We start from the raw sequence: 56,190 nt of genomic DNA, 5'->3' as shown, positions 1-56,190 counted from the left end.
TGAACACCCCGGAGGACGAGGCCAAGCACCTGCCGAAGATCGCCTGGGTCTTCATCATCCTGCTCTTCTGGATCGTCGGCCCGATCGTGTGGCTGGCCGCCGGCAAGCTGCGTCAGGTGCCCGCCGGAGGCCGTACGCCCTCCGACTGGCACCGCAATCACCGCCACGAGTGGGTGGCGCCGGACGACAATCCGGAATTCCTGAAGGCGCTGAAGGAAGAGAGCAAGAAGGACGAGTCGCTCCTCAAGGACTGGGAGGCGGATCTGCGCCGCCGCGAGGAGGAGCTCAAGCGCCGGGAGAGCGGGGCCGGTCCCGAGGGGTCCGCTCCGCCCGCCTCGTAGCGCGGAGGCTCACGGATACAGCGGCTGCCCCGGCCGTTCGAGCAGGGGCAGCCGTGCTGTCCGCTCCTGCGGGACGCTTCGAGGGCCGCGTGCACACCACGCGCATGGAGCGGCGGTCCGGGAACAGCGGCCCCCGGGGGCGCCGCCCCCGCGCACCGACCACCAGGAGAGGACGCGCATGAACGACAGGACCATGCTTGCCACCGCCCTCGCGGAGGCCCGCGCCGGTCTCGCCGAGGGCGGCATCCCCATCGGCGCGGCCCTCTACGCCGCGGACGGCACGCTCCTCGGCCGGGGCCACAACCGCCGCGTCCAGGACGGAGATCCGTCCACGCACGCGGAGACAGCCGCCTTCCGTGCGGCCGGCCGGCAGCGTTCGTACCGCGGCACGACCATGGTCACCACGCTCTCGCCCTGCTGGTACTGCAGCGGCCTGGTCCGCCAGTTCGGCATCTCCCGGCTGGTCATCGGCGAGGCCGCCACCTTCCACGGCGGCCACGACTGGCTGGCTGAGCACGGCGTCCAGGTCGTAGTGCTCGACGACCCCGAATGCACCGCCCTGATGCGGGAGTTCATCCGCGACCACCCCGACCTCTGGAACGAGGACATCGGTACCGAATAGCGTTCGAAAATCCTCACCCCTCTCCAACACACCACCGATATCCTGATGTTGACGATGTGACAGTTCGGGCAGGCGTCGGCACTGGGGGTGCTGTGGACAGAGAGCTGTACGGACGCGAGGCGATCTTCGGCAACGACGGACTTGCGGCGCGTCTGACAGGTCTCATCCCCTACGGCTCCGCCAGGGCCGCGTACGAGCACCGCGACGATCCGCCCGTCGTCGTGCTGACCGGCGGGCGCGGCATGGGCAAGACCGCGGTGCTCAAGCAGCTGCGGCATGTGTACCGGGAGATCACCCCGGTCGCCCTGGCCGACTGCGAGGCCGTCACCCCGCCCGAGGATCCCGGTCCCGGCTGGACGCCCGTCATCGGTGCGCTGCCCGATCTCGTCGCCCAGTTCGCGGCCCGGGTGCGGGCCGCGCCCTCGGTGCAGTTCCCGCGGCTGAGCCTCGGTCTGGTCGCGGTCGCCTCCATCTCGTGGACCCGGGAGGACGAGACCCGGGCGCAGCGCGATCTCCAGTCGCTCGGCCCGGTGCTGGCCACCGTCCACTCCAAGGGGGACGCGGCGACCGGCTGGGTCACCAAGGTGCTGACGAAGCTGGCCGCGACCACGCTCGACTCCCTGGTCCCGATGGCCGGGCTGCTGGCGGAGGCGACCGTGGAGACGGTGCTGGAGGAGACGTTCAGCCGCAGCCAGCGGCGTTCGGCCGACTGGTACGGGACCTATCCGCAGGCGGGCGGCAACGGCCGGATCGGGCTGCGGCAGCTGGCCGTCGACTTCGAGCGCGGCGGCGATCTGCGTCGCCGCGCCGAGGACCATCTGGTGCTGGCGCTGGTCGAGGACCTGGTCCGGGCGTACCGGGGTACGGCGTGGGGCGCCCGTCGGGGGCGCCCGGTGCTGCTGCTCGACAATGCGCACACGGTGCTGGGGCGGCAGCTGGTCGAGCCGGTGCTGCGGCGGCGCGCCGCCGGGGGCCGTGATCACATTGCCGTGTTCGCCTCCTCCCGGGTCCGGGACCACGAGGGGCTGAGCCATGCGGTGCGGCGCCGGCTGCCGGAGGTGGCGCACGCCAGCCACTGGGCGCGGTCCACGGAGGTGACGTCCGGGATCCTCGCCGTGGGCCTCACCCCGCTGAGCGCCTCGCATGTGCAGGCGGCATTCGACCGGTTCGACCCGGCGAGGCGCACCCCGGCCGGGCTGGCCCGCGGGGTGCACCGGCTGACGGGCGGGCGGCCGCTGGGAGTGGCGCTGTTCGCGCAGGCGGCGGGCGAGGCACGCGAACCGGCGACGCTGGTGCCGGGGGCCCTGTTCGACTGCACGGTGGAGCTGCGCGAGGACCGGCCACCGGTGCGGGTGGCGGACGAGCTGCTGCGGCAGCTGCTGCCGCAGCAGCGTCCGGACGTACTGAGTGTGCTGGCGGCCGCGCACGGCGAGGAGTCGGCGCGGCTGCTGGCCAGGACCCGGCTGCGCGGCGTCCCGACGACGGACGGCGATGTGGCGTTGCTCGTACGGGATCTGCTGCGGGCGGAGGACTGGCAGGTCGGTCCCGACCATTTCGTCGCCGATCCGCTGCTGCGTTCGCTGCTGCTGCACCGGCTGCGGTTCCAGGACGGCGACCATCCGCATTACGCGATGTGGCGGGCGGTGCACGAGTCGCTGCGCGGGGCGTATGTGCCCGGTGGCAGCTTCCCGAGCGTCCCGCACCGGCTGCATCAGGAGCTGGTGCTGGGCGGGGCGGGGGCGTGTGTGACGCATCTGCGGGTGCAGTTCGAGCTGGGGGACGTGGTGCGCTGGCTGGATGCGCTGCGGTTCATCGCCTCGGCGCCGTATCCGCGCCCCCTGGGCGGCGGCGGTCCCGATCCGCGGCGGGCGGTCGCCCTGGGCCGGGAGGCGGCGGGCTCGCTGCCGGACGAGGAGACGGGGCTCGCCGGGCTCGACGAGCGGGCGGCCCAGCTGCAGTTGCAGCTTCGCCGGCTGCTCCATGCGGTGTGGCTGCTCTCCGATCCGCTGGCGCTGCCGGACGACGAGGTGACCGAGAAGATGGCGTTCGAGCTGCGGCAGCTGTCCGGGAGGCACCCGACGGGCAACAGCGTGCTGTGGGACGCGGCGACGCACTGGCCGCAGGACATCAGGGCGTGGCGGCCGCTGTCCATGCCGCCGGGGCCGCCGGCCCCTGTGCACGGACCAGGACGGACCCAGGGGGACGGTGGCTCGTATGCGTAATCCGTTGCGTTATCGCGTCTGGTACACGGCCCGGCAGAAGACCGTCACGACGGTGGTGACCGGGGCGCTGGTGATCACGTCGGGGTGGTACGGCATCAGCCGGCTGACCACCCCGGAGAGCCGGCAGTGCGTGCCGGGTGTGGAGCGCCCGCAGGGCAGTGACGAGTGCATCGGTGTCTCCGGCTCCGGTTACGACTTCGGGAGGGCGAAGCTGACCGATGTCGCGGCGGCGATCGGGCGGGAGAACGCAGGGCTGAAGCCGGGCCACTACGTGACGGTCGCGCTGCTGTTGCCGCTGACGTCGACGGACGACTCGATGGGTACGAAGATGCGGCATGAGCTGCAGGGCGCGTTCGCCGCGCAGTACCGGGCCAATCGTCTGTCGAACGACCAGGTGCCGAAGATCCGTCTGGTGCTCGCCAATACCGGGAAGAACAACCTGCTCTGGCGCCCGGCGGTGGACCGTCTGAAGACGATGACGGGGGCCCCGGACCGGCTGCGGGCCGTCTCGGGGGTCGCCACCAGCAGTGCGACGGTGAAGTCGGCGGTCAAGGAGCTGACCGCGGCGCACATCGCGGTCGTGGGCACCACGATCACCGCGGACGACATCGCGAACGGCCCGAAGGGTGACCCGTTCCCGGGGCTTGCCCGGGTCTCCCCCACCAACCGGGACGAGGCGCGCGCGCTGGCCCTGTTCGGCAAGGTGGAGGCCGACAGGGCGCTGCTGGTGCAGGACACCCGTAGCGGCGACAACTACACGGACACGCTGAGGGCGGCGTTCGCCACACTGGTGAAGGGCACCCGCTACGAGCCGCAGTTGTTCACCTCGCCGAAGGACCCGACCGACGAGGGCACCACGGCCAACACGTTCCAGCAGATCACGCATCTGATCTGCGACACGAACGCGGAGACGGTGTTCTTCGCCGGGCGCCACACCCAGCTGCGGCAGTTCATCAACGCCCTCGGGGACCGCGGCTGCCAGAACCGGGCGTTCACCGTGCTCACCGGTGACGAGGGTTCGTATCTCGGCGGCGACAGGAAGCTCGACCGGAGTGCGCTGCTTCGCAAGGTGACGGTGCGGTACGCGTCGCTCGCGCACCCGGACGCCTGGGCGGCGGGGAAGGGCGGGGCGGCGGTGAGGACGGGCGGCTCCGCGGCGGACTACCGGAGCTTCCTGGATCTGCTGGAGGTGGTGGGGAAGAAACCGGCGGGTCCGATCGGCCCGACCGGTTACGCCGATCTGACCGACGGCCAGGTGATCATCGCGCATGACGCGATGGCGATGGCCGTGCACGCCATCCGGCAGGCCACTCCGGACCGCAAACGGCTGCCGCAGCCGGTGGACGTGGGTGAGCAGTGGCCGCGGGTGAAGGCGTCGCTGCGGGTGTCGGGGGCCAGCGGCTGGATCTGCCTGGACAACCACGGCAACCCGTACAACAAGGCGGTGCCGGTGGTGGAGCTGGTCCCCTCCGGACAGGCGGCCGTCTCCCAGCGGTTCGTGGCGATCGCCTGGCCGGAGGGGAAGCCCCCGGCTCAGAACTGCTTGCCGCCGTCCTCCGCACCGTAGCTCTCGCGCAGCTCCCGCCATCGGGTCAGGGTCCACCGTGACCAGTCGGCGGGGTGCCCGTCCAGGGCGTCCACCAGGTATTCGAAGTGGTTGTGCCAGCCTGCCAGGCAGTCCAGCCGCAGCGCGTCGTCGCCGGGGAACTCGTTGCTGAAGCGCAGGAGCACGTGTTCGCCGCGCGGCGGCTCCAGGTGGAAGCGGATCCGGCCGTGCACCCCTTCGAGGGTGTACTCGGCGACGCGCTCGACGTCCCAGGCGGTGACGGTGCCGGAGGCGACCGTGGCGTTCCCGTCCGGGTCGGTACCCCGCCAGCGCAGTGTGATCGCCCCGCCGATGCGTGGCTCGAACGGGTCGGCGGCGGCGAGCCAGCCCCGCAGCCCCTCGGAACTGGCAACGGCTGCCCACACCCGTGGGACGGGGTGGGGCAGCCGGAGCGTGAACCGCAGGAGGTGGTGGTCACCGTGGGTCTCGGCGGTACCACGTTCGATCACGGGGAGTGCGTCGGTCATGGTTCCAGCGTGGCCCGGTGGGGCGCGTTCCGCACCCGTACGCAGGAACGGTCAGACGCCGGCGTAGGAGTGCTTGCCGGTGACGAAGATGTTCACGCCGTAGTAGTTGAAGAGCCAGCAGCCGAACGCGATCAACGCCAGGTAGGCGGCCTTGCGGCCCTTCCAGCCTGCGGTGGCGCGGGCGTGCAGGTAGCAGGCGTACGCGACCCAGGTGATGAAGGACCAGACCTCCTTGGGGTCCCAGCCCCAGTAGCGGCCCCAGGCGTCGCCCGCCCAGATCGCGCCCGCGATGATCGTGAACGTCCAGAGCGGGAAGACGGCGGCGTTGATGCGGTACGAGAACTTGTCGAGGGTCGCCGCGGCGGGCAGCCGGGACAGCACGGACTGGGCGAAGGAGCCGGGCTCGGTGCCGTTCGCCAGCTTGCTCTCGTAGCTGTCGCGGAACAGGTAGAGCAGCGTGGCGACCGCGCCGATGTAGAAGACGGCGCCGCAGATGATGGCGGTGGAGACGTGGATCCACAGCCAGTACGAGTGCAGTGCGGGCACCAGCTGGTCGCTGGAGGTGTACAGCACGGTGGTCGCGATGCCGAGGTCCAGCAGGACGGTGGTGACCAGCAGCAGGCCCATCCAGCGGACGTTCTTCTTCAGCGCCATCAGGATCAGGTACGCGGCGACGGCCACCGTGGAGAAGGTGATCGAGAACTCGTACATGTTGCCCCAGGGGGCACGCTGCACGGACATCGCGCGGGCGATGACACCGCAGGCCTGGACGAGGAAGGCGACGACGGTCATGGAGATCGCGATCCGCCCGTACAGGTCGCCCTTGAACGTGCCCCCGGCGGCACCGGGGCCGTCCGGGACGTCCCGCGAGCCGGCGGCGGACCTCGTGATGATCTTCGGCCGGTCCAGTACGGCGGTGGCGCCGCCCTTCTGCGCGACCTGGACCTGGATCTTTGCCGGGGAGGCCGCGGCCCCGTCCCCGGTCAGCGCGGCGGCGGTGCGGCCGACCTTGCTGCGGCTGCCGAACACCCACTCCGCGATGTGCGCGAAGAAGGCCAGGGTGTAGACGGCCATCGACGAATAGATCAGCACATTGCTGGTGTGTGCCAGATTCTCGTTGGTTGCGGCGGCGAGATTCACTTCTCAGCCCCTTCGGAAAGTGCTTCGGCGGATGCGTCGTCCGGCGCTGTGGGCGCCGCGGCCACGCCTGGTTCTTCGGCCACATCCGGTTCACCGGACGCGTCCGGTGCTTCGGGCGCGTCCGGCACCGTGGGTGCCAGGTCGTTGAGCGTGACTGCGAGGTCGGCCAGCTCCTCGGGCAGCTTCGCGGACTCGCTGCGGCCCAGCCCCGCCATCTCCACGACGGTGACGCCGTCCGCTCCCCGTACGGCCCGGACCCAGACCCGGCGCCGCTGGATGAACAGCGACCCCGCGAGACCGGCGATCGCGCCGATGGCCCCGGTGAGCGCCCAGCCGCTGGCGGGCTGCTGCGAGATCTGGAAGCTGGCCCACTGCTCGACGCCTTCGAAGGTGATCGATCCGGCGCCGTCGGGCAGCTTCATCGTCTCGCCGGGCAGCAGGCGCTGCTTCAGCTGCTCGCCCTTGCTGCCCTTGAACGCCTTCATCTTCGAGGTGTCCAGCTGGTACACGTTCTGCGGCAGTCCGGAGTCGACGCCGAGACTGCCGTGGTACCCGTTGAGCGCGAGCACCGGGAAGTCCGCGGCCGGGAACTGGGAGAACATCGTCCCCTTGCCCTCGCCGGCGAACGTCGGCACGAAGAACGCCTGGAAGCCCAGCTGGTCCCGCTTGCCGGTCCCGTCCTTGTAGCCGTCCATCACCTTGACCGCACCGGTCGAGGTGACATTCGAGTCGATCGGCAGCAGCGGCACGGCGGCCTTGTAGACCTCCTTGCCCCTGCCGTCCTTGACGGAGACGACCGGGGCGTAGCCGTGCCCGATCAGATAGACCTTGGAGCCGTCGACCACCAGCGGCTCGTTGACCTTGATGACGGCCTTCTTCGGCTTGCCGTACGCACCCTCGGAGTACGTGACGTGGGCCTCGTACGTGCGTGGTGTGCCGATCTGCGGGCCGCTGCGCTCGTACGTGCCGACGAACTTGTCGAGGGTGAAGCTGAACGGGGCGAGCGAGTCGGTGTCGTACAGCGAACCGGACTTGAAGTCGTCGTACTGGGTCAGCGTGTTGGCGAAGCCGTCGCCCTGGACGATCAGCTTGCCGCCCTCGGACTTGAAGAGCTGCCCGGTGGCGAAGGCCACCAGCATGACGATCAGCGCGATATGGAACATCAGGTTCCCGGCCTCGCGCAGATAGCCCTTCTCCGCAGCGACCGCATCGCCGTCCACGTGCGCCCTGAAGCGCCGCTTGCGCATCATCGCGAGCGCGGCCTCACGGACCTGCTCGGGCTCGGCGTCGGTGCGCCACGTCGTGTAGGCGGGCAGCCGGGTCAGCCTCTTGGGGGCGCCCGGCGGCCGGCTGCGCAGCTGGCCGATGAACTGGCCGGTGCGCGGCACGATGCAGCCGATGAGGGAGATGAACAGCAGGATGTAGATCGCGGAGAACCACACCGAGCTGTAGACGTCGAAGAACTGGAGCTTCTCGTAGATCGGCGTGACGGTGGTGTGGGCTTCCTTGAAGGTCTGCACCTTCAGCTCGTCCACGCTGTTCTGCGGGATCAGCGAGCCGGGGATGGCCCCGAGCGAGAGCAGGAAGAGCAGGATCAGCGCGACCCGCATCGAGGTGAGCTGGCGCCAGAACCAGCGCGCCCAGCCGATGACGCCCATGGCGGGCAGCGTGGCCAGGGCCTCTTCTCGCGGGGCGGTGGACAGTTGCGAGCCGGCCGCGCCGAGCTCGGCCGCGTTCTCCCGCTCCCGCTGGTTCTCACGCTCGCGCTCGTTCGCGCGCTCTTCGGCCGCGTTGGTCTTGGTGTTGCTCATGGAACTCAGATCCCCACCGTGAAGCCGTCGGACCAGCCCTGCAATTCCTGCATCATGCTGCCCCACACGCCGGTCAGCAGGAGCAGCCCGGTCGCGATCATCATGACGCCGCCGATCCGCATGACCCATGTGTAGTGGCGCTTGACCCAGCCGAACGCGCCGAGCGCCTTGCGGAAGGCGACTGCGGCGAGCACGAAGGGCACACCGAGCCCGAGGCAGTAGGCGATGGTCAGTATCGCCCCGCGTCCGGCGGTGCCCTGGTCCAACGCGAGGATGCTCACCGAGCTGAGCGTCGGGCCGAGGCACGGGGTCCAGCCGATCCCGAAGAGGGCGCCCAGCAGCGGTGCGCCCGCCAGTCCGGTCACCGGCCTCCTGTGGATACGGAATTCGCGCTGCGTCATCCACGGCATCAGGCCCATGAAGAAGATCCCCATCAGGATCATCAGCACACCGAGGACCTTGGAGAGCGTGGTGCTGTGCGCCTGGAGCGTCTGGCCGAAGAAGCCGAAGAGTGCGCCGCCGGAGACGAACACGGCGGTGAAGCCGAGCACGAAGAGCGAGGCTCCCGCGACCATGCGCCCCCGCTTGGCCTGCGCCAGATCGGTGCCGCTGACGCCGGTGACGTACGAGAGATAGCCGGGCACGAGGGGCAGGACGCACGGCGAGAAGAACGAGACGAGCCCGGCGAGTACGGCGATGGGCAGGGCGACGAACAGCGCCCCGTTCATCACGGTCTCGTTCTGCCCCGGAAGTGCGGCGAGGGTGAGCACGGAATCACTTCTCCGCGATCAGCGGGTCGATCATCTTGTGGAGGTTGACGTCGTCGAGGGCGACGAGGGTGCGGGCCGCGAGCTTCCCGTCCCGGTCGATGACCACGGTCGAAGGAATGGCCTGCGGGTTCAGCGTGCCCTTGGGGAAGCGCAGGATGAGCTTCCCGACCGGGTCGAAGAAGCTCGGGTAGGTGATGTTGTTGTCCTTCTCGAAGTTCACCGCCGGGCCCTTCTCGGCGTCCCGGGTGTTGATCCCGATGAACTGGACACCCTGGCTCGCGGTCTCCTTCGACACCTTCGCGAAGTGCTTGGCCTCCAGCCGGCAGGGGCCGCAGAACGAGCCCCATACGTTCAGCACGACGACCTTGCCCTTGTAGTCGGCAACGTCGAGGGGCTTGCCGTCCAGTGTCGCTCCGTCGAGCTTCGGCGCGTCCTGGCGGTCCGCCTTGGCCACGGTGGAGATTCCGCCACTGCCGGTGACGAAGTGCGAATTGCCGCCACCCCCGGCCTTGTTGCCGTCACCGCCGCAGGCGGTCAGGGTCAGCGCCAGTGCGGCGGCCGCTGCGGGGGCGGCGAGCAGGGTGAAGCGGCGTCGGGGTGCGCGGCCAGAGCTCATGTGAAAAGTTTCGCATGACGGTTTTGCGGATCTTGCGCACCCCCCTCGGTGCCCGTAAAGCCCGTTGTCAGGCCCGTTTAAAGAAGGTGTTCCAGCCGCCGTCGGGCGACTGGCCGACCTCCAGCGTACGGAGCTTCGCGAGCACGGCCGGATCCTGGACGTCGAGCCAGTCGACGAACTGCCGGAAGGAGACGAGCCGCACATCCGGCTTCCGGGCGATCCTTTTGAGGGTCTCTTCGACCGCATCCATATAGATGCCGCCGTTCCACTCCTCGAAGTGGTTGCCGATGTAGAAGGGTGCGCGATTCGACCCGTACGCACGGTTGAAAGCGGCGAGGTACGACTGAGTGGCCTGGGTGCGCCATTCCGGATAGCGCGACGGCATTCCCCGGGTGGTGTTCTGCGACTGGTTCGCGAGGATGTTGTAGTCCATCGACAGCACTTCGAAGGTGTGCCCGGGGAACGGCATGCCCTGCAGTGGAAGATCCCATATGCCCTGGCGCTTCGTGGGCCAGATCTGGGTGCCGCCGGGCGAGCTCGCGTCGTAGCGCCAGCCCAGTCGGCGCGCGGTGGGCAGCAGATTGTTCTGGCCGAGCAGACAGGGGGTGCGGCCGCCGACGAGTTCCTTGCGGTAGTCGAAGGGCAGCGGGTCGAGATCGGTCCAGCCGGTGTTGGTGCGCCATTCGGTGACGAAGGAGACCGCCTGATCGATTTCGTTCTCCCACTGGGCGGACGTCCAGCGGGCGACCGATCCGGAACCGGCGCAGAAATGCCCGTTGAAGTGCGTGCCGATCTCATGGCCTTCGAGCCAGGCCCTGCGTATGTGGCCCAGCGTCTCCTTGATGTGGGCATCGGTGAGATAGCCGATGTCGGAGGCGCCGATGCGGTTGTTCGGCGGCCGATACAAGGATTTCTTCGACTCGGGCAGCAGGTAGATCCCGGAGAGGAAGAAGGTCATCGCCGCGTCGTGCTCCTTGGCGAGTTCGAGAAATCGCGGGAAGAGCCCGGTGCCGACCTCACCCGCCCCGTCCCAGGAAAAGATCACGAACTGCGGCGGGGCCTGGCCGGGTTCCAGCGGGACCGGCGCGGAAGGCTGGTTCGGCTGCTCCCCGGTGTCCGCGGTGGAACCGTCCCCGATCTCGCGAACGTCCTCGTCCCCGGCACCGTCCCCCTCGGCCTTGCCGCCCGCCCTCTCCTCGGGGCCGGGGCCCGGCCGGCCCCTTTCGGAAGAGTGCCGGGAACCGCAGCCCGCCGTCCCGATGGCAGCCGCGGCCCCCAGTCCGGTTCCGAGCAGACTCCTTCGGCTGATGTCGCGCATGGCGTCCCCATCTGCGGTCGTTCCGACCCAACTGCATACAAACTGGCGAAGGCTTAGATGCGCGAAACAGCGCGGGGGTTCCGCTGGCTAACACACAATTCTGTGCGTGACCAGACGCCACTCCTGACGTGACCTTGTTCCTGACCCGAACGCACCACGGGCCCCGGCCGACATATCGGCAGGGGCCTGTGCGGGTCGAGAAATCTCGGCTACGCGCCGAACGCCTTGGGCTTCCCCTTCACCGGCTTCGCACCGGCCAGCAGGTGCGCGGGGACCAGATCGCGGGCCGGCTCGGTGTAGCCGACCGAGACGATCTTGTCGCCCTGGTACGTGAAGCTGGTCAGCGAGGCCAGCGTGCACTGCCGCTTGCGCGGGTCGTGCCAGAGCCGCCGTCGCTCGACGAAGCTCCGGACGATCCAGATCGGCAGCTGGTGGCTGACGCAGACCGCCTCGTGCCCGCGGGCCGCGTCGCGCGCGGCGTCGAGGGCGCCCATCATCCGTACGACCTGCTCGATGTACGGCTCGCCCCAGGACGGGCGGAAGGGGTTGGTGAGGTGCTTCCAGTTGTCCGGCTTGCGCAGCGCACCGTCGCCGACCCCGAAGGTCTTGCCCTCGAAGACATTGGCCGCCTCGATCAGCCGCTCGTCGGTGGCCAGGTCGACGCCGTGCGACTTGGCGATCGGCGTCGCCGTCTCCTGGGCGCGCTCCAGCGGGGAGGCGACGACATGGGTGATGTCGCGCTTCTCCAGGTGCTCGGCCACCCGGTCGGCCATCTGCCGGCCGAGCTCGGAGAGGTGGTAGCCGGGACGGCGCCCGTAGAGCACGCCCTCGGGGTTGTGCACCTCCCCGTGCCGCATCAGATGAACGACAGTGATGTCCTGACGCGCACTGTCTGCACGGCCGGTACTGCCGGTCTCGCTCATGCGGTGGCCTCCGAGGCGGCGCGGGCGGCGGCGGGCAGGGCGGCGGCGATCCGCTCGACGGCCTGCGTGTCGTGGGCGGTGGAGACGAACCAGGACTCGAACGCGGACGGCGGCAGATAGACGCCCTGCGACAGCATCGAGTGGAAGAAGGCATTGAAGCGGAAAGCTTCCTGCTGCTTGGCGTCCTCGTAGTTCCGCACCGGCTGCTCCGTGAAGAACACGGAGAACATGTTGCTCGCCGCGGACACCGTGTGCGCGACGCCCTCCTTGGTGAACGCCTCGCTCACCAAGGACCGGATCTCCGCGGAGACCGCGTCGACCTTCGCGTACGCCGCGTCGTCGAGCAGCCGCAGCTGGGCGAGGCCGGCGGCGGTGGCGACCGGGTTTCCGGAGAGGGTGCCCGCCTGGTAGACGGGGCCGACCGGGGCGAGGTGCGCCATCACATCGGCGCGCCCGCCGAAGGCCGCGGCCGGGAAGCCCCCGCCCATGACCTTGCCGAAGGTCATCAGGTCGGGCCGCACGCCGTCGATGCCGAACCAGCCGGCCTTCGAGGTACGGAATCCGGTCATGACCTCGTCGGAGATGTACAGCGCACCGCCCTCGGCGCAGAGCTCCTTGAGCCCGGCGTTGAAACCGTCGAGCGGCGGCACCACGCCCATGTTGCCGGGCGAGGCCTCGGTGATCACACAGGCGATCTCACCGGGGTGCGCGGCGAACGCGGCCCGCACGGCCTCCAGGTCGTTGTACGGCAGCACGATCGTGTCGCCGGCCTGCGCGCCGGTGACGCCCGGGGTGTCCGGCAGACCGAAGGTCGCGACCCCGGACCCGGCGGCGGCAAGCAGCGCGTCGACGTGCCCGTGGTAGCAGCCGGCGAACTTCACGACCTTCGCCCGGCCGGTGAACCCGCGGGCCAGCCGGATCGCGGACATGGTCGCCTCGGTACCGGAGGACACCAGCCGCACCTGCTCCACGGGCTCGATCCGGGCCACGATCTCCTCGGCGAGCGCGACCTCGCCCTCACCGGGCGTACCGAACGAGGTGCCGCGGGCGACAGCCTCCTGGACTGCGGCGATGACCTCGGGGTGGGAGTGGCCGAGAATCATCGGCCCCCACGAGCACACGAGGTCGACGTACTCACGGCCGTCGGCATCGGTGAGGTACGGACCGGTACCGGACACCATGAAGCGGGGCGTACCGCCCACAGCCCGGAAGGCACGTACGGGAGAGTTCACGCCGCCGGGCGTCACGAGGGACGCGCGGTCGAAAAGCGTCTGCGAAACTGGGGCTTCATATCGATAAGGCAGTTCGGTCATGACCTGCGACTTCTCCGACTCCGGGGGCTAGTGACCTCCCCAGGGTAGGACAGCGCTCCCGCGCGGACAGGAGCGGAAGATCCCGGCCACCGAAAGCCCCGCGAGCACATCCATCGCGCGACGACCGGGCGTCAGCCCCCTCGCGTCTGCGAAACTGGGGCGGAAAGCTCACACAAGCCATGGTGTCGGAGCCTCCGACGGTCTTGCGGACAGGTGTTTCACACCACGCCCGCGGGGGAGGTCACTGGCACGATGATCAGGTTGCGCGGCGGGGCTGTGTCTCCTAAGCAGTAGTCGGATGGATGAGATATGCATCGCGGTGGCGAAGTGGGCGAAGGGACCGACGACCTGGGGCCCGAGCCTGCCCGCCGAGGTCGGCACCGGCGTGAGGCCGAGCGTCGGCAGGGCATACAGGCCGGCAGTGCGCAGTCCGGAAGCGGGAGTGGTGGCCGGGTGGGGGTGACGTACAAATACTTCGGGGCCCCCGACGGGGCCACGGCCGCACGGGTGCCCATTTCCATGCGCCCCGAGGAGCTCGGCGGCGACGAGCTGGGCATGGGCGGCATGTTCACCAAGATCAAACCGGAGACGGTGTCGGCCATGGTCCTCACCGGAATCCAGGGCATACCCCTGCACAAGGTCCCCCCGCTGGAACTGGTCGTCCTGCACCCCGACTACGCCGTGGTCAAACTCCCCATGACGGTCGTCGACCCGCTGCGCGGCGTCGGCGAGGAATCGGTCGGCGCCGCAGCCTTCATCTGGTCCACGGTCCCGGACCGCGGCGGCCCGCGCGACGCGTTCAACGTCTACCAACTGCTGCACGAGTGGCAGGATTTCAGCCATCGTCTGCATGACGCGGGGCATCAGGCGTACTGCCTGGTCTGGCCCTGAGCCGGGGTTCCCGCACGTCCCGACCGCCCCGAGCCGGCCCCGACCCGACCCCGTAGCGCGGCGGTCACTCATGGGCTCTACGGTTCTCCCCTGATCTGGTGCACGCCGCAGGCTGCACGTTCGGGAGGGGAACCATGATCACCAGCGCCGTAACCGCGCGTCTTGTCGCCACATTCACCGCACCCCTGGACCGGGAGCGCGACGCCGCGTACGCCCCGTCCGTTCTGCGGTGGCCGGACCGGCGTCTGCTGATACAGCGGGGCGATGTCGAGGCGGTCGCCGTCGGCCTGGACGACGGGTCCGTCCCGCGGACCCGCTTCCCGGCGCCGTGGCCGCGCCGTTTCGGTACGTTCACGGTGGCGCCGGGCGGGGATCTCGCGGTTTTCTCGGGGGTCCATGCGGTGCGCGCCGTCGATCCGGCGGGCGTGGTGCGCTGGGAGGTGCGGCACGGCTGCTGGGAGGGCGGCTGCCGCGTCCTGCACGAGTCGTACGAGGAGTACGCGGACGACAAGGCGCATCTGTACGCGGACAGCGGCTCGGCGGTGTTCTCCGCGGACGGGTCGCTCGTGTGGGCCCATGTCCGCGGCCCCGTCGCCTCGGCCGGGCCGGATCCGGAAGCGCTGGACGAGTGGCTGGTCATCGATGCCGCCGACGGGCGGGTGCTGGGCCGGGCGGACGCGGAGACCGTGGCCGCGGGCTCGGAGCACGTACCGCACCCGGATCCGGCACAGATGGGGCTGAGCGTCGGCGAGGGCCAGGACGGGGCACCGCTGCTGTGGGGGCGGTGGGACGGGGTGGAGCTCTCCGTGGAGCAGTTCGGCGAGCAGGAGCGGATCCTGACGTCGGTGAGCCCCACGGGTGAGTACTTCCTGACCGTGGCCCACGACCTGGACTCGCTCGCCCTGCACCGGGTCGCGGACGGCGAGGTGGTGGCCGAACTGCAGGCGGAGGACGCCGTGCCCCGTCATCCCGACGCGGATCCGGACGACTATGACGCCGACGACGTGATGTGGGACTACGAGTGCGGATTCCTGGACCGGGAGACCGCGATCACCAGTACGGACCAGGAGGAGGAGTTCGGCCCGGTCCGGCACTGGCTGCTGGAGACGGCGGGAATGCGACCGGCGGGGCAGATCGCGTACCCTTTCCCGGTCTGCGGCACGCCCACGGCGCTCGGCGACGGCACCTGGTACACGGTGTCCAGGGACGGGGATGCCCTGCACGTGTGGACTCCGGACAACCGGAGGGTGTCCGATTGACGCCCGCATCCGGCCATTCATTGGCCGAAGAATGATCTTCAGCCGGCCTGCCGGACATGCCGATGCCCCATACAGCCCGCGTGGTCGCGTACGGGGCATCGACATCGAGGAGGACTGCCATGGGTGACACGCTGCTGGCCCTGTCCATCCCCCTGCTGGTCTTCGCCGGCGGGATCTACGCAGGCTGCGAGAGCTGGTGGCGGCGCCGGCACCCGACGCCGCCATCGCCGTACGCCCATCAGGCGGCCCGCCTCGCCGAGCGCGAGATGGCCGAGGCGGCGAGGGAGATCGTCGACGGGGCGTACGCGAAGCTCGGTGCGCTCTACGGCGCCGCGGGAGCACCGGAACCGGCCGCGCAGAGGCCGACGCCGGCGGAAGCCATCGGCGCCGCAAGCGCCCCGGGCGTCCCCGGGGTCATGCCCGGGGCGGCTGCCACCCCGGGTCGCGGCCGGTCGTACCCAGCATCCGCTCAAAGGGGCTAGCACTGTCCGGTACGGGGAAGGGTTCGCCGTACACCTTCGCCTTCCGCGCGTTCGGCGCCATGTCGGCAACGCCGGGCCCCAGTTCGCGCACCACGGCCTCGTCCGGAACAAATTCCTGCCCGGTGGCGCGCGCCAGGTCCCACGCGTGCACGGTCAGATCGCCCAGCACCATCTGCGCGACGGTTCTGGCGGGGAATCCCATGGAACCCGCGGTCCCCTCGTCCGCACCCGGCGCGCCCCATGCCGCCACCAGCTTGGCCGTCTCCTCGCCGAAGCGGCTGCGCCAGTCGCCGGTGACCGCGGTCGGCCTCGCGCCGAAGTCCGGCTCCTCCCTGGCCGCCAGGGCCTGGAAGTTGACGACCACCTGGAAGAGATGGTCGACCAGGGCCCGTACGTCGTACTCCGTGCACGGGGTGGGGTCGTCCAGCTGGCCGTCGTCGATCCCGCGCACCACAGGGATCGCCCGCTCCGCGGCCGCGTCCAGCAATTCACTGATCTTCTTCATGCTTCAACCGTGCATCCGGCAATCGCCCGCGTCTTGAAGAAACGCGACACGGATGATTCGAACTGTTGTTCGTCATAGGATCGCTGTCATGTCAGGTCCTCGACGCGACAACCGGGGCATCGTCGACGCCCACGAACTCTTCTCGCACGTGCATTTCCGCCGCCGCGAGCCGGCCCCCGGGCTGCGGACGCAGGTGGCGTTCTACTGGCTGATCGAATGGGACCTGCCGGAGCCGTACACCTCGCACGTGGTGCCGCACCCTTCGGTCAACCTGGTCTTCCAGCACTACGAGAGCACCGGCGAGCCCGCCTTCGCGGAGGTCGCGGGCATCGGGCTCCAGCTCTTCAGCCAGAAGCTGGAGGGCCGGGGACGGGTCTGCGGGGTGAAATTCCGGCCGGGCGGCTTCCGGCCGTTCGCACCGGACCACCCGGTGTCGCGGTGGTCGGGCCAACGGCTCATGGCGGACGAGGTCCTCGCCGTACCCGCGCCCGTGGCGGCCGTGCTGGACCCGGCCGAGGAGGACGCACGGGTCGCGGCGCTGGACGCGTACCTGCTGGCGCTCGCCCCGGAACCCGACCCGCAGACCGAGCGCGTGATGGCGCTGGTCGAGCGCGTCCGCACCGACCGCACGATCCGCCGCGTCGACGAACTCGCCCGCACCGAAGGGCTGTCGGCGCGGTCGCTGCAGCGGCTCTTCGCCACCTATGTGGGCGTCGGCCCCAAGTGGGTCATCCTGCGCTACCGCATCCACGAGGCGCTGGAACGCGCCGAGACCGACCCCGAGGTGGACTGGGCCACGCTCGCGGCGGAACTCGGTTACAGCGACCAGGCGCACCTGGTCAGGGACTTCACGACGACGCTCGGAGTGCCGCCGACGGCACTCGCCGGGCGCTGATTGTCAGTGCCGCGTCCTACTGTTGCCGTATGGAGCACACTCCCCCGTCATCGGCGTCTCCCGTACGGATCGAGCCCTGGTCGGACGGCGACCTGGAGCTCCTGCGCCGGGTCAACGCGCCGGAACTGATGGATCATCTGGGCGGTTCCGAGTCGGAGGAACAGCTCATGGTGCGCCACGGCCGCTATGTGGAGCTGAGCGCGGACCGCACGGGCCGGGGCAGGATGTTCCGGATCACCCTGGCCGACGGAAGCGGGGGCGAGGCCGTGGGGACGATCGGGTTCTGGGAGCGCACCTGGCAGGGCCAGGAGGTGTACGAGACGGGGTGGGCCGTCCTCGCCGGCCACCAGGGGCGGGGCATCGCCACGGTCGCGACCAGGGCCGTCGTCGAGCAGGCGCGGGCCGAGCGCAAGCACCGCTATCTGCACGCCTACCCGTCCGTCGACAACGGCGCGTCGAACGCGGTGTGCCGCAGGGCGGGCTTCATCCTGATCGGCGAGTGCGACTTCGAGTACCCGCCCGGCCATGCGCTGCTGACGAATGACTGGCGACTGGACCTCACTCCGGAGCTCGGTTCCGAGCCCGGCCCCGGGATCAGTCCGAATTCCGGGCCAGAGGCTTGTTGAAGCTGAACGCGACAATGTCCAGCCGCTCCCGCAGATAGAAGCGGTGGGCATCGGTGCGATGCGTGCCCGAGTCCAGACTCAGGTCCAGGCAGCCGGCCTCCCGGGCACGCTGCTCCAGATACCCCAGCAGCCGGTGGCCGACACCGGTGGACCGGGCGTGCTCGGCGGTGACCAGATCGTCGACGTACAGCTTGCGGATCTGGCTGGTGTTGTCGACGATCCGCCATCCGGCCGCGCCCACGCATGCGCCGTCGCCGTCGTGGACGACGGTGAAGCGGAGCCCCTGCGAGTACCCCTTGTCGTACACCTCACGGAAGAGGTCCTCTGTCAGATGCGGACGAAGTTCGCGCAGCACGGGAAGAAGGTCCGTGGTCAGTCGGGGGTCGCCGGGTTCGAGGTCGGTGATCTTCATGCGGGAACTGTAGGCGCAGCCCCGGGGGCTTGCGAGGGGCTGATCGATCCGGAGGCGCCGCCCGGGGTCGCCTTCCATGTCCTGGACGAGGGCGACCCGGGCGCGGGTGGCCGCATCACCACGCACTACCGCGTCGTGCCGTAACCGGCAGCCCTCACGGCCTCCCCCGCGGTAGGGAGTGGATCAGCGAGCGGCGTCATGCGGCTTCGATGGCACGGCGGAGGACGGAGTCGACGCGGAGCGTCGGTGACCGACGACAACGCCGCAAGCAAAGTCGCAGGGCGTCGGGAGCCCACTCTTTACCGCGAGGCAGGCCGTCAGCCCGGCGTGACCCGCGGGCCCGCCCAAAACGTTTGACGGGCGGGCCCTCCTCATGGATATTTATCTGCGCGACGCAGCTTATGCGTTACGCACAAAATAACTGAAGGAGCTCACCCCGTCATGCTCACTCTCGTCACCGGAAGCCGCGGCCGCGTCGGTTCCGCACTCGTTTCGCTCCTGCACCGCGATGGCCACGCCGTGCGCGCCGCCTCCCGCGACCCCGCCCGGCTCGACCCGCCCGCCGGAGTGCCGGCCCTGGCATGCGATCTCACCGATCCCGCCACCTTCGCCCCCGCGCTGGACGGCGTCGGCTCCGTCTTCCTGTACGCCGAACCGGCCGGGATCGACTCGTTCCTCACCCGGGCGGAGGCAGCCGGAGTCCGGCACATCGTGCTGCTCTCCTCCAGCTCGGTACTCGGCCCGGACGCGCAGGAGAACCCGATCGCCCGCTCCCACCATGCGGTCGAGCAGGCGCTCGCCGCCTCACCGCTCACCACGACTTTCCTGCGCCCGGGCGCCTTCGCGACCAACGCGTACCAGTGGTCCGCGGCGGTACGGAGTCACGGCGTCGTGGACCTGCCCTACCCGCGCAGTCACACCAGCCCGATCCATGAGGCGGACATCGCCGAGGCCGCCCTCGCGGTCCTCACCGAGCACCGGCTGCAGGGCTCGGCGTATCACCTGACCGGCCCCGAATCGCTCACAGCCGCCGAACAGATCGGCCTGCTGGCGGCGGCTTCGGGGCGCCCCGTCACGGTCAACGCCGTGAGCCGGTCGGCCTGGAAGAAGTCCGTGATCCCGTACGTCCCCGAGGAGGTCGCCGAGGGACTCCTCAGTTACTGGGCGTCCACGGACGGTTCACCGGCCGAGGTGACCGGCGAGACCGAGAAGCTGACCGGCCACCCGGCCCGTACGTTCGCCGCCTGGGCCGAGGAGCACGCTGACGCGTTCCGCGCCTGAGAGCCTGTCCACCCGTCTCCGGCTGCACCTCGCCCGTGCATTCCCTGGCTCACGCAGACCGCCCGGTGGCATGCTGACGACGTGAACGGACCGGAGATCCACCTGGAAGTCGCCCCTGAACTGCGGCTCTTCGTTGCCCATGAACGCCGCGACGGACGCACGTCGGTGACCACCGACGGCGCCTCGACGCTCGGCCATGTCGTGGAATCGCTCGGCGTCCCGCTCACCGAGGCCGGCCAACTGCTCGTGGACGGCCGCCCCGTCCCCGTCTCGCACATCCCGGGCGCGGGCGAACTGGTCCAGGTGCGCGCGGTGGCGCGCCCCCAGCGCGTCGAGGGCGCGCCGCTGCGCTTCCTGCTCGATGTCCACCTCGGCACGCTCGCCCGGCGGCTGCGGCTGCTGGGCGTCGACGCCGCGTACGAGAGCGAGGACCTCGGCGACCCGGCGCTGGCCGCCCTGTCGGCGAAGGAGCAGCGGGTACTTCTCTCCCGGGACCGGGGACTGCTGCGGCGGCGGGAGATCTGGGCAGGGGCGTACATCTACAGCGACCGTCCGGACGATCAGCTGCGGGACGTGCTGGAGCGGTTCGCACCGGAGCTGGCCCCGTGGACCCGGTGCACGGCCTGCAACGGGCCGCTGACCGACGCGGACAAGGAATCCGTCCGGGAGCAGCTGGAGCACGGCACACAGCAGTCGTACGACGTCTTCGCGCAGTGCACGGAGTGCGGTCGGGTGTACTGGCGCGGCGCCCACCACTCCCACCTGGAGACGATCGTCGCCGACGCGGTGCTCGAGTTCGGCGCCCGGGATCAGGCCGGTCCGGGCCGGTAGGGCTGTCCGGCGGGGCACGGCCGGACACGATCCGCACGTCACACCTGACGAATCGCCCTACGACTCGCCCTACGACGCGCCTTGCGCCGGATCGAACTCCCCGCTCCGCAGCCGCGCGATCTGGCCCGCACCGAGCTCGACCGTCCGCCGCATATGAGCGATGAGGAGTGCCACCTCGTCGTCGTCGTACGCCTCGAACATCGCCGCCCAGTCCCCACTCAGCCTCTCCCAGACCGCGCCGAACTCCGCCATCCGCTCCGGCACGGTCGCGACGAGCACCCGCCGCCGGTCCGCCCTGTCGCGCTCGCGCGTCACATAGCCGGCCCGTTCCAGCCGGTCGACGAGCCGGGTCGCCGACCCGGTGGTGAGCCCGGTCAGCTCCGCGATACGTCCGGTAGTGACGGGTTCCGCTTCGAGGCCGAGCAGGTTGAGGCACTGCAGATCGGTGGGGTGGATCCGCAGATGGTCGGCGACGGCCTGATTGAAGAGGGCGTACGCGGCCATGTAGCGGCGCGACTCGGTGGACAGCTCGGCCAGCAGAGCACTGCGCCGGACCGGGGACTTCTGCGGCATGCAGAGAGTGTACGAAGCAGACACTGCCCCTGCGTCATCCCCACGGGCCCGGACCACCGCGCCACCAGAGGTCAGAAGACGTACTCGTCACCGGTGGCGGGCGCCAGCACCTCATGCCGGTTGTTGCCGGGGTTCCGGTCGGTCGCACCACCGTTCCAGACGGTGTCGATCCGTACGACCACCTCGTTCGGCCGCCCCGCGAGCTGCAGCTCGAGCGCGAGCTGGCGGCCGGCCCACCCGTCCGCCCTCAGCGGACCCGTCCGGCACAGTACGGTTCGGGCGCTCGCCTGCAGACACTCGACCGGCATCTCCTGCCGGCCACTGAGGGGCACCGAGAAGCGGAACCGTACGGTCACACTCGCCAGACTCGACGGACCGTGGTTCTCGCTGTGCAGCCAGACCCCGAGCCCCCTGCCCCACAGCGAGACATGCCCGTGGTGCGAGACGTCCGCCTCCCGCGCCACCCGCCGGTCCACCGGCGCGGGCACGGGCCCCGTCGCGACCGCCTGTCCCGCCCCCCATGCCGCTGTCGACACCGTTGCCGCCATCGCCGCCGCGGCGGAGACCGCCAGACGAGCCTTACGCGTGACTACCATGCCCTGAAGATACCGATCGCCCCGAATTATCCGTATTTACACACCGGTTCCGCGCTCCACTCCACCCGCTTGCCCGATCGGGCGCCGACCGCCGACCACGCCGACACCCGCCGGACTCCGGCGGCGCCGCTCTCCCCGCCCCGGCCACCTCGGGAAACGCGGCCGCCGGACGCCCCGTACAGCGCGGCCGCCGAACGGAACCTCGCGCCGCCTGCCTATCCTGACCCCGTACCGATCAGATGTCCGAGGAGTCGAGTCCGCATGGCCGCCACCCCCATCGCCGTCATCACCGGAGCGAGCAGCGGCATCGGTGCCGCGACCGCCCGGCAGCTGTCCGCCGCCGGCTACCGCGTCGTCCTGACCGCCCGCCGCAAGGACCGCATCGAGGCGCTCGCCGCCGAGATCAACGAGGCGGGCCACGAGGCCACGGCGTACGCCCTGGACGTCACGGACCGCGAGGCGGTCGACGACTTCGCCACCGCCTTCCGCTCTCTCGCCGTCCTCGTCAACAACGCGGGCGGCGCGCTCGGCGCGGACCCGGTCGCCACCGGCGACCCGGCCGACTGGCGCCAGATGTACGAGACGAACGTCATCGGCACGCTCAACGTCACCCAGGCCCTGCTCCCCGCCCTCACCGCGGGCGGCGACGGCACGATCGTGATCCTTTCCTCGACGGCGGGCCTGTCCACGTACGAGGGCGGCGGTGGCTACGTGGCCGCCAAGCACGGCGAACACGTCCTCGCCGAGACCCTCCGCCTGGAGATCGTCGGCACCCCGGTCCGCGTCATCGAGGTCGCCCCCGGCATGGTCAGGACGGAGGAGTTCGCCACCACCCGCTTCCGCGGCGACACCGAGAAGGCCGCCAAGGTCTACGCCGGCGTCGACGCCCCCCTCACCGCCGACGACGTGGCCGACACGATCACCTGGGCCGTCACCCGCCCCAGCCACGTCAACATCGACCTCCTGGTGGTCCGCCCCCGCGCCCAGGCGTCCAACACCAAGGTCCACCGCACGCTCTGAGGCCATCGGCCCGCACGGAAGAGCCCCGGACCACCACCACCACAGGGTCCGGGGCTCGTCTTCGTAGCGGCGTCAAGGGCACTCAGCCCTTCACGCACACCACCTGCTTCAGCTTCGCGACGACCTCCACCAGGTCCCGCTGCCGCTCGATGACCTGCTCGATCGGCTTGTACGCCCCCGGGATCTCGTCCACGACGCCGGAGTCCTTACGGCACTCCACACCCCGCGTCTGCTCCTCCAGGTCCCGCGTCGAGAAGCGCCGCTTGGCCGCGCTGCGGCTCATCTTCCGGCCGGCACCGTGCGAGGCCGAGTTGAACGACTTCGCGTTCCCGAGCCCCTTCACGATGTACGAGCCGGTGCCCATCGACCCCGGAATGATGCCGAAGTCACCCGAACCGGCACGGATCGCCCCCTTGCGGGTGACCAGCAGATCCATGCCCTCGTACCGCTCCTCCGACACATAGTTGTGGTGGCAGGAGATGACCGGTTCGAAGGCGACCCGGGCCTTCTTGAACTCCTTGCGGACGACGTCCTGGAAGAGCCCCATCATGATCGCGCGGTTGTGCTTCGCGTACTCCTGGGCCCAGAACAGGTCGTTCCGGTACGCCGCCATCTGCGGGGTGTCCGCGATGAAGACCGCCAGGTCACGGTCGATCAGACCCTGGTTGTGCGTCAGCTTCTGCGCCACCCCGATGTGGTAGTCGGCGAGCTCCTTGCCGATGTTCCGGGACCCGGAGTGCAGCATCAGCCACACCGAACCCGACTCGTCGAGGCAGAACTCAATGAAGTGGTTTCCGGATCCAAGCGTTCCCATCTGCTTGGTGGCACGTTCATGACGGAATTTGACCGCCTCCGCAATCCCGTCGAACCGTCCCCAGAAGTCGTCCCAGCCCGCGGTCGGGAAGCCGTGCAGCCGGCCGGGGTCCACGACGTCGTCATGCATGCCCCGGCCCACCGGAATGGCCTGCTCGATCGTCGACCGAAGCCGCGACAGGTCGCCCGGAAGGTCATTGGCCGTCAGGGAGGTCTTCACCGCGGACATGCCGCACCCGATGTCCACTCCCACCGCCGCCGGGCAGACCGCACCACTCATCGCGATCACCGAACCGACGGTCGCGCCCTTGCCGTAATGCACGTCGGGCATGACGGCCAGCCCCTTGATCCAGGGCAGCGTGGCAACGTTCCGCAGCTGCTGCATCGCACCGTCCTCGACCGAAGCCGGGTCGGCCCACATGCGGATGGGGACCTTCGCCCCCGGCACCTCTACGTACGACATAGGTCCTCAATTCCCCCGAAAAGACTGAAAGCGCAAAACCGGTGCCAAGGTCGGCAAAAGAGTCGGCCGACCGGCAATTACAGCGGCGCGTGCGATACACATTGTGTCCACCGGCCGCCATCGAGCGGCAACTTCTTTTCGCTCGAAGGGAGCCCGGACCGTGCGACGAATGGCGTACGTACCCGGCGTCGCACTCCTCGCAGTGCTGACCGCCGGCTGCACCGGTGGCACCGGTACCGAAGGCCCCGCCGCCGACAGCAAACCCGGCAGCCCGAGCATCGCCGCCGCCCCGGCGGGCAAGTACCGCACGCTTCCCGAGCCCTGCCGCTCCATCACGCGATCCACGCTGAAGGACCTGCTTCCGGGCATCGCCGAACTGCCGGAGAACCAGCAGGAGAAGGCGTACACGGGCACGGCCGCCGTCACCTATGACACCGACCGCCGGGTCGGCTGCCAGTGGAAGTCGCAGGCCGCGGCCTCGTCCCGTTCCGTCGTGCTCGACTTCGAGCGCGTCGTCTCGTACGACACCTCGGTGAGCGACGAGGACCGCGCCCGCGAGGTGTACGGGAAGAAGGAGACCGCGGCCCACCTGCCGTCCGGCACCTTCGCCCCCGACGACGCGGGGAAGGTGACGGCCTCGCCGTCGGACTCGCCGTCGGACTCCCCGTCGGACTCCCCCTCCGGCTCGGCACAGGACACCGGCGGCGACGCGGGCGCGGGCTCCGCGGACCTCCGTCCGCGCACGCTCGACGGCCTCGGAGATGCCGCATTTCTGGACGATCTGCTCACTCGGGCAGGATCCAGTGCACAACACCGCACGGTGAGCGTGGTATTCCGCACATCGAACGTCATCGTGACCGTCCGGTACGCCGAGCAGCCCGCCCTCGCGAGCCAGGCCCCGGACAGCAAGGAACTGCAGGAGAAGGCCCAGGCACTGGCCCGGAAGCTGGTCGACAAGTTCAGCGAATAGCCCGCCGCCGGGTGCCCCCGACCCGCACCGCGCCGGTCGGCGGAGCGTCCGGCCGAGGCGGCATCCGGCCGCCGTCCGTCGTACCGTGGCCCTCCGGAACACCTGCCCGAGCACCATGCCACCCGCCCGTCGCGCCACCCGAGTGAAGGAACCATGCACCGATCAGCCCCGCGACTCACCCGCATACTCGCCTGCGCCGCCGTTCCGGTGATGCTCGTCGTCGCCGGCTGCTCGTCGGACTCCGACAGCAAGGAGAAGTCGGGCTCGCCCTCGGCCTCCGCTCCGAGCGCACAGAAGACGGAGGCGACGGTCGAGCCGGCGAAGTTCGCCGAGCTGCCCGACCCGTGCGACGCGATCTCCGCGAAAACGATCACCTCGCTGGTGCCCAAGGCCAAGAGCAAGGCCGGTGCGCCGGCCCGGTCCAGCGACACCTCGGCGCGCGCCGGCTGTTCCTGGAACGGCCTCGACGACAACGGCGTCAAGGGCTCGCAGTACCGCTGGCTCGACGTCGGCTTCACCCGCTTCGAATCGGACCAGGCGCTCGGCAGCGGCGCCGAGCGCGCCCAGGAGGACCTCGCGAACCAGGTCGCCAAGACCAAGGCGACCGAGGGCGCCAAGAAGGTCGTCGAAGCCCCCGTCAGCGGTATCGGTGACCAGGCCACCCTGGTCACGTACGACCTCACCAAGACAAAAGAGGACTTCAAGTACGCGACGGTCGTGGCCCGTACGGGGAACGTCGTCGTCACCCTGACCTACAACGGCGCGGGTTACGCGGGCTCGAAGACCCCGTCCGGCGACGACATCCTGAAGGGCGCCGAGAAGGCCGCCAAGGAGACCGTCGCGGCGGTCGCCGAAGCCAACGGGAAGAAGTCGAGCCCGCCCGCGGGCACGTCGAAGTCTCCGACGGCGACGAAGTCCGCGGCGTCCGCGAAGTCCGGGTCGTCCGCGAAGTCAGGATCGTCCCCGAAGTCGACGCAGTCGACGAGCTCCCGCAAGTCGACGAAGTCCGCGGCACGCACGTCGTAACACCGCACCACCGCCCGCCGGGCATTCCCGCAAGGGCCACGGCAGGTACCCCAACAACCCTGCGCAGAAGCAGTTTTACGAAGCCCGGCCCTCCCCCGAGAGCCGGGCTTCGCCCCTCCCCGCGCACCGCACCCCACGCGCATGTGCCAGGCTGTGCCCGCCAGAAGTCGAAGTCGGGAACGCAGGGAGGGGATCGCGGGTGGCCGCGATGCAGCTGACACGCACGCACCGGATACTCATCGGGGTCGTCGTCGCCGGCGCGGCAGTCATCGCCGCGATCGGCTTCGCGGGCTCGTACGCCGCGGTGCGCGCGCTCGCAGAGCAGAAGGGCTTCGGGAACTTCTCCCTGGTCTTCCCGATCGGCATCGACGCGGGCATCTGCGTACTGCTGGCGCTGGACCTGCTGCTGACCTGGATGCGGATCCCGTTCCCGCTGCTGCGCCAGACGGCCTGGCTGCTCACCGCCGCGACGATCGCCTTCAACGGCGCCGCGGCCTGGCCGGATCCGCTGGGCGTCGGCATGCACGCGGTGATCCCGGTGCTGTTCGTGGTCGCCGTCGAGGCCGCCCGGCACGCGGTCGGCCGGATCGCCGACCTCACGGCCGACAAGCACATGGAGGGTGTCCGCCTCACCCGCTGGCTGCTCTCCCCGGTCCCGACGTTCAAGCTGTGGCGCCGGATGAAGCTGTGGGAGCTGCGTTCGTACGAGCAGGTCATCAAGCTCGAACAGGACCGGCTGATCTACCAGGCGCGGCTCCAGGCCCGCTTCGGCCGCAACTGGCGCCGCAAGGCGCCGGTCGAGTCCCTGATGCCGCTGCGGCTGGCGAAGTTCGGTGTCCCGCTGGCCGACACCGGCCCGGCCGGGCTGGCCGCAGCGGGCATCGAACCGGCCCTGCTGCCGCCGGCTCCGGCGGCCGTCGAAACGGTGCCCCCTCAGCCCGAACTGCCGTACACCGCACAACAACAACAGCAGCAGTACGCCGAGCCCCGGCAGCACCCGCAGCAGCCCCAACAGCCCCAACAGCCCCAACAGCCCCAACAGCCCCAACAGCAGTACGCCCACCCCTCCGACCCGGCCGCCGAGGATTGGCCCCCGGAGGGCCCCGGCGCGCACGAGAGCCCCTGGTTCGCGGCGCCGCAGGTCCCGGAGGGCGCGTACGAGGGCGCGTACGACCCCACGTATGCCGAGGGCCTGGAGCCCACCCCGGTCATGATCCCGTCGGGCCCGGGCGGCCGCACCCGTCCCCTGGGCGACGTGGGCACGATCGGCGCGGTCCCTCACCCCCGCAGCGAGGAACCCCTCCCGGAGCAGCTGGAGCAGCCGCAGGGCCTGCCCCAGGAGCAGCCACAGCGCCTGCCCCAGGAGGAGCCGCAGCCCCAGCAGGAAGCTGATCCGGCGGAGTGGGCCGAGGCGGAGATCGAGTTCGGCAACACCGCGTACGAGGTGTTCTCCGACCTCACGCACGAGCACCAGGTCCACCCGAGCGCCGAGGTCCTCGACATAACGCTCTCGGACGTCCACGGCGTCAGTCACCCGCGCAGCACGGCCCTGCTCCGGCGCCTGCTCCCGGGCTTCAAGCAGCGCTTCGACAACGAGATGGCCGAGAACCACATCGCGTAACAACCCCCGAGTCCGTCCGCCGCACGAGAACGGACCGGGACCGGCAGAACGAAGGGCCGTCACCCGCATCACCGGGTGACGGCCCTCCGTACGACCGGCTCCTACGCGCCCAGCAGCTTCCGCACCCGGTCCGCGCCGACGGCCAGCAGCAGCGTGGGCAGCCGCGGACCGGTGTCACGGCCGACCAGGAGCTGGTACAGCAGCACGAAGAACGACCGCTGCGCGGCCTTCAGCTCGGGCGTCGGCTTGGCGTCCGGCTCCAGCCCCGCGAGGTTCTTCGGCACCCCGTAGACGAGCGTCGTGAGTCCGTCCAGCGACCAGTGCGTGTCCAGCCCGTCCAGGAGCAGCCGCAGCGACCGGCGCCCCTGGTCGTCCAGCGAGCCGAGCAGTTCCTTGTCCGGCTCGTCGCGGACGATGGTGCGGGCGTCGGCGGGGACCTGGTTGGTGATCCAGTTCTCCGCGCGGTCGAGGCGCGGCCGCGCCTCGTCGAGCGAGCCGATCGGGTTCTCCGGGTCCAGCTCGCTCAGGATGCGCAGCGTCTGCTCGTCGTGGCCGGCGGTGATGTCGACGACGGACGCGAGCGTGCGGTACGGCAGCGGGCGCGGCGTGCTCGGCAGCTCACCGGCGGCCGTGCCGATGGCACGCGCGTACGCGGCGGCGTCGGCGGGCAGCACGGAGCCGTCGGCGACCTTGCGCGCCAGCGAGTCCCACTCGTCGTACAGCCGCTGGATCTCCTGGTCGAAGGCGATCTTGAAGGACTGGTTGGGCCTGCGGCGCGCGTACAGCCAGCGCAGCAGCGGTGCCTCCATGATCTTCAGCGCGTCGGCCGGGGTCGGTACGCCGCCCTTGCTGGAGGACATCTTCGCCATGCCGGAGATGCCGACGAAGGCGTACATCGGGCCGATCGGCTGCACACCGTCGAAGATCTCGCGGACGATCTGGCCGCCGACGACGAACGACGAACCGGGCGAGGAGTGGTCCACGCCGCTGGGCTCGAAGATCACTCCTTCGTATGCCCAGCGCATCGGCCAGTCGACCTTCCAGACCAGCTTGCCGCGGTTGAACTCGCTCAGCCGGACGGTCTCGGCGAAGCCGCAGGCGGTGCAGGTGTAGTTCATCTCGGTCGTGTCGTCGTCGTACGACGTGACCGTGGTCAGGTCCTTCTCGCAGTTGCCGCAGTAGGGCTTGTACGGGAAGTAGCCGGCCGAGCCGCCGCTGCCGTCGTCCTCGCTCGCCGCGCCGGAACCCGCCTCGGCCTCCACCTCGGCCTCGTCGGCCTTCTTCTGCTGCTGCGGCTTCTTGCCGCCCTTTGCGCCTGCCGCCGGGTCCTTCTTCGTGCGGTACCGGTCGAGGACCGCGTCGATGTCGGCGCGGTGCCTCATCGCGTGCAGGATCTGCGCGCGGTACGTCCCCGCCGTGTACTGCTCCGTCTGGCTGATGCCGTCGTACTCGACACCCAGGTCGTCCAGCGCAGCCGTCATCGCGGCCTTGAAGTGCTCCGCCCAGTTCGGGTACGCGGACCCGGCCGGTGCGGGCACGGACGTCAGCGGCTTGCCGATGTGCTCGGCCCACGACTCGTCCACGCCGGGGACGCCGGCCGGAACCTTCCGGTACCGGTCGTAGTCGTCCCACGAGATCAGGTGGCGGACCTCATGCCCCCGGCGGCGGATCTCGTCCGCGACCAGGTGCGGGGTCATGACCTCGCGGAGGTTGCCGAGGTGGATCGGGCCCGACGGGGAAAGACCGGACGCGACGACGACCGGTTTGCCAGGCGCACGACGCTCCGATTCGGCGATGACATCGTCCGCGAAGCGGGAGACCCAGTCGGCCTCGGTGCTGCTCTGACTCTGAGCCACGGTCGGCACGTCCTTCTCTCTGGTAGGGCTCGTAGGGGCACCGTCCATTCTCCCAGGTCCCACCGGCAGCGCGAAAACGGCTTTACAGTGCGTGGGATACTGGGCGTGATCCCTTGTACCCCTACGGAAACGGCAGCCATCCCATGGCCTCGGTCAATTCCCTCGCTTCCACGCTCCAGCAGCAGCTCGCGGACGCCCTGACGGCAGCACTGCCGGATGCCGGCACCGCGGACCCGCTGCTGCGCCGAAGCGACCGGGCCGACTTCCAGGCCAACGGGATCCTGGCCCTCGCCAAGAAGCTGAAGGGCAACCCGCGCGAGCTGGCGTCCCAGGTGACGGCCGCGATCCCGGCGGGCGACCTGATCAAGGAGATCGAGGTCTCCGGCCCCGGCTTCCTGAACATCACGCTCAGCGACAAGGCCATCATCGAGACCCTCGCCGCGCGCGCCGCGGACGACGAGGGCCGGCTCGGTGTGCCGTACGCGCAGAACGCCGGCACGACGGTCGTCGACTACGCGCAGCCGAACGTGGCCAAGGAGATGCACGTCGGGCACCTCCGCTCCGCGGTGATCGGTGCCTCGATGGTGGAGGTCCTGGAGTTCACGGGTGAGAGCGTGGTCCGGCGCCACCACATCGGCGACTGGGGCACCCAGTTCGGCATGCTCATCCAGTACCTGATCGAGCACCCGCAGGAGCTCGACCACCGGGGCGGCGAGGAGCAGGACGGCGAGGCCGCCATGTCCTCGCTGAACCGGCTCTACAAGGCGTCGCGGGCGCTCTTCGACTCCGACGAGGAGTTCAAGGCCCGCTCCCGGGACCGGGTGGTGGCGCTCCAGGCCGGTGACGAGGAGACGGTCACGCTCTGGCAGCGGTTCGTCGACGAGTCGAAGATCTACTTCTACTCGGTCTTCAACAAGCTCGACATGGAGATCCGCGACCCCGACATCGTCGGCGAGTCCGGCTACAACGACATGCTCGAGGAGACCTGCCGGATCCTGGAGGAGACGGGCGTCGCCGTCCGCTCCGAAGGTGCGCTGTGCGTCTTCTTCGACGACGTGAAGGGCCCGGACGGCAACCCGGTCCCGCTGATCGTCAAGAAGACGAACGGCGGCTACGGCTACGCGGCGACCGACCTCTCCGCGATCCGTGACCGGGTCCAGAACCTCAAGGCCAGCACCCTGCTGTACGTCGTGGACGCGCGGCAGTCGCTCCACTTCAAGATGGTCTTCGAGACGGCCCGCCGGGCAGGCTGGCTGAACGAGGACGTGAAGGCGCACCAGCTGGCGTTCGGCACGGTCCTCGGCAAGGACGGCAAGCCGTTCAAGACCCGTGAGGGCGAGACGGTCCGGCTGGTCGACCTGCTCGACGAGGCGATCGAGCGGGCGACGGCCGTCGTGCGCGAGAAGGCCGAGAAGGTCGGCCTGACCGAGCAGGAGATCGTCGAGAACGGCGAGTACGTCGGTATCGGCGCGGTGAAGTACGCCGACCTCTCCACGTCCGCCGTCCGGGACTACAAGTTCGACCTGGACCAGATGGTGTCGCTGAACGGCGACACGTCCGTGTACCTCCAGTACGCGTACGCCCGTATCAAGTCCATCCTCCGCAAGGCGGGCGAGACCCGGCCGGTCGCGCACCCGGAGCTGCAGCTGGCCCCGGCCGAGCGGGCGCTGGGTCTGCACCTGGACCAGTTCGGCGAGAACCTCGCCGAGGTGGCGTCGACGTACGAGCCGCACAAGCTGGCCGCGTACCTGTACCAGCTGGCCTCGCTCTACACGACGTTCTACGACCAGTGCCATGTGCTGAGCGACGACAACCCCGCCGAGATGGTCGAGAACCGGCTCTTCCTCTGCGACCTGACCGCCCGCACCCTCCACCGGGGCATGGCGCTGCTCGGCATCAGGACGCCCGAGCGCCTCTGACCGGGACGTCCGCCGTACGCACCGGCCCGGTGGCCGTGACCGCTAGTCCCACTCCTTGGTCACCCACTGGGCCGTGTCGGACTGGTACATGTACTTCGGCCTCGTCTGGATGCTGCTGGTACGGAACGGCTTCCCGCCATCGTCGATGCGCAGCGTCCCCTCCCGGCCGCCGCTGCTCCACTCCAGCTCCAGGTACCAGCTGACGTCGTGCCCTTCGACATGGGCATTGAGGTCGAACACCTCCACATCGGTGGAGGACACCCGGAACGGGAAGTTCTCCGGCGGCACCCGCACGTCCCCCTGCTGACCCGCCACCGGGGTGAGGGTCGGCCGGCTGTCGTCGAGGTCGATGTGGAAGGACTGCGGTGTGATGCCGCTCCCGCAGCCCTCCCCCATCGAGTACGCCGACCACGCCAGCGGCGCCTTCCGGGACAGCGTCCGCACATGCAGTCCGTTCAGCACGACGGCCTGCCCCGACTTCCCCTGCACGGTGAGTTCGAGCAGCATGCTGCCGCCGTCCACCCCGCCGAGCGCCCTGGCCCAGCCGCGGGTGTCCTGCGGTGCGGGCGGCGGAGGCACGTCCTCCGGCTTCTGGTCCAGGACGTAGTGCTGGCCGCAGGGCTCTTCCCAGTTGTACGAGCTGATGGTGGCGCTCAGCGGCACGCCCCCGCTCTGCTGCCCACCCGACCCGGCTCCCGTGCCGTGTCTCCCGGACGTGGCGGTTCCATGGCCGGGCGCCGGGGACGAGGCACTCGCCGTACCGGCCGGGGTCGGCGTACCCGACTTCTTCCCCCCACCGGGCGGAGCGGTGAGGCTCGCGTCGAGGCGGGGCCGGGTGGAGACGGGCCCGTCCGGGTCCTTTGCGTCCACGGCGGGGGCGTTGCTGAGATCGTCCATGTCCGTACCCGACAGATTGCTGACGACGATCGAGGTGGGCACGGTCAGCGCGACGACGGCGACGGCCGCGAGCAGCACGCGCGCCCGTGCGGAGGCCAGGAACCGCCCTGGCCGGCTCGCCCCACCGGCCGAGATCGCGGGTTCGGGTTCGGGTTCGGGTTCGGGTTCGGGTTCGGGTTCGGGCGTGAGCTCGGACGCGTCGCCACCAGCCCCGGCCCCAGCCCCAGCCTCGGAGCCACGAACCGCCTCCGGCCCCGAGTCGGAAACCATGTCCGAAACCGCATCCCGCACCGGCTCCGCAGGAGCAGAAACAGCCGCAGGAGCAGGAGGAGGAGGAGGAGGAGGAGGAGGAGGAGGAGGAGGAGGAGGAGCAGCCGCGGCAGGGCGTCTCCGGGCCGCATCCGCCACGATCCACCGCCGGTGCAGCTCCACCAGCTCCTCCGGGGTCGCCGCACACAACCGCGCCAGCCGTTCCACCGGGGCGTACTCGTTCGGCACCGCATCGCCGTTGCAGTACCGGTGGAGCGTCGACGTGCTGACGTGCAGTCTCCCGGCGAGAACCCCGTAGCTGCACCCCGAACGGTCCTTCAGTTCCTTCAGCAGAGCCGCGAATTCCCCGGCCTCCGGCGTCGCCACTTCGGCGTTCCCCCTCCTGGTCCGTCCCGGAACACCGTTCCAGGGACGTGGAATCTGCCCAGGTCACAGTACGCGCAGGCATTCCAGCTTCCCCAATGGGCTGTTCGGCGTTGCGGTCGGATTCCGCCGCCCCGCAATCTGTGAACACACCGCGGCGACCACCGGGACAACGCAGTGCGAATCCACTCCCGCATCGAGCTCGTCGATGCCGTGGCCATCGGAGTGGTGATCGTGTCCACCGCGATCGTCATGGTCCTGATCTGCCACCACTGACTGAACAACCTCACCAACACACACGGGGAGCACCACCATGCGCAGCAACCACATCCGCACGACCGCCCTCGCCGCGACCGCCCTCCTGGCCGCCCTCTCGCTCACCGCCTGCAGTGACAACGGCAACGGTGACAACGGCAACGCAGGAGCGGCGGCTCCGGCAGGGAGCACCAGCGACCAGCAGTCCCCGGCCGCCGCCACGCCGGACACGCGCAAGGACGCCAAGGACGCCGACAGCGCGACGTCCAAGACCCCCGCCGAGAACACGGCGGCCGACTCCAAGGGCTCCACCTCCCGCACGGGCGGCCAGAAGAGCAACACCGGCGCCACCGGCAACAGCAGCAGCTCCCCCGTCACCTGCATCGGCGAGAACACCAAGGTCACCGTCAGCAAGGTGAGCCGCCCTATCAACCACCTGCTGCTCACCATGACCAACACGGGCTCCCGCGCTTGCAACGCGTACCACGCGCCCAAGCTCCGGTTCGACGACGCGCAGTCCGTCTTCCGGATCCTCGACGACAGCCGGCCGCAGGCCGTGGTCACTCTCGCCCCGGGCCAGTCCGCGTACGCCGCCATCGGGCTGACCGGCGAGCCCGACGGGAAGCCGCAGTACAAGGGCACCCACCTCACGGTGCACTTCTCCGCCAAGGACCCCTCGGGCTCCACGGGCACCGCCCCGGACGAGCTGACCCTCCCGGCCGACACCTACTGGGACGACCAGGGCTTCGTCACCTACTGGCAGAGCGACATGGCCGACGCCCTCACGTACTGAGCGGACTGACCGCTCAGACCGCACGGGCCGCACGGAGTCTGCGGTCTGCCCTTCCAGGAAGGGCAGTTGATCATAGAGACGGGGGGCAACTCGACGGAGGGGAGCCGGCCCCTCATCCGCGCACCTGCGTCGGCGCATTGCCGCCGACGCAGGTGCGCGGTGACGTCTAGCATCGGCCCCATGGCGATGTTCGTGCACCTGACACCCACAGCGAACGCGGCCCGCATCCGCCGCTCCGGGATACGGGCCATCAGCCACGGCCGCGACGGATCGCGGGGCCTGTTCTGCTTCCCCGTCCTCCCGTCGTACACCCTCACCCACCAGTGGCTGCGCGAACTCGCCCGGCATGGCGGGCCCCGCGGCCTCGTCGCCGTACACATACGTCTTCCGGACGGCGAACCCGTCACGGTCGGCCGCTACAACGACCGCCCCGGGCAGGGCCCCACGGCAACCACAGCGAGCGAAGCCGTACGCCGCATCGCCGACCTGGACGACCCGCGCGGCTGGGAAGTGTTCGTCCCCAGAGCCGTCACCACACGCGAAGTGCACCGCCTCCGCGCCGTCAAGCAGGTCACCGGCTGGCGGTACTTCCCCGACTCCAACGGCACGACACCCTGCACCTGTTACGGATGCAGAGTGCGCGGCGAATACGGCTCGCAACGCCTGCGCGAACGCCGCCCGCACCCCCTCGACGGCCCGGCCCCCACCACCCCGGTCCTCCTGCGGCAGATCGCCGCAGCGGGCGACCCCGGCGACCCCACCAAGCTCTGCGAGACGCTGCACTGGTTCGGCCTCCGCCGACGAGGCCCGGTCGACCAGCTGGCGCACCTCGCCGGCCACCCGGCCCCACAGGTCCGCGTGGCGCTGGTCGAAGCAGTCGCCGGATGGTCGACGCCCGGCGTCCAGGAACTCCTCCACCGACTCGGACAGGACCCGCACCCGGACGTCCGCGAGGCCGTCGAGTTCACCCGGCCCGTTCAGCCCTGACCGAACTCGCACCACACGACCTTGCCGGGCTCCCGCTCCCCCACACCCCACAGATCCGCCAGCGCCTCCACGATCAGCAGCCCCCGCCCCGACTCCCCGTCCGGCTCCCGCACCCCCGGCTCACCGTCCCCGCTGTCGTGGACCTCGACCCGCAGCTGCCCCTGCTCCCCCAGCCACAGTCGCACCCGGTACCCGCGCCCCGGCGGCACCCCGTGCAGCACCGCGTTGGTCGCCAGCTCGCTCACACAGAGCAGGACGTCATCGGTCCGCGCCTCGCCGAACCCCCAGTCGGCAAGCGCAGCGCGTACGAACTCCCTGGCCGCACGGACCGACCGACGCTCACGCCGGTAGAATCGCTCGCGCAGCAACGGGAGTTCCATCGTCTCATTCATGAAGCGAGCGTCACACTCAGTGACTACGCTGATGCAGTACGCGAACCCGTACAAATTTGTTGTACGGGTCGTGCGCGCGTGAAGTACGGACGAGGGTGGAAGTCGAACCGCATGCACCCCAGGAAGCGACAGCGCAGGAACGCGTCGGCCATGAAACTCGTAGGCAAACTGGTCGGCGTGTTCCGCGCGGCGGCCAACCTGACCCAGGCCCAGCTCGCGGACCGGGTACTCCTCCAGGTGGAGACCATCGCCTCCATCGAACAGGGCAGACGCGCCCTGCTGCCGGACCTGGCACGGGAGTTGGACCGGCTGCTGGAGACGAAGGGGGCGCTGGAGACGGCGGTGGAGAACATGCCGGAGGTGGATCTGATCCCGGCGTGGGTCGAGCAGTATTTGGATCTGGAACGGGAAGCACTCGCGCTCTCCTGGTACGACAACCAGGTCGTTCCCGGACTTCTTCAGACAGAGGCGTACGCGCGTGCAGTGTTCCGTAATCGGGTCCCGGTCTTCAGCGAGGAAAAGATCGAGAGTCAGACGTCGGCGCGCCTGGAGCGACAAGAAATCCTGCAACGCAGGGAGCCCCCAACAATCAGCTTCGTGATCTGGGAGCCAGTCGTGAGACTTCAACTCCTCGATGAAGAGGGGCACGCAGAGCAACTGCGCTGTCTGCGCACGTGCGCAGCGCTCCCGGGCATTTGCCTCCAGGTCCTTCCGCTGCACCGTCGCACTCATGCCGGTCTCGACGGCCCCTTCACGCTGCTGGAAACACCGGACTACCAGCACGTCGCATACTCCGAAACGCAGCGTGGCAGCCTGCTTGTCTCCGACCCCGATGAGGTCAGCATCCTGGCCCAGAAATATGCGATGCTGCGAGCTCAGGCCCTCAGCCCTGAGGACACAGTGGGCCTGTTGGACCATCTGCTGGGAGAGCAATGAGCACTGCGCGTAAGTGGTTCAAGTCCAGCTACAGCGGCAGCGAGGGCGGGCAGTGCCTCGAAGTCGCCTACGACTGGCGGAAGTCCAGCTACAGCGGCGACGAAGGCGGCGCCTGCGTCGAGGTAGCCACCCACCCCACCGTCATCCACGTCCGCGACTCCAAGAACCCCGACGGCCCCACGCTCACCGTCGCGCCCACCACCTGGACGGCCTTCGCCGGCTTCGCCGCCGACCGGCGACTCGTCTGAGCCCACGGGAGGGATACCACCACCATGGCTGTCATCCACCGCACCACACTGACGCCCACCAAGCTGGAACTCCTTGCCACCTGGCTGCCCGCGCAGCCCTGGTACCGCGGCAAGGGACAGCAGCCCGAACTGGCCAGGGCCGGCGGATTCCGGCTGGACGACCCGGAGGGCGAGGTGGGGATCGAGTTCATGGCGGTCACCGACACGTCGGGGGACCAGCCGGTCACGTACCAGGTGCCGTTCAGCTATCGCGGCGCACCGATCGCGGGCGCCGACGCAGCGCTCATCGGCACCACCGAGCACGGGGTGCTGGGGCAGCGGTGGGTGTACGACGGAACGCGTGACCCGGTCCTCGTCGCCCAACTGTTCGCGCTGATCGTCGGCGAGGCAGAGCCGCAGATGCAGAGCACCAGCGACACCCCCGACCCATCCGTCATCGGTTGGTTCGCGGAGTCCGGCGCCACAGCGGCGATCGCCTCCACGACCGTGACCGACGACCCGAGCGGTACGGATCTCCTCGTGGAGACGGCAACGGACGGGCACCGGCTGGCCATCCACATCAATCGCGTTCTCCAGCCCGGTCGGGACACCGTCGGGCAGGAGGTCCTGGGGCACATCACCGCGGGCTGGCCACTGCCCGACGGGACGACGGCGCGGGCCGTGTTCGCCGTCGTTCACCCCGCACACCCGTAGCTCCACGAGCCGTATCAGCGCGGCTGTCAGTGACCGCGTCTAGAGTCGCGACCATGGCGACGCTCCCGAACCCGCTCCCGACCCTGGCCACGTCAGGGCTTCACCTCCCGCCCGGTGCCCTGGTCGACGTGACGATCGACGGCCCGTGGCACGAACCGCTGCTCTGGGTGGCCGACGAGCCCGCCTCCCCGGGGACGTGGGACGATCTGCGCGCGGCCGGGCGGGCGGTGGGGCTGCTTCCCGTGCTGATCGACGGCGGCCGGCGCGACCAGTGGCCCGACACCTGGGATCTGGACCCGGACAGTACGTCGTACCCCGGTGACCACGATGCCGAGGAAGTGCTCGGCGAGTACTGGGACGACTGCGCACCCGACGAACTCGACGCCGACGAAGACGAATGGCCGGGTCTGGCACCTGTCCCGGCCGCCGAGGAGCGCGAGTCCCCCGACGATCTGGCGGCCGAGATCGCGGACGAGTGCGGCGGTCCGGACGGTTGGTTCCCCGGCACGCGGGCGGCGCTCGTCCCGGCCCGCCGCAGTGCGGACATACCGGCGGCGATCGGCTGGTCGGGACCGGCCAACCACGAGAACGACGTGGCCCGTCTCTGCGCGGTGCTCCGCTCGTGGGAGGACCGCTTCGGCATACGGGTCGTGGTGCTGGGCTTCGACACCCTGACCGTCTCGGTCGGGCGACCGCCCACCACTCTCGCGGAGGCACAGGCGGTCGCCGCCGAACACTTCGCGTTCTGCCCGGACAACATCGAGCAGAACCCGCCGTACGACCTGGACGTCTACGCCGAGAAGAGGGTCCTCAACCAGGAGACCTGGTCATTCTGGTGGGACTGACGGGGGCTCCCGCCGACCCGTACCGGAACGTTGAGAGCGATGCCTCATGCTCCAGGGGCGGCGGATGAGTACGACGACTCATGTGACTTATGCGAGCACCCGATTGAATCGCACGCATGACCGACAACGTGATGGACGACCACCCCCGGCATGCCTGGATCGCGTCGCTGATCTCCACGATCGTGACGCTTCCGCTCGCGCTCATCGCACTTGCTCACACCATGCTCTCGCCGATGGCCTGCGACTCCTGCTCAGAAGCCGAATCAGACCGGTTCACCAAGAGCTTCGATCCCGCGTGGGGGGTGTTCTGCTCCGGTCTGGCCCTGGCCGTGATCGCCCTGATCGCGAGCTGGTCCTCCACCCGGCGCAGACCGCCGGCCTGTGTCCTGCTCGCCGTACTCGCCCCCGCCACGGTGGTGCTCGGGTGGGTGGTGTTCATGGCCATGGTCGACTGGCCCTGAGTTTCTCTGGGCCTCGCGGGGGCGTCAGCGGACCTTGAGCAGGTCGCGGAGTTCGCTCACGTGGGCCCGGACGTCACGTTCGCGGATGTCGGGTTCGATGGTGGAACCGGTGGAGCCGGTGGTGGCCTCCGGAGCGACGGCCGTGCCGTCGGCGGCCCGGCGGCACGGGCGGCAGAGGCCGTCGGGGAGCGCCTCGACCTCGGCCGGGCGGCGGCCCGCATCCTCATGGCATGGGGCCGCAACCCGGATCACCGGACCGCTACTGAATCCTGAAACTGTCGACGATCATGTAGTCGCCCGTCTTCATGACGCCCTTGAGGGTGTGCACCCCGGGGGCGAGCTCGGCCGCGCTGAAGACCGTCTTCTGGTGCACACGCGTGGCGTTGTGGTTGTCGATCGTGCCCACGGACCGGCCGTCGATGAAGAGCTCGACCTCACCCTCGTCGGTGTTGACCTGGGTGATGAGATCGATCGCGGTCCCGTTGAAGGCGAGTTCGAAGGAATCCCCCTTGCTCTGAGTGGCGTGCACGTCGTCGGCCCAGCCTCCCGCGCCGCCTCGGTACCTGTTCTTCCAGTCCCAGCCGGTGCCGCCGTAGACGACGCCGGAGGTGTTGTTGATCTGCTGAACTCCGGTGGGCTTGCGCAGGTTCACTGGGACGGGCGCCTGATTGCGCCAGACCTTCAGCGCGACGTCGGCTCCGGGGGCGGCCTGGTTGTAGGCGAGCCAGAAGCTGTTGCGGTCGGTGACCGGCCGGCCGTCGATCTCCCGGATGACGTCATTGGCGCGCAGGCCCTGCCGGTACGCCTCCGAGGTGCTCGGCACGGAAGCCAGGTGCAGACCGTCGGTGTCGGTCAGTCCTGTGGCGGACTTGATCGCGTCCGAGTAGATCCGTGTCACCGGCACGCCCAGCAGGGGTTCCGGAAGGGCGTCGAGGGTGTCGGTGTCAGGGGTCTCCGTGGGCCAGGTGAGCGGCGGCGGGGTGGGGGAACCGACCCTGCCGAATCCGTCCATCGCGATGTTGTGGAAGCCGAGGGCCAGTGCGGGCGAGTCGGACCGGACGGTGTAGTCGAGCTGTGCCGGGTCCGCGAAGGGCGACGCGCCGGTGAACTTCGGGTCGGCGATCACCGAGCGGGTGTCCAGTCCGTTGGCCTTCCAGGCGTCGTTGAGCCCCTGCACGGCATTGCCGTTGTTCCAGAACAGGTTGTCGTTGATGACGGGCTTGCTCCTGGCCACGTCGACCTGAATCAGGCTGTAGGGGGTGTCGGTGACGAAGACGTTCTTCTCGACGACGTCCCCACTGTCCGCGAACCAGACGTGGAAGTGCGCGCCGCCGTTGACGAAGACGTTGTTGCGTACGGTCCGGTGGAAGCCTTCGCGCAGCTTGACCCCGCCGTTGAGCAGCAGGTTGTCCTCGATGAGGTAGTTCGAGCTGCCGTCGTCGAGGTCGATGTCCCAGTGCGAGGAGTGCCGGATCCGGTTGTGGCGGATGACGGTGGTCTCCATCGCGTCCAGCTTCGCGTACGACTTCTTCGTGGCGTCGTCGGCGGTCAGCGGCCAGAAGCGGTCCCGGCCCCAGGAGTTGAAGGGCCCGTGGTCGGACGTCTCCTTGACGCAGTCGAAGATGTCGTTGTTCTCGATGAGGTGGCCGCCCCAGGTGCCGTCGTTGATGTCGACGCACGCGCGGGGACCGTCATGAATGGTGTTGCCGTCGACGGTGACGCGGCGGCTCATCGATATCTGCACACCGGAGGTCTGCTTCTCGAACTGTCCGTTGTCGTGCAGGTAGTTGTCCCGGATGCTGATGTCGCGGGGGTAGTTCTCGGTCTTCGGTCCGGGCCGGGTGTCGCTGATGGTCCTGCGCATGTCGTCCCAGGTGGACGGCTCGCGGACCGCGTCCGGATTGCCGATGACCGCGATGTCGGAGGCCCCCGAGTGGCTGAACTCGTTGCCCGAGACGACATCGCGGCTGTTGTACCCGTCGACCAGGAGGGCGTTGCCGCCGAGTTGGTCGAAGTGTGAGTCGCGTACGGAGACGTGTTCGGTGTTCTTCAGATGGACCGCGGCCACCCGCGCCAGGGCCCAGTCGCCGAGCTGGAGCTTCTCGTACGGCGTGTTGAAGAGCGTGCGGTGGGTCCGGGCGAAGGTGAAGCCGGAGAAGGTCAGGTGGCGCACGGCGTCGCCCGGCCCCTTGCCCTCCACCCTGATCAGTTCGTTCCGCTCGGCCGTCTCGACGCGGGCCCGGGCGGGGTCGACTCCGGCGGGGGGATAGAAGTAGAGCTTCCCGGCGGGCTTGTCGTAGAACCACTCGCCGGGGGCGTCGAGCTCCTCGAAGACATTCTCGACCATGCGGTACGTGTCGTGCAGGCCGCTGCCCCGGTTGTTGTCACCGACCCAGGCCAGCTCGGGCGTGCCGTCCGCCTTCACGCCACTGACCTTGAAGGAGTTCCCGCCCCACATGCCGTCGTGCAGACCGCGTACGAGCGCCGTCATCGGATTCTTCCAACGGGCCACGCGCTCGGCGGAGATGACGTCCGGCGCGTACCCGCCGAGGATCGCCGTGCCCGGATCGTAGTCTGGGTAGCGGGCGAGTGTCTGCCGTTGCCCGTCGACGAAGAGCCCGTCGAAGTCGAGGCCCGCTCCGATGTCCGCGACCTCGATCGTGTCGGAGTGGGACCGCCAGCGAGGTGCGAGCGCGCGACCGCCACTGATGACGACACGCTCGCCGGGCGCCGCGAGGTACCGGACCGGAGCCTGGGCGGTGCCGGAGTCGGCGGCGGTGAATTCCAGCGTGGACCGCAGCCGGTACGTCCCACCGTGCACCACGACATCGATCGGTCTCCTCTCCCGCACGCCCTTGCTCAGCGACGCACGGACGGCCTTCTGCGCCCGTTCCAGCGTCCGGAACGGCTTCGCCGCCGAGCCCTTGGCGCGGTCATTGCCATGGGGCGAGACATGGAAGGTGACGGACTCACCATCCCTGCCGACCGCGACGGCAGGCACCCCGGGCACCATCGCCAGCCCGACCCCCAGCGCGGCGGAGGCCACGACGGCAGTCAGCACTGAGGCCGGGTCTCGGCGGCGTGGGCAGGAACCAGGGACAGTGCGCACGGGCACTCCTCATCGACGGTCATGCAGGAATGGCTTCCATGAAAGCCAGGCATCCAATGTCTATGCCCAACTTCTGCGAGTTGTACGGGGATCAACGCGCCGCAAGCTATTAATACATCGGATGACTGTCAAGGGGTTGAACCAAAAAAGAGCCCCCGCCCGTCCCGGCATCGGGACAGACGGGGGCTCACCGGTCCTACGGCGATCACTCAGCGGGCGGGCACAGGACGACCGGCGCCCCCACCGACGCCGCTTCCGCTCAGCGCCGCCCCAGCCGCTGCGCGACCTCCGTCGCCCAGTACGTCAGGATCATCTGCGCCCCGGCCCGCCGGATCCCGGTCAGGCTCTCCAGAATGGCCGCGTCCCGGTCGATCCAGCCACGCTCCGCCGCCGCCTCGATCATCGCGTACTCGCCGCTGATCTGGTACGCGGCGACCGGCACGTCCACCGAGTCTGCAACCTTCGCCAGGATGTCCAGGTACGGTCCGGCCGGCTTGACCATGACCATGTCGGCGCCCTCTTCGAGGTCGAGCGCCAGCTCGCGCAGGGACTCGCGGCTGTTCGCCGGGTCCTGCTGATACGTCTTGCGGTCGCCCTTGAGCGAGGAGCCGACCGCCTCACGGAACGGCCCGTAGAACGCCGACGAGTACTTCGCCGTGTAGGCGAGGATCGAGACGTCCTCGTGGCCCGTCTGGTCGAGCGCGTCACGGATGACGCCGACCTGGCCGTCCATCATGCCGCTGGGGCCGACCACATGGGCGCCCGCATCCGCCTGGACCTGGGCCATCTCGGCGTACCGCTCCAGCGTCGCGTCGTTGTCGACGCGGCCGTCGGCGGTCAGGACGCCGCAGTGACCGTGGTCCGTGGTTTCGTCCAGGCACAGGTCCGACATGACGACGAGGTCGTCACCGACCTCTTCGCGCACCGCGCGCAGACCGACCTGAAGGATGCCGTCCGGGTCGGTGCCCGCGGTCCCCCGGGCGTCCTTCTTCTCGTCCGCGGGGACACCGAAGAGCATGATTCCGGAGACCCCGGCCGAGACCGCGTCGACCGCGGCCTTCCGGAGGGAGTCCAGGGTGTGCTGCTGGACACCGGGCATGGTCGAGATGGCGACGGGCGCCGTGATGCCCTCGCGTACGAACGCGGGCAGGATCAGGTCCGCCGGGTCGAGCCGTGTCTCGGCGACCATCCGTCGCATCGCCGGGGTCGTCCGCAGCCGTCGGGGGCGGGAGCCGGGGAAGTTTCCGTGCACAGTCATCCTTCGACGATAGACCCGTACACATCACCGTCTTACCGACACCCGTGCCGGAAAAACGGACCGGAGAACGGGCAGGGGCCCGGCTGCCGAAGCAACCGGACCCCTGAACACTCCCGACCCGGCCGGTCAGGTCGTCGTACGACGCCTGCGCGCACCCGGACGCCGCTCGCTCGGCCGCGTCACCGGGTCACCGGCCTCCTTCGCCGCCTCCCGGCGCTGCGCGCCGAACTCGGCGAGCGCCTCGGCCAGCTTGTGCACCGACGGCTCCGGGGAGAGTACGTCGACCCGCAGGCCGTGCTCCTCCGCGGTCTTCGCCGTGGCGGGGCCGATGCACGCGATGACGGTCACGTTGTGCGGCTTGCCCGCGATACCGACCAGGTTCCGGACGGTCGACGACGAGGTGAAGAGCACCGCGTCGAACCCGCCGCCCTTGATCGCCTCCCGGGTGTCGGACGGCGGCGGCGAGGCGCGGACCGTGCGGTACGCGGTGACGTCGTCGACCTCCCAGCCCAGGTCGATGAGGCCGGCGACGAGCGTCTCCGTGGCGATGTCGGCGCGCGGCAGGAAGACGCGGTCGATCGGGTCGAAGACCGGGTCGTACGGCGGCCAGTCCTCCAGCAGACCGGCGGCGGACTGCTCACCGGACGGCACCAGGTCCGGCTTCACACCGAAATCGATCAGTGCGGCTGCGGTCTGTTCGCCGACCGCGGCAACCTTGATCCCGGCGAAGGCACGGGCGTCGAGCCCGTACTCCTCGAACTTCTCCCGGACCGCCTTGACCGCGTTGACGCTGGTGAAGGCGATCCACTCGTAGCGGCCCGTGACGAGGCCCTTGACCGCGCGCTCCATCTGCTGGGGCGTACGCGGCGGCTCGACGGCGATCGTCGGGACCTCGTACGGCACGGCGCCGTACGAACGCAGCTGGTCGGAGAGCGACGCCGCCTGCTCCTTCGTCCGCGGCACGAGCACCTTCCAGCCGAAGAGCGGCTTGGACTCGAACCACGAGAGCTGGTCGCGCTGGGCGGCGGAGCTGCGCTCACCGACCACGGCTATGACCGGCTGGTGCCCGTCCGGCGACGGCAGCACCTTCGCCTGCTTCAGGACCTGGGCGATGGTCCCGAGGGTCGCCGTCCAGGTGCGCTGGCGCGTCGTCGTGCCGGCGACCGTCACGGTCAGCGGGGTGTCGGGCTTGCGGCCCGCAGAGACCAGCTCGCCTGCGGCGGCCGCGACCGAGTCCAGCGTCGTCGAGACGACCGCCGTGGCATCGCTCGCGCCGACCTCGGTCCAGCAGCGGTCCGAGGCGGTCCGGGCATCGACGAACCGGACGTCGGCGCCCTGCGTATCACGCAGCGGCACACCGGCGTACGCGGGCACGCCCACGGCGTTCGCGACACCCGGCACGACCTCGAAGGGAATGCCGGCGGCGGCACAGGCGAGCATCTCCGCGCCTGCGTTCCCGTCCAGGCCCGGGTCCCCCGAGACGGCACGGACGACCCGCCTGCCGCCCTTCGCGGCCTCCATGACAAGATTGGCCGCGTCCCTGAGAACGGGCACCCCGGCGGTTGTTGACGTCACGTCAACAACCGCCAGCTCAGGCGTGCTTACGCCTGCCCGCGCATGGCCGCGGACGACGCCGAGAACGTCCGGCTCGGCGACAAGGACGTCCGCGCTCGCGAGCGCCTCGACAGCGCGCAGAGTCAGCAGTCCCGGATCGCCGGGACCGGCGCCGAGGAAGGTGACGTGCCCTGCGGACAGGACCGGAAAGTCGGATACGGCGGGGCCGGTGGGGCTCAAAGTGCTCGCTCCCCCATAAGACCGGCCGCACCCTTGGCAAGCATCTCGGTCGCGAGCTCGCGACCGAGGGCCGCCGCGTCGTCGGGCGACGTGGGGACGGGACCGGTGGTGGACATCTGTACGAGCGAGGAACCGTCGGTGGAACCGACGACACCGCGCAGGCGCAGTTCGTTGACAACCTGTCCGTCGACCAGGAGGTCGGCCAGCGCACCCACAGGTGCGGAGCAGCCGGCCTCCAGGGCGGCGAGCAGGGCGCGCTCGGCGGTCACGGCGGCCCGGGTGTACGGGTCGTCGAGCTCGGCGAGTGCTGCGGCGAGGTCCGCGCTGGTTGCAGCGCATTCGATCGCCAGTGCTCCCTGGCCGGGAGCGGGCAGAACGGTGTCGACCGACAGGAAGTCGGTCACCTCACCGATCCGGCCGAGGCGGCTGAGCCCGGCCGCGGCAAGAACCACCGCGTCCAGTTCACCGCTTCGTACAAATCCGATACGCGTATCGACGTTGCCGCGGATCGGCACGGTCTCGATGTCGAGGCCGTGGCTGCGGGCGTACGCGTTGAGCTGCGCCATGCGACGCGGCGAACCGGTGCCGATGCGGGCACCGGACGGCAGCTGCTCGAAGGTCAGCCCGTCCCTCGCCACCAGCACGTCGCGCGGGTCCTCGCGCACCGGCACGGCGGCGAGGACGAGGCCCTCGGGCTGTGCGGTCGGCAGGTCCTTCAGCGAGTGCACGGCAAAGTCCACCTCGCCGCGCAGCAGCGCCTCGCGCAGCGCCGCGACGAACACACCGGTGCCGCCGATCTGCGCGAGGTGCTCGCGGGAGACATCTCCGTACGTGGTGATCTCGACGAGCTCGACGGCGCGCCCGGTCACCTCACTGACCGCGTCGGCGACGAGGCCGGACTGCGCCATGGCGAGTTTGCTGCGCCGGGTGCCCAGCCGGAGCGGCGCGTCGGTCTGCGCACGCTGGGATGAGTTGTCGGTCATGACCGCCCTCTATTCGGGTCGTTCAGGTCTGCCCGGGAGACGGCAGCGACCGTCTGCGGGTCGAGGTCGAAGAGTTCCCGCAGCGCATCGGCGTACCCGGCGCCGCCGGGCTCGCTGGCGAGCTGCTTGACCCGCACGGTGGGCGCGTGCAGGAGCTTGTCGACGACGCGGCGCACGGTCTGCGTGATCTCGGCGCGCTGCTTCTCGTCCAGGTCGGGGAGGCGTCCGTCGAGCCGTGCGATCTCGCCGGCCACCACATCGGCGGCCATCGTGCGCAGGGCGACGACGGTCGGTGTGATGTGGGCGGCGCGCTGGGCGGCGCCGAACGCGGCGACCTCGTCGGCGACGAGGGTGCGCACCTGGTCCACATCGGCGGCCATCGGGGCGTCCGCGGATGCCTCGGCGAGCGACTCGATGTCGACGAGGCACACACCGTCGAGGCGCGTCGAGGCGCCGTCGATGTCGCGCGGCATCGCGAGGTCGAGCAGGGCGAGCCTGACCGGTCCGGCGGACCGGTCCTGCGCGGGCACGGTGGCCCGGCGGACGGCCCGTACCTGCGCGGTCGTGGTGGCGGAGCCGTTCTCCACCCACGCGGCGTGCTGGTCCAGGTCGGCGGCGGGCACGGCGGGCGCCGGGGGCGCGGTGACGGCCGCGTCGAAGGGCAGCCCGAGCGCTCCGGCGACGGCTTCGGCGGTCAGCACGAGACCGGTCGCACCGGTGCAGGAGACGACGACATCGGCACGTGTCAGTTCGTCGGAGACCGCGGCCATCTCCACGGCGCGGGCAGTCACTCCCGTTCCGCCGGGCTGATGGAGGATCTCGACGAGCCGGTCGGCGCGGGCCCGGGTCCGGTTGGCGACGACGATCTCGGCGACACCGGTACGGGCCAGCGTGGCGGCAGCCAGCGAGGACATCGAACCGGCGCCGATCACCAGGGCGCGCTTGCCCTTCGCCCAGACGGCGACATCGGCGCCGTCGGCGAGCTGCTGCAGACCGAAGGTGACGAGCGACTGCCCGGCCCGGTCGATCCCGGTCTCGCTGTGGGCACGCTTACCGACCCGCAGGGCCTGCTGGAACAGGTCGTTCAGCAGCCGGCCGGCGGTGTGGAGCTCCTGCCCCAGCGCCAGCGCGTCCTTGATCTGGCCGAGGATCTGGCCCTCGCCGACGACCATCGACTCCAGCCCGCACGCCACCGAGAAGAGGTGGTGGACGGCCCGGTCCTCGTAGTGCACATAGAGATACGGAGTGAGCTCGTCCAGCCCGACCCCGCTGTGCTGGGCGAGGAGCGTGGACAGCTCGGCGACACCGGCGTGGAACTTGTCCACGTCGGCATACAGCTCGATGCGGTTGCAGGTGGCCAGGACGGCGGCCTCGGCCGCGGGCTCCGCGGCAAGGACGTCCTGCAGGAGCTTGGCCTGCGTCCCGGCAGCCAGCGAGGCCCGCTCCAGTACGGAGACGGGGGCGCTCCGGTGGCTCAGTCCGACGACAAGAAGACTCATGCCGGCATCACGGCGGGAATGTCCCCGTCGGGTCCCTTCCGGCTGCTGTCCGTGGCGGTACGCACGGGCGGCGCGGCCGGGTCGACGCTGTTCCCGCCGGGGGCTTCCTCGCCCGCCTTCCGCTGCTCGTGGAAGGCAAGGATCTGGAGCTCGATCGAGAGGTCGACCTTGCGGACGTCGACGCCGTCGGGCACGGAGAGCACCGTCGGCGCGAAGTTCAGGATGGAGGTCACGCCCGCGGCGACGAGCCGGTCGCAGACCGGCTGTGCGGCACCGGCGGGGGTCGAGATGACACCGATCGACACGCCGTTGTCCCTGACGATCCTCTCCAGCTCGTCGGCGTGCTGGACGGGGATCCCGGCGACGGGCGTCCCGGCCATCGCGGGGTCGGCGTCGATCAGCGCGGCGACCCGGAAGCCACGGGAGGCGAAGCCGCCGTAGTTGGCGAGCGCGGCGCCGAGGTTGCCGATACCGACGATGACGACCGGCCAGTCCTGGGTGAGCCCGAGTTCGCGGGAGATCTGGTAGACGAGATACTCGACGTCGTAGCCGACGCCGCGCGTCCCGTACGACCCGAGGTAGCTGAAGTCCTTGCGCAGCTTGGCGGAGTTGACCCCCGCCGCCGCGGCGAGTTCCTCGGACGAGACCGTGGGGACCGAGCGCTCGGAGAGCGCGGTCAGTGCGCGGAGATACAGCGGAAGCCGGGCGACGGTGGCCTCGGGAATTCCTCGGCTACGGGTCGCCGGTCGGTGAGTTCGGCCAGTTGCCACGGTGCTCCTGCGGGATGAGCGGGGCTGCAGGCGGCCGCATGTTCCAAGACCGCCCCGTCGAATGCAGGCTATGTCTTTGTGAACGTGTGCACAAAGATAGTGTCCGTTTTGTCCGGTCAAAGTGACCGGGGTCACGCACATCCGTCGCGCGATCCCGGAACCATGGATCGCATCAGCCCGTTGCAGGCCCGAAGGGGGCAAGGCAGTACACACTCCTCACAACTACACCCCCGAGACCACTCAAAACGCCCATGATGGTAACCGGGTTTCACTCAGGAAAGCAGCGCGCTGCGCAGCCTCGCCGGGTCCACCCGCCAGAACGTGTGCTGTTCGTTATCAATGAGGACGACCGGAATCTGCTCCCAGTACTCCCGGTGCAGCTCCTCGTCCTGGGTGATGTCCTTCTCCTCCCAGGACGCGCCGGTCTCCTCGCAGACCTCCCTCACCACCAGCCGCGCGTCGTCACAGAGGTGACAACCGGGCTTCCCGACCAGGGTCACGACACGGTCCGCGGGCTTCTTCTTCGTACGACGCAGCAAGGCACTCATGCCTTTATTCTGCGCCGCCCGCATGCCGTTTCCGGAGTCCGTCGGGCGCTGATCCGTTATGCCCGGAATCGCCCGCTTAATAATTCGGTCCCCGAGAGTTCACGCCACCGCATCCGGCACGTCGGGAAAGGCCTAACGGACTGGCTATGCTCACAACATGGCCGCTCTTGGATGGCTCACACCCCGTAGGCGTTCCGCGACAGCACGGAGCGTGCTGGCAGGCGAGGCAGCAGCCGAGGCAGCGCGGAAGTCGTCACTCCCCGCCGAACAGCCCGCCGGACAATCCACCGGCACGGCCCCCGCCACGGCCGAGGAGCCGGAACCGGCCTTCCCGGTCGTCGGCGACGAACGGGCCGCCGCCTTCTTCGACCTGGACAACACCGTCATGCAGGGCGCGGCGATCTTCCACTTCGGCCGCGGCCTGTACAAACGCAAGTTCTTCCAGCGCCGCGAGCTGACCCGGTTCGCCTGGCAGCAGGCCTGGTTCAGGCTGGCCGGCGTCGAGGACCCGGAACACATGCAGGACGCCCGCGACAGCGCCCTGTCCATCGTCAAGGGCCACCGCGTCTCCGAGCTGATGTCCATCGGCGAGGAGATCTACGACGAGTACATGGCCGACCGCATCTGGCCCGGCACCCGCGCCCTCGCCCAGGCACACCTCGACGCCGGGCAGAAGGTCTGGCTGGTCACCGCCGCCCCGGTGGAGACGGCCACGATCATCGCCCGCCGCCTCGGCCTGACCGGCGCGCTCGGCACGGTCGCCGAGTCCGTCGACGGCGTCTACACCGGCCGCCTGGTCGGCGAACCGCTGCACGGGCCCGCGAAGGCCGAGGCGGTCCGCGCCCTGGCCGCCGCCGAGGGCCTCGACCTGGCGCGTTGCGCGGCGTACAGCGACTCGCACAACGACATCCCGATGCTGTCCCTGGTCGGACACCCGTACGCGATCAACCCGGACGCCAAGCTCCGCAAGCACGCCCGGGCCCTGGACTGGCGGCTGCGCGACTACCGCACGGGCCGCAAGGCGGCCAAGGTCGGCATCCCGGCCGCCGCCGGTGTCGGCGCCCTCGCGGGCGGCACCGCGGCCGCGGTCGCCCTGCACCGCCGCCGCCGCTGACCCGCGGACGCACCGACACACCGACCACGTGGCCCGGCCCCCGCCTCGGGGGGCCGGGCCACGCCCGGCCGCGCCGCCAAACGGGACCCCTTACCCACCGACCGCTCCCGCCAGTCGGATTGCGCGCACCCGACCACAACCCGTCGCGGCCGCAGCCAGATCACGAAGTAATCCGATCAATAACCGGTCACGATGTGCTACTTGATGCGTCTCATAGTCGCCACAGAAGCGACGGAATCGGTGATTTGAGCAACTGGGTGTAGCACTGCCTGTACGAAGCGTTATTCTCCTCAGACGCATTCCGGAACCCCCCACTCACTACGACGAGTGACGGTTTCGCACTGCACGTGATGGAAGCTCTGCCTCTGGGAGTCCCGTGTACCCACACGTCGGGGTTGACGCCTCGGGCCTGGCTACGCTGCGCGCAACGGTCGCCGACCGCTTGCGCGGCTTCGTCCCCACCGCGTACGCCGTACCCGCCTTTGCCACCCCTGCACCTGTCGGCCCTTGCTACGCCCTGGCCGAACGCGGTGCGGCGGTCGGAAGACGCAGCAACCGCGGCGCAACGACCACGTCCACCGTTCGTCGGCCGACCGCCGACAGCGACAGCGCGCGCATGATGGATCTCGTCGAGCGCGCACAGGCCGGTGAGGCTGACGCCTTCGGCCGTCTCTACGACAAGTACAGCGACACCGTCTACCGCTACATCTACTACCGGGTGGGCGGCAAGGCGACGGCGGAGGATCTCACCAGTGAGACCTTCCTGCGCGCCCTGCGCCGCATCTCCACCTTCACCTGGCAGGGCCGCGACTTCGGCGCCTGGCTGGTCACGATCGCCCGCAACCTGGTCGCCGACCACTTCAAGTCCAGTCGGTTCCGGCTGGAAGTGACCACCGGCGAAATGCTCGACGCCAACGAGGTCGAGCGCAGCCCCGAGGACTCCGTCCTGGAGTCCCTCTCCAACGCCGCACTGCTGCAAGCCGTGCGCCGACTCAACCCCCAGCAGCAGGAATGCGTGACGCTGCGCTTCCTGCAGGGCCTCTCGGTCGCCGAGACGGCCCGCGTGATGGGCAAGAACGAGGGCGCGATCAAGACCTTGCAGTACCGCGCCGTCCGCACCCTCGCCCGACTGCTGCCGGACGATGCCCGCTGAGAACACCCTCTGCGACGCCCCGATCACGCACTGGTCCGATCATCTTTCGTGCGTAACCCAAGTGCCGCGCCACTCGTTGTGCCGGTTGTAGCCCCCCTGTCGTCACTCCATGTCCGCCTACACTCACTCATTCGTGTGGAAGCGCTCAAGGTGTGCAACCTTCCGGACCCCCAGGGGAGTCGACCGTCATGACGAGAGGAGGTGCCGCCAGTGATCGCAAACGTTTCGGCACACCGGCGGGCGAACGCCTTCGCCCAGGCCCTGGAGGAGCAGGAGCTCCAGGGTGCGGCGGCCGTACAGCCCGAGGAACCGGCCGAACCGGCCGACCACGGAACGCTGTTGGCCCTGGCGAACGGCCTCGGTGAGCTGCCGAGGCCGGAGTTGGATCCCGAGGTCAAAGTGGTGCAGCGAGCGCAGCTCGTGGCCGCCATGGAGGCCATGTTTGCCGAGGGCGGCGCATCCACGGGCCCTACGGTGCCCGAACAACGGAGCAAGGGGGCCCACCGGGCCTCCCCGCTCCGAAAATTGCGCCCCCGCTCCCGCTGGACGAAGGGTCTCGCCGCCGGCGGGCTCACCGTCGGCGTCGCCGCGGGAGCCTTCGGCGGAGTAGCCGCTGCCAGTTCCGACGCCCTTCCGGGTGATTCGCTGTACGGGCTGAAGCGCGGCATGGAGGACATCCACCTCGGTATGGCCAACGGCGATACCGACCGCGGCGAGGTCTACCTCGACCAGGCATCGACGCGGCTGAGCGAGGCCCGCAGGCTCATGGAACGCGACCGCGCGGGCGATCTGGACCACGAATCACTGGGCGAGATCAGGCGCACGCTGAACGGCATGACGCGCGACGCCACCGAGGGCCACCGCCTGCTCCACGCCGCGTACCAGCGCAACGGAACACTCGGCCCGATCCAGACCCTGGACTCCTTCTCCCGCAACCACCGCGGGAGCTGGAGCAGCCTGCGCGACCGGCTGCCGGTCCAGCTGACGGACGTCGGGGACGAGGTCAGCTCGGTCTTCGAGGCCATAGACGAAGAGGTCGCACCGCTGCAGTCTCTGCTGCCCCGCACCCCGGACCCGAGCACCGACTCGCAACAGTCCGGCTCGTCGCAGCAGTCCGACGACCCATCCCTCACGGAGAGCCCTGCGCCCTCGTCCCCCGAAGCCTCACAGGGCCAGCGGGGCGACACCGGCACCCCGGACCCGTCCGGTTCGGCCTCCACTCCGGCCGACGGCCTGATCGCGGGCGGCACGGACGGCCTCCTGGCCCCCCCGTCACCGGGCGCCACCCCGTCCACAACGGGCAGGGGATCCACCTCACCCACCCCGGACGTCACCCTGCCCCCGCTACTCCCCGGGCTGCTCCCAGGCCTGGGAATCAACGACGAGAGCGAAGACGGCTAGTGCCGTGACCGGCAGTGTTTGCCCCATGAGGAGCGTCGTCCGGTGCGTGCGATCGCAAGGCGGCCGGAAGTCCTGGTAGCTCCGCTCCAAGGACTTTTGGCCAACGCGGCGATCGGGCGTGCCGGGCAGCGCGACGGGGCAAAGCTTGCCGGGAGGGGCACTGGGGGGAGACCCCTGGCCCCAACTGTCCTCAATCGCCGGTACATCAAGCCCGTCCGGCGATTGAGGACAAATCGGCTGCCGGACGCCCCAGGCACACACCCGACCGCACCGTCAGAAGAACACCGACCGCCGCTGAACCAACAACTTGTACAGCGTGTGCTGAATCTGCTCCCGAACCTGATCCGTCAAGTTGAACATCAGCATCGGATCCTCCGCCGCCTCCACCGGATACCCGTCCGTAGAAATCGGCTCCCCGAACTGAATCGTCCACTTGGCCGGCAGCGGAACCGCACCCAACGGTCCCAGCCAGGGAAACGTGGGTGTGATCGGGAAGTACGGAATCCCCAGCACCCGCGCCAGCGTCTTCGCATTGCCGATCATCGGGTAGATCTCCTCCGCCCCCACGATCGAGCACGGCACGATCGGCACCCCGGCCCGCAGCGCCGTCGACACGAAGCCGCCCCGCCCGAACCGCTGCAGCTTGTACCGATCGCCGAACGGCTTGCCGATGCCCTTGAAGCCCTCCGGCATCACCCCGACGACCTCGCCCTGCCTCAGCAGCCGCTCCGCGTCCTCCGCGCAGGCCAGCGTGTGCCCGGCCTTCCTGGCCAATTCGTTCACCACCGGCATCATGAACACCAGGTCCGCGGCGAGCAGCCGTAGATGCCGGTCGGCCGGGTGGGTGTCGTGCACGGCGACCTGAAGCATCAGCCCGTCCAGCGGCAGCGTCCCCGAGTGGTTGGCCACGATCAGTGCCCCGCCGTCCGACGGGATGTTCTCGATGCCCTTCACCTCGACCCGGAAGTACTTCTCGTACATCGGTCTCAGCACCGACATCAGAACCTGATCGGTGAGCTCCTTGTCGTACCCGAATTCGTCGACCTCGTACTCACCGGTGACCCGCCGCCGCAGAAACGCGAGCCCACCCGCGATCCGCCGGTCCCAGCTGCCGCGCCGAGCCCCTTCCTGAGCCTGCGCACCCTCCACGGGTTCCCCGTCCCCCTGCACCGCCTCCTGGGCCTGCACGGCGTCCTGCTGCCCCGGCAGGGCGCTGAGGGCTGCGGTGCCCACCGCGGGCCCCGCCGCTGCCCGTCGGCGGGCGGACCGCTGCGCGCCACCCGACCGTGAACGGTCGTCATCGAACGGAATGACCTTGGCATCCGCCATCGTCGGTGCGCTCCTCTACCTGACGCCGGGGGTCGGTTGTGTGTCGCCTGACCCGGTGATCACCGGAACCTCGCCGGTCCCACCGGCGAACGGCAGCGCCGCCAGCCGGTCGACGGCCCTGCCCACCGTCTCGGGCGGCAGCAGTCCGGGACCCAGGCCGCGCGCGAACGCGGCGAACGTCTCCGAGGTGGTGAATCCCGGGTGGAAGCCCAGCGTCTCGCGCATCTGGACGGTGGAGACCACCCTGCCATGCGTGAGCAGCCGGATCTGCTCCGGCGAGAAGTCCGTCATGCCGACCGTACGGAGCGCCTGGCCCACCCAGGTGACAGCGGGCAGCGGCACCGGCATCGTCGGCCGCCCGAGCCGCCGCGCGCACTGCGAGAGCAACAGCACCCCGTCGCCGGCGATATTGAACGTGCCACTGTTCAGCGTCCCGCGCCGCGGCTCGTGCGAGGCGATCCTCAGTACGTCGATGACATCGTCCTCGTGCACGAACTGGAGCCGTGGGTCGTACCCGAACACCGTCGGCAGCACGGGCAGTGCCAGGTAGTCGGCGAGCGGCGAGTCCGCGTCCGGCCCCAGGATGTTCGCGAACCGCAGCACGCACACGGCCACGTCAGGCCGGCGGCGCGCGAAGCCCCGTACGTATCCCTCGACCTCCACCGCGTCCTTCGCGAAGCCCCCGCTCGGCAGGGACTTGGGCGGGGTGGTCTCGGTGAAGACCGCCGGATCGCGCGGCGCGGAGCCGTACACACTCGTACTGGACTTGATCACCAGCCGCCGGACCGTCGGCGACTTCTGGCAGACACCGAGCAACTGCATGGTGCCGATGACGTTGGTCTCCTTGACGGTGGTCCGGCCGCCCGCGCCGAGCGCCTTGCCGCTGACGTCCAGATGCACGACCGTGTCGACGGCGTGCGCGGCAAGAACTCTGGCGATCGCGGGCTGGCGGATGTCCACACGTACGAAGTCGGCGTCACCCAACTGGTGTGCCGGCGCGACCGCGTCGACGGCGATCACCCGGTCCACGTCCGGATCACGCTGGATGCGCCGCACAAACCGGCTGCCCAGTTGCCGGGCTGCTCCCGTGACGAGCACGACCTTCCCCAAGATCAGCGCCTTCCGTCGAAGAGGTTTCCCCTGGCCGTCACCGTAGCGGGTGGATGTTGCCCTGTGATGACTGCGCGGCGGCCTTCTGCCGAGTCTTTGGCCCAAATGTGCGTCACACGGCCCACACGCGCCCGCAGAGGCCCCTCCCGCAAACGCACCGCAGCCCTCCCGCCGTATCGGCGGGAGGGCTGCGGATTCACGAACTGCGTTCGCTTACTTCTTGTTGCGACGCTGAACGCGCGTGCGCTTGAGCAGCTTGCGGTGCTTCTTCTTGGCCATCCGCTTGCGCCGCTTCTTGATAACAGAGCCCACGACTACCCTCGCTCACTTCTCTTCACTGGTGCGGGGCGTCTGGGCCCACACGACCTACGTCGGCCTAGCCTACCCGCCACCGGGTGAGGGACGTAATCCGAGGTGAAGGTCAGGCGGACTCCACCCCCACAAAGGACTCGCGGAGATACTCGTGAACCGCTTGCTCCGGGACCCGGAAGGACCTGCCCACCCGGATCGCCGGCAGATGACCACTGTGCACCAAGCGGTACACGGTCATCTTCGACACGCGCATGACCGAGGCGACTTCCGCCACGGTCAGAAACTTGACCTCGTTGAGAGGCCTCTCGCTGCCAGCACCAGCCATGACCCACCTGTACCTTCCGCACGAGACGCGCACCGGCTTCCCCTCCGGTGACTCTTCGTCGTTGTGCGCTCACTCCCCAGATTAGGGGCGGGTGATGCGAGTGGGGAAGAGGAGGGACCATCGGCCGCCTACTGTGACAGACACGCCCGATTGAGTACATAGCGAGTAAGCGGCCGGTAATAAGCGGACCGCACGGCGTCGTCGAGCGGAACGGCGACCGAGACCCGCCCCTCGGCCTCCCCGACGAACAGCGCGGGATCGTCCGTATCCGCCAGACCGATTGCCTCAATGCCCAGCTGACCTGCGCCGCAGACCCAGCCGTGGTCCCCGACGACCAGCTCCGGAAGCCGCCCGTGGACCACCACCGCCGCCTCCAGCGCGACCCGGACCGGCAGCGGCGAGTGGGTATGTGCGCCCGGCTCACTACCGTGGGGCCGCACGCCCGGTTCGCGCACCATGGCGACTCCCCGTACGTAGTCGAGCTTGTACGTGCGTACGCCGAACCGGGTCGTTATGTCGATACATCTCCCCTGCGCGGGGGTGAGTACGGCGCATCCCGCCGCCGACATGGCGTCTGCCAGCGCGACGTAGAACCCGAGCAGCCGGTGCGGATGACCGGTCCCGAACAGCACCGGCGCCCGCCGGACCGCCGCGCTCGACAACCGCTGGGCAAACGCATCCAGACCGGCCAATGTCCGCTCCGGATCGATCACATCAGGACCCGCAACGTGAGCGGGATCGTTCGAAACCCCGCACTTGTCGGCCATCAGCCGAAGCAGATCGGGCTCCTCCCACCCCCATGCGGGGTCGAGCCCGAGCATCACCCGCGGATCCCTGGCCGCGAACAGCCGATAGCTCCGCAGACTCACCTCCCGCGAGGTGGCCACGGGCCCGGCCAGCCGGGCCGCCAGCAGATGCGCGCGCAGCGCTCCGGTGCTCAACACCCTGCCGATGCTGCCTCAATCACCCGGACGGAGGGCCAAAAGAGAGGTCGGGCCCCACAGTTGGCGTAACCTCGTCCCCGCCGCCGCGCGGAAACGGCCGAACCGGCCCGCTCCCACCCGCCTCAGAGCCTGTCGGGTGACCTCTGATCGGGCGGCCACGCCCTGGCACGCACGCTTCCCGCGTTGCCGAAATGCCCTAGTAGCTCCTTCCCC

The 56,190-nt window shown here is 69.7% G+C and carries 55 protein-coding genes (1 of these 55 only partly in view); 26 read left to right on the top strand and 29 right to left on the bottom strand.

Annotated features, from left to right (window positions below):
- The 4 genes from ACWD6R_RS19060 to ACWD6R_RS19045 form a co-directional block, all read left to right on the top strand.
- Positions 1-341, top strand: the 3' portion of a protein-coding gene (locus ACWD6R_RS19060) for a PLD nuclease N-terminal domain-containing protein (protein WP_451819740.1). Its footprint begins 64 nt before the window's first position; the window shows 341 of its 405 coding nt (coding positions 65-405); its start codon lies off the left edge, out of view; the stop codon is at positions 339-341.
- Positions 342-519: 178 nt separating this feature from the next.
- Complete coding sequence (locus ACWD6R_RS19055; protein ID WP_451819739.1) at positions 520-963, top strand: nucleoside deaminase; 444 nt, start codon at positions 520-522, stop codon at positions 961-963.
- A gap of 92 nt (positions 964-1,055) precedes the next feature.
- On the top strand, positions 1,056-3,185 hold the full coding sequence (locus ACWD6R_RS19050) for a hypothetical protein (RefSeq protein ID WP_451819738.1): 2,130 nt from the start codon (positions 1,056-1,058) through the stop codon (positions 3,183-3,185).
- The gene (locus ACWD6R_RS19045) at positions 3,178-4,752 is read left to right on the top strand and encodes a hypothetical protein (protein ID WP_451819737.1); all 1,575 of its coding nucleotides are present in this window, start codon (positions 3,178-3,180) and stop codon (positions 4,750-4,752) included. The genes ACWD6R_RS19050 and ACWD6R_RS19045 overlap by 8 nt, the downstream gene beginning before the upstream one ends.
- On the opposite strand, the gene ACWD6R_RS19040 is transcribed toward ACWD6R_RS19045, so the two are convergent.
- From ACWD6R_RS19040 to hemL, 8 genes are all read right to left on the bottom strand, one after another.
- The gene (locus ACWD6R_RS19040; protein WP_451819736.1) at positions 4,719-5,258 is read right to left on the bottom strand and encodes an SRPBCC domain-containing protein; all 540 of its coding nucleotides are present in this window, start codon (positions 5,256-5,258) and stop codon (positions 4,719-4,721) included. The two genes, ACWD6R_RS19045 and ACWD6R_RS19040, sit on opposite strands and share 34 nt — an antisense overlap.
- 51 nt (positions 5,259-5,309) lie before the next feature.
- Positions 5,310-6,398 carry a c-type cytochrome biogenesis protein CcsB gene (gene ccsB / locus ACWD6R_RS19035; RefSeq protein WP_451819735.1) on the bottom strand — a complete coding sequence of 363 codons (1,089 nt, stop codon included), beginning with the start codon at positions 6,396-6,398 and terminating at the stop codon, positions 5,310-5,312.
- Positions 6,395-8,209: a cytochrome c biogenesis protein ResB gene (gene resB, locus ACWD6R_RS19030; protein WP_451819734.1), complete on the bottom strand. Its 1,815-nt coding sequence runs from the start codon at positions 8,207-8,209 to the stop codon at positions 6,395-6,397. The genes ccsB and resB overlap by 4 nt, the downstream gene beginning before the upstream one ends.
- A 5-nt stretch (positions 8,210-8,214) precedes the next feature.
- Entirely contained in the window at positions 8,215-8,937 is a 723-nt protein-coding gene (locus ACWD6R_RS19025) for a cytochrome c biogenesis CcdA family protein (RefSeq protein ID WP_451819761.1), read from the bottom strand.
- A gap of 46 nt (positions 8,938-8,983) precedes the next feature.
- On the bottom strand, positions 8,984-9,595 hold the full coding sequence (locus ACWD6R_RS19020) for a TlpA family protein disulfide reductase (protein WP_451819733.1): 612 nt from the start codon (positions 9,593-9,595) through the stop codon (positions 8,984-8,986).
- 67 nt (positions 9,596-9,662) lie between these two features.
- Positions 9,663-10,913 carry a hypothetical protein gene (locus tag ACWD6R_RS19015; RefSeq protein WP_451819732.1) on the bottom strand — a complete coding sequence of 417 codons (1,251 nt, stop codon included), beginning with the start codon at positions 10,911-10,913 and terminating at the stop codon, positions 9,663-9,665.
- Between the two features lie 209 nt (positions 10,914-11,122).
- Positions 11,123-11,836, bottom strand: coding sequence for a histidine phosphatase family protein (locus ACWD6R_RS19010; RefSeq protein WP_451819731.1), 714 nt, complete (start codon positions 11,834-11,836; stop codon positions 11,123-11,125).
- Positions 11,833-13,140, bottom strand: coding sequence for a glutamate-1-semialdehyde 2,1-aminomutase (hemL, locus tag ACWD6R_RS19005; protein WP_451819760.1), 1,308 nt, complete (start codon positions 13,138-13,140; stop codon positions 11,833-11,835). Before hemL ends, ACWD6R_RS19010 begins: the two co-directional genes overlap by 4 nt.
- A 318-nt stretch (positions 13,141-13,458) precedes the next feature.
- Here hemL and ACWD6R_RS19000 point away from each other — a divergent pair, with 318 nt between their 5' ends.
- From ACWD6R_RS19000 to ACWD6R_RS18990, 3 genes are all read left to right on the top strand, one after another.
- Positions 13,459-14,040, top strand: a complete 582-nt coding sequence (locus ACWD6R_RS19000; RefSeq protein ID WP_451819730.1) for a hypothetical protein — start codon at positions 13,459-13,461, stop codon at positions 14,038-14,040.
- A 134-nt stretch (positions 14,041-14,174) separates the two neighbouring features.
- Positions 14,175-15,299, top strand: coding sequence for a hypothetical protein (locus ACWD6R_RS18995; RefSeq protein ID WP_451819729.1), 1,125 nt, complete (start codon positions 14,175-14,177; stop codon positions 15,297-15,299).
- A gap of 119 nt (positions 15,300-15,418) precedes the next feature.
- Entirely contained in the window at positions 15,419-15,781 is a 363-nt protein-coding gene (locus tag ACWD6R_RS18990) for a hypothetical protein (RefSeq protein ID WP_451819728.1), read from the top strand.
- On the opposite strand, the gene ACWD6R_RS18985 is transcribed toward ACWD6R_RS18990, so the two are convergent.
- Entirely contained in the window at positions 15,714-16,286 is a 573-nt protein-coding gene (locus tag ACWD6R_RS18985; RefSeq protein ID WP_451819727.1) for a TIGR03086 family metal-binding protein, read from the bottom strand. The genes ACWD6R_RS18990 and ACWD6R_RS18985 overlap by 68 nt on opposite strands.
- A gap of 88 nt (positions 16,287-16,374) precedes the next feature.
- Between ACWD6R_RS18985 and ACWD6R_RS18980 the strand changes: the two genes are divergently transcribed.
- Both ACWD6R_RS18980 and ACWD6R_RS18975 read left to right on the top strand, forming a co-directional pair.
- Positions 16,375-17,181 carry an AraC family transcriptional regulator gene (locus ACWD6R_RS18980; RefSeq protein WP_451819726.1) on the top strand — a complete coding sequence of 269 codons (807 nt, stop codon included), beginning with the start codon at positions 16,375-16,377 and terminating at the stop codon, positions 17,179-17,181.
- A 29-nt stretch (positions 17,182-17,210) separates the two neighbouring features.
- Positions 17,211-17,807, top strand: a complete 597-nt coding sequence (locus tag ACWD6R_RS18975; RefSeq protein WP_451819725.1) for a GNAT family N-acetyltransferase — start codon at positions 17,211-17,213, stop codon at positions 17,805-17,807.
- Here the strand turns inward: ACWD6R_RS18975 and ACWD6R_RS18970 are convergent.
- On the bottom strand, positions 17,776-18,219 hold the full coding sequence (locus ACWD6R_RS18970) for a GNAT family N-acetyltransferase (RefSeq protein WP_451819724.1): 444 nt from the start codon (positions 18,217-18,219) through the stop codon (positions 17,776-17,778). The two genes, ACWD6R_RS18975 and ACWD6R_RS18970, sit on opposite strands and share 32 nt — an antisense overlap.
- Positions 18,220-18,660: 441 nt before the next feature.
- Here ACWD6R_RS18970 and ACWD6R_RS18965 point away from each other — a divergent pair, with 441 nt between their 5' ends.
- Together ACWD6R_RS18965 and ACWD6R_RS18960 are read left to right on the top strand one after the other, a co-directional pair.
- A complete protein-coding gene (locus ACWD6R_RS18965) occupies positions 18,661-19,500 on the top strand; it encodes an SDR family oxidoreductase (RefSeq protein ID WP_451819723.1) in 840 nt (279 codons plus the stop codon).
- Positions 19,501-19,581: 81 nt separating this feature from the next.
- On the top strand, positions 19,582-20,331 hold the full coding sequence (locus ACWD6R_RS18960; protein WP_451819722.1) for a Mut7-C RNAse domain-containing protein: 750 nt from the start codon (positions 19,582-19,584) through the stop codon (positions 20,329-20,331).
- Positions 20,332-20,400: 69 nt separating this feature from the next.
- On the opposite strand, the gene ACWD6R_RS18955 is transcribed toward ACWD6R_RS18960, so the two are convergent.
- Positions 20,401-20,904 carry a MarR family winged helix-turn-helix transcriptional regulator gene (locus ACWD6R_RS18955; RefSeq protein WP_451819721.1) on the bottom strand — a complete coding sequence of 168 codons (504 nt, stop codon included), beginning with the start codon at positions 20,902-20,904 and terminating at the stop codon, positions 20,401-20,403.
- A gap of 71 nt (positions 20,905-20,975) precedes the next feature.
- The gene (locus tag ACWD6R_RS18950; protein ID WP_451819720.1) at positions 20,976-21,500 is read right to left on the bottom strand and encodes a hypothetical protein; all 525 of its coding nucleotides are present in this window, start codon (positions 21,498-21,500) and stop codon (positions 20,976-20,978) included.
- Positions 21,501-21,761: 261 nt separating this feature from the next.
- Here ACWD6R_RS18950 and ACWD6R_RS18945 point away from each other — a divergent pair, with 261 nt between their 5' ends.
- Positions 21,762-22,520, top strand: a complete 759-nt coding sequence (locus ACWD6R_RS18945; protein ID WP_451819719.1) for an SDR family NAD(P)-dependent oxidoreductase — start codon at positions 21,762-21,764, stop codon at positions 22,518-22,520.
- Between the two features lie 82 nt (positions 22,521-22,602).
- Here the strand turns inward: ACWD6R_RS18945 and ACWD6R_RS18940 are convergent, their stop codons facing one another.
- The gene (locus ACWD6R_RS18940; RefSeq protein WP_451819718.1) at positions 22,603-23,796 is read right to left on the bottom strand and encodes an RtcB family protein; all 1,194 of its coding nucleotides are present in this window, start codon (positions 23,794-23,796) and stop codon (positions 22,603-22,605) included.
- A 169-nt stretch (positions 23,797-23,965) separates the two neighbouring features.
- Here ACWD6R_RS18940 and ACWD6R_RS18935 point away from each other — a divergent pair, with 169 nt between their 5' ends.
- The 3 genes from ACWD6R_RS18935 (at position 23,966) to ACWD6R_RS18925 (ending at position 27,413) form a co-directional block, all read left to right on the top strand.
- Positions 23,966-24,766 (top strand): DUF3558 domain-containing protein, encoded by an 801-nt coding sequence (locus ACWD6R_RS18935; protein WP_451819717.1) that lies wholly within the window; start codon positions 23,966-23,968, stop codon positions 24,764-24,766.
- A 153-nt stretch (positions 24,767-24,919) separates the two neighbouring features.
- Positions 24,920-25,792, top strand: a complete 873-nt coding sequence (locus tag ACWD6R_RS18930; RefSeq protein ID WP_451819716.1) for a DUF3558 family protein — start codon at positions 24,920-24,922, stop codon at positions 25,790-25,792.
- 199 nt (positions 25,793-25,991) lie between these two features.
- Entirely contained in the window at positions 25,992-27,413 is a 1,422-nt protein-coding gene (locus tag ACWD6R_RS18925) for a DUF2637 domain-containing protein (RefSeq protein ID WP_451819715.1), read from the top strand.
- A gap of 101 nt (positions 27,414-27,514) precedes the next feature.
- Here ACWD6R_RS18925 and lysS read toward each other — a convergent pair whose 3' ends face one another.
- Entirely contained in the window at positions 27,515-29,278 is a 1,764-nt protein-coding gene (gene lysS, locus ACWD6R_RS18920; RefSeq protein WP_451819714.1) for a lysine--tRNA ligase, read from the bottom strand.
- Between the two features lie 134 nt (positions 29,279-29,412).
- On the opposite strand from lysS, the gene argS reads away from it, so the two are divergent.
- Positions 29,413-31,188: an arginine--tRNA ligase gene (gene argS / locus ACWD6R_RS18915; RefSeq protein WP_451819713.1), complete on the top strand. Its 1,776-nt coding sequence runs from the start codon at positions 29,413-29,415 to the stop codon at positions 31,186-31,188.
- Between the two features lie 42 nt (positions 31,189-31,230).
- On the opposite strand, the gene ACWD6R_RS18910 is transcribed toward argS, so the two are convergent.
- Positions 31,231-32,721: a helix-turn-helix domain-containing protein gene (locus ACWD6R_RS18910; RefSeq protein WP_451819712.1), complete on the bottom strand. Its 1,491-nt coding sequence runs from the start codon at positions 32,719-32,721 to the stop codon at positions 31,231-31,233.
- 310 nt (positions 32,722-33,031) lie between these two features.
- Here ACWD6R_RS18910 and ACWD6R_RS18905 point away from each other — a divergent pair, with 310 nt between their 5' ends.
- A complete protein-coding gene (locus ACWD6R_RS18905) occupies positions 33,032-33,766 on the top strand; it encodes a DUF4232 domain-containing protein (RefSeq protein WP_451819711.1) in 735 nt (244 codons plus the stop codon).
- Between the two features lie 180 nt (positions 33,767-33,946).
- Entirely contained in the window at positions 33,947-34,753 is an 807-nt protein-coding gene (locus ACWD6R_RS18900) for a HEAT repeat domain-containing protein (protein ID WP_451819710.1), read from the top strand.
- On the opposite strand, the gene ACWD6R_RS18895 is transcribed toward ACWD6R_RS18900, so the two are convergent.
- A complete protein-coding gene (locus ACWD6R_RS18895; protein ID WP_451819709.1) occupies positions 34,744-35,145 on the bottom strand; it encodes an ATP-binding protein in 402 nt (133 codons plus the stop codon). The genes ACWD6R_RS18900 and ACWD6R_RS18895 overlap by 10 nt on opposite strands.
- A gap of 150 nt (positions 35,146-35,295) precedes the next feature.
- On the opposite strand from ACWD6R_RS18895, the gene ACWD6R_RS18890 reads away from it, so the two are divergent.
- From ACWD6R_RS18890 to ACWD6R_RS18870, 5 genes are all read left to right on the top strand, one after another.
- On the top strand, positions 35,296-36,081 hold the full coding sequence (locus ACWD6R_RS18890) for a helix-turn-helix domain-containing protein (protein WP_451819708.1): 786 nt from the start codon (positions 35,296-35,298) through the stop codon (positions 36,079-36,081).
- Positions 36,078-36,329 carry a DUF397 domain-containing protein gene (locus ACWD6R_RS18885; protein ID WP_451819707.1) on the top strand — a complete coding sequence of 84 codons (252 nt, stop codon included), beginning with the start codon at positions 36,078-36,080 and terminating at the stop codon, positions 36,327-36,329. The genes ACWD6R_RS18890 and ACWD6R_RS18885 overlap by 4 nt, the downstream gene beginning before the upstream one ends.
- A gap of 24 nt (positions 36,330-36,353) precedes the next feature.
- Entirely contained in the window at positions 36,354-37,022 is a 669-nt protein-coding gene (locus ACWD6R_RS18880; RefSeq protein ID WP_451819706.1) for a maltokinase N-terminal cap-like domain-containing protein, read from the top strand.
- Positions 37,023-37,075: 53 nt separating this feature from the next.
- Positions 37,076-37,867: a DUF4253 domain-containing protein gene (locus ACWD6R_RS18875; RefSeq protein WP_451819705.1), complete on the top strand. Its 792-nt coding sequence runs from the start codon at positions 37,076-37,078 to the stop codon at positions 37,865-37,867.
- 116 nt (positions 37,868-37,983) lie between these two features.
- Complete coding sequence (locus tag ACWD6R_RS18870) at positions 37,984-38,328, top strand: hypothetical protein (protein ID WP_451819704.1); 345 nt, start codon at positions 37,984-37,986, stop codon at positions 38,326-38,328.
- Positions 38,329-38,352: 24 nt separating this feature from the next.
- Here ACWD6R_RS18870 and ACWD6R_RS18865 read toward each other — a convergent pair whose 3' ends face one another.
- The 8 genes from ACWD6R_RS18865 to ACWD6R_RS18830 all read right to left on the bottom strand — a co-directional run bounded on the left by ACWD6R_RS18865 (position 38,353) and on the right by ACWD6R_RS18830 (position 48,289).
- Positions 38,353-38,580, bottom strand: coding sequence for a hypothetical protein (locus ACWD6R_RS18865; protein WP_451819703.1), 228 nt, complete (start codon positions 38,578-38,580; stop codon positions 38,353-38,355).
- Between the two features lie 7 nt (positions 38,581-38,587).
- Entirely contained in the window at positions 38,588-41,437 is a 2,850-nt protein-coding gene (locus ACWD6R_RS18860; RefSeq protein ID WP_451819702.1) for a right-handed parallel beta-helix repeat-containing protein, read from the bottom strand.
- A 259-nt stretch (positions 41,438-41,696) separates the two neighbouring features.
- Complete coding sequence (gene hemB / locus ACWD6R_RS18855) at positions 41,697-42,695, bottom strand: porphobilinogen synthase (protein ID WP_451819701.1); 999 nt, start codon at positions 42,693-42,695, stop codon at positions 41,697-41,699.
- Between the two features lie 126 nt (positions 42,696-42,821).
- A complete protein-coding gene (locus ACWD6R_RS18850; protein ID WP_451819700.1) occupies positions 42,822-44,489 on the bottom strand; it encodes a uroporphyrinogen-III synthase in 1,668 nt (555 codons plus the stop codon).
- Complete coding sequence (gene hemC, locus ACWD6R_RS18845; protein WP_451819699.1) at positions 44,486-45,472, bottom strand: hydroxymethylbilane synthase; 987 nt, start codon at positions 45,470-45,472, stop codon at positions 44,486-44,488. The genes ACWD6R_RS18850 and hemC overlap by 4 nt, the downstream gene beginning before the upstream one ends.
- The gene (locus ACWD6R_RS18840) at positions 45,469-46,971 is read right to left on the bottom strand and encodes a glutamyl-tRNA reductase (RefSeq protein ID WP_451819698.1); all 1,503 of its coding nucleotides are present in this window, start codon (positions 46,969-46,971) and stop codon (positions 45,469-45,471) included. The genes hemC and ACWD6R_RS18840 overlap by 4 nt, the downstream gene beginning before the upstream one ends.
- A complete protein-coding gene (locus ACWD6R_RS18835) occupies positions 46,968-47,741 on the bottom strand; it encodes a redox-sensing transcriptional repressor Rex (RefSeq protein WP_451819697.1) in 774 nt (257 codons plus the stop codon). Before ACWD6R_RS18835 ends, ACWD6R_RS18840 begins: the two co-directional genes overlap by 4 nt.
- A gap of 272 nt (positions 47,742-48,013) precedes the next feature.
- Positions 48,014-48,289, bottom strand: a complete 276-nt coding sequence (locus tag ACWD6R_RS18830; protein ID WP_326604418.1) for a glutaredoxin family protein — start codon at positions 48,287-48,289, stop codon at positions 48,014-48,016.
- Between the two features lie 157 nt (positions 48,290-48,446).
- Between ACWD6R_RS18830 and ACWD6R_RS18825 the strand changes: the two genes are divergently transcribed.
- The 3 genes from ACWD6R_RS18825 (at position 48,447) to ACWD6R_RS18815 (ending at position 51,957) form a co-directional block, all read left to right on the top strand.
- Complete coding sequence (locus ACWD6R_RS18825) at positions 48,447-49,403, top strand: HAD family hydrolase (protein ID WP_451819696.1); 957 nt, start codon at positions 48,447-48,449, stop codon at positions 49,401-49,403.
- 376 nt (positions 49,404-49,779) lie between these two features.
- Entirely contained in the window at positions 49,780-50,556 is a 777-nt protein-coding gene (locus ACWD6R_RS18820) for an ECF subfamily RNA polymerase sigma factor, BldN family (RefSeq protein WP_451819695.1), read from the top strand.
- Between the two features lie 210 nt (positions 50,557-50,766).
- Positions 50,767-51,957: a DUF5667 domain-containing protein gene (locus ACWD6R_RS18815; RefSeq protein WP_451819694.1), complete on the top strand. Its 1,191-nt coding sequence runs from the start codon at positions 50,767-50,769 to the stop codon at positions 51,955-51,957.
- Between the two features lie 273 nt (positions 51,958-52,230).
- Here the strand turns inward: ACWD6R_RS18815 and ACWD6R_RS18810 are convergent, their stop codons facing one another.
- From ACWD6R_RS18810 to ACWD6R_RS18790, 5 genes are all read right to left on the bottom strand, one after another.
- A complete protein-coding gene (locus ACWD6R_RS18810; RefSeq protein WP_451819693.1) occupies positions 52,231-53,286 on the bottom strand; it encodes a lysophospholipid acyltransferase family protein in 1,056 nt (351 codons plus the stop codon).
- Positions 53,287-53,301: 15 nt separating this feature from the next.
- The gene (locus tag ACWD6R_RS18805; RefSeq protein ID WP_451819692.1) at positions 53,302-54,396 is read right to left on the bottom strand and encodes an NAD-dependent epimerase/dehydratase family protein; all 1,095 of its coding nucleotides are present in this window, start codon (positions 54,394-54,396) and stop codon (positions 53,302-53,304) included.
- Between the two features lie 213 nt (positions 54,397-54,609).
- Complete coding sequence (locus ACWD6R_RS18800; protein ID WP_003948845.1) at positions 54,610-54,708, bottom strand: 30S ribosomal protein bS22; 99 nt, start codon at positions 54,706-54,708, stop codon at positions 54,610-54,612.
- Between the two features lie 109 nt (positions 54,709-54,817).
- A complete protein-coding gene (locus tag ACWD6R_RS18795) occupies positions 54,818-55,033 on the bottom strand; it encodes a helix-turn-helix domain-containing protein (RefSeq protein WP_266984444.1) in 216 nt (71 codons plus the stop codon).
- A 128-nt stretch (positions 55,034-55,161) separates the two neighbouring features.
- A complete protein-coding gene (locus ACWD6R_RS18790; RefSeq protein ID WP_451819691.1) occupies positions 55,162-55,977 on the bottom strand; it encodes a phosphatase in 816 nt (271 codons plus the stop codon).
- Positions 55,978-56,190: the final 213 nt, after the last annotated feature.

The sequence above is a fragment of the Streptomyces sp. NPDC005151 genome, assembly GCF_053599875.1.
Note: the sequence above shows the minus strand (reverse complement) of the source record. Positions and strands in the feature narration are given on the sequence as shown.

Coding starts and splice junctions, on each gene's coding strand:
- ACWD6R_RS19055 (WP_451819739.1), top strand. CDS start 520: ATGAACGACAGGACCATGCTTGCCACCGCCCTCGCGGAGGCCCGCGCC.
- ACWD6R_RS19045 (WP_451819737.1), top strand. CDS start 3,178: ATGCGTAATCCGTTGCGTTATCGCGTCTGGTACACGGCCCGGCAGAAG.
- ACWD6R_RS19040 (WP_451819736.1), bottom strand. CDS start 5,258: ATGACCGACGCACTCCCCGTGATCGAACGTGGTACCGCCGAGACCCAC.
- resB (WP_451819734.1), bottom strand. CDS start 8,209: ATGAGCAACACCAAGACCAACGCGGCCGAAGAGCGCGCGAACGAGCGC.
- ACWD6R_RS19025 (WP_451819761.1), bottom strand. CDS start 8,937: ATGAACGGGGCGCTGTTCGTCGCCCTGCCCATCGCCGTACTCGCCGGG.
- ACWD6R_RS19020 (WP_451819733.1), bottom strand. CDS start 9,595: ATGAGCTCTGGCCGCGCACCCCGACGCCGCTTCACCCTGCTCGCCGCC.
- ACWD6R_RS19015 (WP_451819732.1), bottom strand. CDS start 10,913: ATGCGCGACATCAGCCGAAGGAGTCTGCTCGGAACCGGACTGGGGGCC.
- ACWD6R_RS19010 (WP_451819731.1), bottom strand. CDS start 11,836: ATGAGCGAGACCGGCAGTACCGGCCGTGCAGACAGTGCGCGTCAGGAC.
- ACWD6R_RS19000 (WP_451819730.1), top strand. CDS start 13,459: ATGCATCGCGGTGGCGAAGTGGGCGAAGGGACCGACGACCTGGGGCCC.
- ACWD6R_RS18995 (WP_451819729.1), top strand. CDS start 14,175: ATGATCACCAGCGCCGTAACCGCGCGTCTTGTCGCCACATTCACCGCA.
- ACWD6R_RS18990 (WP_451819728.1), top strand. CDS start 15,419: ATGGGTGACACGCTGCTGGCCCTGTCCATCCCCCTGCTGGTCTTCGCC.
- ACWD6R_RS18985 (WP_451819727.1), bottom strand. CDS start 16,286: ATGAAGAAGATCAGTGAATTGCTGGACGCGGCCGCGGAGCGGGCGATC.
- ACWD6R_RS18980 (WP_451819726.1), top strand. CDS start 16,375: ATGTCAGGTCCTCGACGCGACAACCGGGGCATCGTCGACGCCCACGAA.
- ACWD6R_RS18975 (WP_451819725.1), top strand. CDS start 17,211: ATGGAGCACACTCCCCCGTCATCGGCGTCTCCCGTACGGATCGAGCCC.
- ACWD6R_RS18970 (WP_451819724.1), bottom strand. CDS start 18,219: ATGAAGATCACCGACCTCGAACCCGGCGACCCCCGACTGACCACGGAC.
- ACWD6R_RS18965 (WP_451819723.1), top strand. CDS start 18,661: ATGCTCACTCTCGTCACCGGAAGCCGCGGCCGCGTCGGTTCCGCACTC.
- ACWD6R_RS18955 (WP_451819721.1), bottom strand. CDS start 20,904: ATGCCGCAGAAGTCCCCGGTCCGGCGCAGTGCTCTGCTGGCCGAGCTG.
- ACWD6R_RS18950 (WP_451819720.1), bottom strand. CDS start 21,500: ATGGTAGTCACGCGTAAGGCTCGTCTGGCGGTCTCCGCCGCGGCGGCG.
- ACWD6R_RS18945 (WP_451819719.1), top strand. CDS start 21,762: ATGGCCGCCACCCCCATCGCCGTCATCACCGGAGCGAGCAGCGGCATC.
- ACWD6R_RS18940 (WP_451819718.1), bottom strand. CDS start 23,796: ATGTCGTACGTAGAGGTGCCGGGGGCGAAGGTCCCCATCCGCATGTGG.
- ACWD6R_RS18935 (WP_451819717.1), top strand. CDS start 23,966: ATGGCGTACGTACCCGGCGTCGCACTCCTCGCAGTGCTGACCGCCGGC.
- ACWD6R_RS18930 (WP_451819716.1), top strand. CDS start 24,920: ATGCACCGATCAGCCCCGCGACTCACCCGCATACTCGCCTGCGCCGCC.
- argS (WP_451819713.1), top strand. CDS start 29,413: ATGGCCTCGGTCAATTCCCTCGCTTCCACGCTCCAGCAGCAGCTCGCG.
- ACWD6R_RS18905 (WP_451819711.1), top strand. CDS start 33,032: ATGCGCAGCAACCACATCCGCACGACCGCCCTCGCCGCGACCGCCCTC.
- ACWD6R_RS18900 (WP_451819710.1), top strand. CDS start 33,947: ATGGCGATGTTCGTGCACCTGACACCCACAGCGAACGCGGCCCGCATC.
- ACWD6R_RS18895 (WP_451819709.1), bottom strand. CDS start 35,145: ATGAATGAGACGATGGAACTCCCGTTGCTGCGCGAGCGATTCTACCGG.
- ACWD6R_RS18890 (WP_451819708.1), top strand. CDS start 35,296: ATGAAACTCGTAGGCAAACTGGTCGGCGTGTTCCGCGCGGCGGCCAAC.
- ACWD6R_RS18885 (WP_451819707.1), top strand. CDS start 36,078: ATGAGCACTGCGCGTAAGTGGTTCAAGTCCAGCTACAGCGGCAGCGAG.
- ACWD6R_RS18880 (WP_451819706.1), top strand. CDS start 36,354: ATGGCTGTCATCCACCGCACCACACTGACGCCCACCAAGCTGGAACTC.
- ACWD6R_RS18875 (WP_451819705.1), top strand. CDS start 37,076: ATGGCGACGCTCCCGAACCCGCTCCCGACCCTGGCCACGTCAGGGCTT.
- ACWD6R_RS18870 (WP_451819704.1), top strand. CDS start 37,984: ATGACCGACAACGTGATGGACGACCACCCCCGGCATGCCTGGATCGCG.
- hemB (WP_451819701.1), bottom strand. CDS start 42,695: ATGACTGTGCACGGAAACTTCCCCGGCTCCCGCCCCCGACGGCTGCGG.
- hemC (WP_451819699.1), bottom strand. CDS start 45,472: ATGACCGACAACTCATCCCAGCGTGCGCAGACCGACGCGCCGCTCCGG.
- ACWD6R_RS18840 (WP_451819698.1), bottom strand. CDS start 46,971: ATGAGTCTTCTTGTCGTCGGACTGAGCCACCGGAGCGCCCCCGTCTCC.
- ACWD6R_RS18830 (WP_326604418.1), bottom strand. CDS start 48,289: ATGAGTGCCTTGCTGCGTCGTACGAAGAAGAAGCCCGCGGACCGTGTC.
- ACWD6R_RS18825 (WP_451819696.1), top strand. CDS start 48,447: ATGGCCGCTCTTGGATGGCTCACACCCCGTAGGCGTTCCGCGACAGCA.
- ACWD6R_RS18810 (WP_451819693.1), bottom strand. CDS start 53,286: ATGGCGGATGCCAAGGTCATTCCGTTCGATGACGACCGTTCACGGTCG.
- ACWD6R_RS18795 (WP_266984444.1), bottom strand. CDS start 55,033: ATGGCTGGTGCTGGCAGCGAGAGGCCTCTCAACGAGGTCAAGTTTCTG.